The sequence below is a fragment of the Nocardia sp. NPDC051030 genome, assembly GCF_040683015.1.
GTDB lineage: Bacteria > Actinomycetota > Actinomycetes > Mycobacteriales > Mycobacteriaceae > Nocardia.
On sequence record NZ_JBFBCD010000006.1, the window covers coordinates 288358 to 346028 of the forward strand.

Annotated in this window: 46 protein-coding genes (2 of these 46 only partly in view); 22 read left to right on the plus strand and 24 right to left on the minus strand. The window is 66.9% G+C overall.

The window, feature by feature from the left end; all coding sequences use genetic code 11:
* A protein-coding gene (gene eccCa, locus AB0N05_RS22125; RefSeq protein ID WP_364697243.1) for a type VII secretion protein EccCa crosses the window boundary here: on the plus strand, positions 1-115 show its end. Its footprint begins 3911 nt before the window's first position; 115 of the gene's 4026 nt are visible here — the last part of the coding sequence; its start codon lies beyond the left edge, outside the window; it ends in the stop codon at positions 113-115.
* Between the two features lie 78 nt (positions 116-193).
* Here the strand turns inward: eccCa (AB0N05_RS22125) and AB0N05_RS22130 are convergent, their stop codons facing one another.
* On the minus strand, positions 194-760 hold the full coding sequence (locus AB0N05_RS22130; RefSeq protein ID WP_364697246.1) for a GNAT family N-acetyltransferase: 567 nt from the start codon (positions 758-760) through the stop codon (positions 194-196).
* On the minus strand, positions 757-1596 hold the full coding sequence (locus AB0N05_RS22135) for a GntR family transcriptional regulator (RefSeq protein ID WP_364697249.1): 840 nt from the start codon (positions 1594-1596) through the stop codon (positions 757-759). Before AB0N05_RS22135 ends, AB0N05_RS22130 begins: the two co-directional genes overlap by 4 nt.
* Before the next feature lie 307 nt (positions 1597-1903).
* Here AB0N05_RS22135 and AB0N05_RS22140 point away from each other — a divergent pair, with 307 nt between their 5' ends.
* The gene (locus tag AB0N05_RS22140) at positions 1904-2284 is read left to right on the plus strand and encodes a DUF4254 domain-containing protein (RefSeq protein WP_364697252.1); all 381 of its coding nucleotides are present in this window, start codon (positions 1904-1906) and stop codon (positions 2282-2284) included.
* A gap of 50 nt (positions 2285-2334) precedes the next feature.
* On the opposite strand, the gene AB0N05_RS22145 is transcribed toward AB0N05_RS22140, so the two are convergent.
* The 10 genes from AB0N05_RS22145 to AB0N05_RS22190 form a co-directional block, all read right to left on the minus strand.
* Positions 2335-4233: a serine/threonine-protein kinase gene (locus tag AB0N05_RS22145; RefSeq protein ID WP_364697255.1), complete on the minus strand. Its 1899-nt coding sequence runs from the start codon at positions 4231-4233 to the stop codon at positions 2335-2337.
* Positions 4230-6113, minus strand: a complete 1884-nt coding sequence (locus AB0N05_RS22150) for a protein kinase (protein WP_364697258.1) — start codon at positions 6111-6113, stop codon at positions 4230-4232. Before AB0N05_RS22150 ends, AB0N05_RS22145 begins: the two co-directional genes overlap by 4 nt.
* Complete coding sequence (locus AB0N05_RS22155; RefSeq protein WP_364697261.1) at positions 6113-7288, minus strand: hypothetical protein; 1176 nt, start codon at positions 7286-7288, stop codon at positions 6113-6115. The genes AB0N05_RS22150 and AB0N05_RS22155 overlap by 1 nt, the downstream gene beginning before the upstream one ends.
* 103 nt (positions 7289-7391) lie before the next feature.
* Positions 7392-8756 (minus strand): NAD(P)/FAD-dependent oxidoreductase, encoded by a 1365-nt coding sequence (locus tag AB0N05_RS22160; RefSeq protein WP_364697264.1) that lies wholly within the window; start codon positions 8754-8756, stop codon positions 7392-7394.
* A 147-nt stretch (positions 8757-8903) separates the two neighbouring features.
* Positions 8904-9929, minus strand: coding sequence for an agmatine deiminase family protein (locus AB0N05_RS22165; RefSeq protein ID WP_364697267.1), 1026 nt, complete (start codon positions 9927-9929; stop codon positions 8904-8906).
* The gene (locus AB0N05_RS22170; protein WP_364697270.1) at positions 9929-10894 is read right to left on the minus strand and encodes a nitrilase-related carbon-nitrogen hydrolase; all 966 of its coding nucleotides are present in this window, start codon (positions 10892-10894) and stop codon (positions 9929-9931) included. The genes AB0N05_RS22165 and AB0N05_RS22170 overlap by 1 nt, the downstream gene beginning before the upstream one ends.
* Positions 10895-10909: 15 nt before the next feature.
* A complete protein-coding gene (locus AB0N05_RS22175; protein ID WP_364697273.1) occupies positions 10910-12448 on the minus strand; it encodes an APC family permease in 1539 nt (512 codons plus the stop codon).
* Positions 12449-12588: 140 nt separating this feature from the next.
* The gene (locus tag AB0N05_RS22180) at positions 12589-14046 is read right to left on the minus strand and encodes an NAD-dependent succinate-semialdehyde dehydrogenase (protein ID WP_364697276.1); all 1458 of its coding nucleotides are present in this window, start codon (positions 14044-14046) and stop codon (positions 12589-12591) included.
* Positions 14047-14060: 14 nt separating this feature from the next.
* A complete protein-coding gene (gene gabT, locus AB0N05_RS22185; protein WP_364697279.1) occupies positions 14061-15401 on the minus strand; it encodes a 4-aminobutyrate--2-oxoglutarate transaminase in 1341 nt (446 codons plus the stop codon).
* A gap of 46 nt (positions 15402-15447) precedes the next feature.
* Positions 15448-16878 carry an aminobutyraldehyde dehydrogenase gene (locus AB0N05_RS22190; protein WP_364697282.1) on the minus strand — a complete coding sequence of 477 codons (1431 nt, stop codon included), beginning with the start codon at positions 16876-16878 and terminating at the stop codon, positions 15448-15450.
* 141 nt (positions 16879-17019) lie between these two features.
* On the opposite strand from AB0N05_RS22190, the gene AB0N05_RS22195 reads away from it, so the two are divergent.
* Positions 17020-18546 (plus strand): PucR family transcriptional regulator ligand-binding domain-containing protein, encoded by a 1527-nt coding sequence (locus AB0N05_RS22195; protein ID WP_364697285.1) that lies wholly within the window; start codon positions 17020-17022, stop codon positions 18544-18546.
* A gap of 181 nt (positions 18547-18727) precedes the next feature.
* Here AB0N05_RS22195 and AB0N05_RS22200 read toward each other — a convergent pair whose 3' ends face one another.
* Both AB0N05_RS22200 and AB0N05_RS22205 read right to left on the minus strand, forming a co-directional pair.
* Positions 18728-21850 carry an NAD-glutamate dehydrogenase domain-containing protein gene (locus AB0N05_RS22200; protein ID WP_364697287.1) on the minus strand — a complete coding sequence of 1041 codons (3123 nt, stop codon included), beginning with the start codon at positions 21848-21850 and terminating at the stop codon, positions 18728-18730.
* 214 nt (positions 21851-22064) lie between these two features.
* Positions 22065-26177: an AAA family ATPase gene (locus AB0N05_RS22205; protein ID WP_364697290.1), complete on the minus strand. Its 4113-nt coding sequence runs from the start codon at positions 26175-26177 to the stop codon at positions 22065-22067.
* Between the two features lie 361 nt (positions 26178-26538).
* On the opposite strand from AB0N05_RS22205, the gene infA reads away from it, so the two are divergent.
* The 13 genes from infA to AB0N05_RS22270 all read left to right on the plus strand — a co-directional run bounded on the left by infA (position 26539) and on the right by AB0N05_RS22270 (position 36992).
* Positions 26539-26760 (plus strand): translation initiation factor IF-1, encoded by a 222-nt coding sequence (infA, locus tag AB0N05_RS22210; protein WP_040804562.1) that lies wholly within the window; start codon positions 26539-26541, stop codon positions 26758-26760.
* A gap of 118 nt (positions 26761-26878) precedes the next feature.
* Positions 26879-26992, plus strand: coding sequence for a 50S ribosomal protein L36 (gene rpmJ / locus AB0N05_RS22215; RefSeq protein ID WP_033085975.1), 114 nt, complete (start codon positions 26879-26881; stop codon positions 26990-26992).
* Between the two features lie 232 nt (positions 26993-27224).
* Positions 27225-27596: a 30S ribosomal protein S13 gene (gene rpsM / locus AB0N05_RS22220; RefSeq protein ID WP_364697293.1), complete on the plus strand. Its 372-nt coding sequence runs from the start codon at positions 27225-27227 to the stop codon at positions 27594-27596.
* Positions 27597-27605: 9 nt separating this feature from the next.
* Entirely contained in the window at positions 27606-28019 is a 414-nt protein-coding gene (gene rpsK, locus AB0N05_RS22225; protein WP_364697296.1) for a 30S ribosomal protein S11, read from the plus strand.
* Positions 28020-28040: 21 nt separating this feature from the next.
* Positions 28041-28646, plus strand: coding sequence for a 30S ribosomal protein S4 (gene rpsD / locus AB0N05_RS22230; RefSeq protein WP_364697300.1), 606 nt, complete (start codon positions 28041-28043; stop codon positions 28644-28646).
* Between the two features lie 125 nt (positions 28647-28771).
* Entirely contained in the window at positions 28772-29830 is a 1059-nt protein-coding gene (locus tag AB0N05_RS22235) for a DNA-directed RNA polymerase subunit alpha (RefSeq protein ID WP_029923719.1), read from the plus strand.
* Between the two features lie 53 nt (positions 29831-29883).
* Positions 29884-30387, plus strand: a complete 504-nt coding sequence (gene rplQ, locus AB0N05_RS22240) for a 50S ribosomal protein L17 (protein WP_364697304.1) — start codon at positions 29884-29886, stop codon at positions 30385-30387.
* 81 nt (positions 30388-30468) lie between these two features.
* A complete protein-coding gene (gene truA / locus AB0N05_RS22245) occupies positions 30469-31320 on the plus strand; it encodes a tRNA pseudouridine(38-40) synthase TruA (RefSeq protein ID WP_364697307.1) in 852 nt (283 codons plus the stop codon).
* A gap of 123 nt (positions 31321-31443) precedes the next feature.
* The gene (locus tag AB0N05_RS22250; protein WP_364697310.1) at positions 31444-32409 is read left to right on the plus strand and encodes a helix-turn-helix domain-containing protein; all 966 of its coding nucleotides are present in this window, start codon (positions 31444-31446) and stop codon (positions 32407-32409) included.
* Positions 32410-32842: 433 nt separating this feature from the next.
* On the plus strand, positions 32843-33823 hold the full coding sequence (locus AB0N05_RS22255) for an AraC family transcriptional regulator (RefSeq protein ID WP_364697313.1): 981 nt from the start codon (positions 32843-32845) through the stop codon (positions 33821-33823).
* Between the two features lie 84 nt (positions 33824-33907).
* A complete protein-coding gene (locus tag AB0N05_RS22260) occupies positions 33908-34762 on the plus strand; it encodes a nitrilase-related carbon-nitrogen hydrolase (RefSeq protein ID WP_364697317.1) in 855 nt (284 codons plus the stop codon).
* Positions 34763-35020: 258 nt separating this feature from the next.
* Positions 35021-35893, plus strand: a complete 873-nt coding sequence (locus AB0N05_RS22265; protein ID WP_364697320.1) for an AraC family transcriptional regulator — start codon at positions 35021-35023, stop codon at positions 35891-35893.
* A 79-nt stretch (positions 35894-35972) separates the two neighbouring features.
* Positions 35973-36992: a nitrilase-related carbon-nitrogen hydrolase gene (locus AB0N05_RS22270; protein WP_364697323.1), complete on the plus strand. Its 1020-nt coding sequence runs from the start codon at positions 35973-35975 to the stop codon at positions 36990-36992.
* Positions 36993-37002: 10 nt separating this feature from the next.
* Here AB0N05_RS22270 and AB0N05_RS22275 read toward each other — a convergent pair whose 3' ends face one another.
* Entirely contained in the window at positions 37003-37335 is a 333-nt protein-coding gene (locus AB0N05_RS22275) for a metal-sensitive transcriptional regulator (RefSeq protein WP_364697326.1), read from the minus strand.
* A gap of 92 nt (positions 37336-37427) precedes the next feature.
* Here AB0N05_RS22275 and AB0N05_RS22280 point away from each other — a divergent pair, with 92 nt between their 5' ends.
* From AB0N05_RS22280 to AB0N05_RS22290, 3 genes are all read left to right on the plus strand, one after another.
* Positions 37428-38243, plus strand: a complete 816-nt coding sequence (locus AB0N05_RS22280) for an S-methyl-5'-thioadenosine phosphorylase (protein WP_364697329.1) — start codon at positions 37428-37430, stop codon at positions 38241-38243.
* A gap of 103 nt (positions 38244-38346) precedes the next feature.
* Positions 38347-39624 carry an NAD-dependent epimerase/dehydratase family protein gene (locus AB0N05_RS22285; RefSeq protein WP_364697332.1) on the plus strand — a complete coding sequence of 426 codons (1278 nt, stop codon included), beginning with the start codon at positions 38347-38349 and terminating at the stop codon, positions 39622-39624.
* Between the two features lie 94 nt (positions 39625-39718).
* A complete protein-coding gene (locus AB0N05_RS22290) occupies positions 39719-40279 on the plus strand; it encodes an NAD(P)H-dependent oxidoreductase (RefSeq protein WP_364697335.1) in 561 nt (186 codons plus the stop codon).
* Positions 40280-40415: 136 nt separating this feature from the next.
* Here the strand turns inward: AB0N05_RS22290 and eccE are convergent, their stop codons facing one another.
* A complete protein-coding gene (gene eccE, locus AB0N05_RS22295; RefSeq protein WP_364697338.1) occupies positions 40416-42083 on the minus strand; it encodes a type VII secretion protein EccE in 1668 nt (555 codons plus the stop codon).
* A 112-nt stretch (positions 42084-42195) separates the two neighbouring features.
* On the opposite strand from eccE, the gene eccB reads away from it, so the two are divergent.
* Positions 42196-43671 (plus strand): type VII secretion protein EccB, encoded by a 1476-nt coding sequence (eccB, locus tag AB0N05_RS22300; RefSeq protein WP_364697341.1) that lies wholly within the window; start codon positions 42196-42198, stop codon positions 43669-43671.
* On the opposite strand, the gene mycP is transcribed toward eccB, so the two are convergent.
* Together mycP and eccD are read right to left on the minus strand one after the other, a co-directional pair.
* On the minus strand, positions 43672-45042 hold the full coding sequence (mycP, locus tag AB0N05_RS22305) for a type VII secretion-associated serine protease mycosin (RefSeq protein ID WP_364697344.1): 1371 nt from the start codon (positions 45040-45042) through the stop codon (positions 43672-43674).
* 38 nt (positions 45043-45080) lie between these two features.
* Positions 45081-46544 (minus strand): type VII secretion integral membrane protein EccD, encoded by a 1464-nt coding sequence (gene eccD / locus AB0N05_RS22310; protein ID WP_364697347.1) that lies wholly within the window; start codon positions 46542-46544, stop codon positions 45081-45083.
* Between the two features lie 145 nt (positions 46545-46689).
* On the opposite strand from eccD, the gene eccCa (AB0N05_RS22315) reads away from it, so the two are divergent.
* Positions 46690-50718 carry a type VII secretion protein EccCa gene (gene eccCa / locus AB0N05_RS22315; RefSeq protein ID WP_364697350.1) on the plus strand — a complete coding sequence of 1343 codons (4029 nt, stop codon included), beginning with the start codon at positions 46690-46692 and terminating at the stop codon, positions 50716-50718.
* Between the two features lie 225 nt (positions 50719-50943).
* Here the strand turns inward: eccCa (AB0N05_RS22315) and AB0N05_RS22320 are convergent, their stop codons facing one another.
* The 6 genes from AB0N05_RS22320 to AB0N05_RS22345 form a co-directional block, all read right to left on the minus strand.
* Entirely contained in the window at positions 50944-51246 is a 303-nt protein-coding gene (locus AB0N05_RS22320) for a WXG100 family type VII secretion target (protein WP_364697353.1), read from the minus strand.
* A 42-nt stretch (positions 51247-51288) separates the two neighbouring features.
* A complete protein-coding gene (locus AB0N05_RS22325; RefSeq protein WP_364697356.1) occupies positions 51289-51618 on the minus strand; it encodes a WXG100 family type VII secretion target in 330 nt (109 codons plus the stop codon).
* Positions 51619-51801: 183 nt separating this feature from the next.
* A complete protein-coding gene (locus AB0N05_RS22330; RefSeq protein ID WP_364697358.1) occupies positions 51802-53055 on the minus strand; it encodes a hypothetical protein in 1254 nt (417 codons plus the stop codon).
* Between the two features lies 1 nt (position 53056).
* Positions 53057-54292: a hypothetical protein gene (locus AB0N05_RS22335; RefSeq protein ID WP_364697361.1), complete on the minus strand. Its 1236-nt coding sequence runs from the start codon at positions 54290-54292 to the stop codon at positions 53057-53059.
* Between the two features lie 18 nt (positions 54293-54310).
* Positions 54311-55891: a protein kinase gene (locus tag AB0N05_RS22340; RefSeq protein ID WP_364697364.1), complete on the minus strand. Its 1581-nt coding sequence runs from the start codon at positions 55889-55891 to the stop codon at positions 54311-54313.
* A 134-nt stretch (positions 55892-56025) separates the two neighbouring features.
* Entirely contained in the window at positions 56026-57234 is a 1209-nt protein-coding gene (locus AB0N05_RS22345; protein ID WP_364697367.1) for a hypothetical protein, read from the minus strand.
* 165 nt (positions 57235-57399) lie between these two features.
* On the opposite strand from AB0N05_RS22345, the gene AB0N05_RS22350 reads away from it, so the two are divergent.
* Positions 57400-57671 carry the start of an FHA domain-containing protein gene (locus AB0N05_RS22350; RefSeq protein WP_364697370.1) on the plus strand. Its footprint extends 1105 nt past the window's final position, so 272 of the gene's 1377 nt are visible here — the first part of the coding sequence; its start codon is at positions 57400-57402; the stop codon falls past the right edge of the window.

Here is a 57671-nt window from a genome sequence, read left to right on the forward strand (position 1 = left end):
GGGCAAGCTCATCGGCGATATCCGCCCGATGAAGCTGCCCCCGGGCCGAGGCATCCTCTGGTCCCGCAACAACGGCGAGGAAATGATCCAGATCGCCGACCTCCCGCCGCTGTAGCGAGAGAGCGAACCAAGATCAAGGAGCTCTGGTGGTGGGAATCGGGCCTGATTCCCACCACCAGAGCTCCCTCACTCTCTAAGGCTGTCGGGCTAGGGGGAGTTGGGTGGTTGTGGCGGGGAGCCAGCTGGCGGTGGGCCTTTCGAAGAGGGCTCGGGAGGGGCCGGTGGCTTCGGGGCCCGCTATTCGGGCCAGGCTGAAACCTGCTCGGCGGTAGTAATCGTGCAGGGCCAGGTTGGTGGTCCAGGCGTCGAGGCGGACCCAGGTGCGATGGCGTTCGAGGGCGAGTTCGGCGGCATGGGCGAGAAGGGCGCCGCCTATGCCGTGCCCGGCGAAGCGGAGGTCGACGATCATGAAGTGGATGATCACGGCGTCGGCCAGTTCGCCGGGGGACCAGAGGTTCTCGTCGGCGCGGTCATTGATGGTGATGGTGCCCGCGGGGTCGCCATTGAATTCGGCTATCCAGGTCTCATTGTCGCGGACCGAGCGGGACGCGGACCGGATGAAGGTCTCGATGGGGAGGCCTCTCCCGGCCCGGGTCCACTGGTCGCTGCCGCGGGCCGCCAGCCAGTGGGTGCGTTGGAGCCGGAGCCGGGAGACGGTTCCGAGATCGGCTAGGCGGGCCTGACGGATCAGCGTTGTCATGGCGAACTGGGTAGCAGGGAATTCTCGAAGGAATGGGAATTGGCCGGTGGCAGCGGCGTGCCCAGGTTTTTGCGGATGATGTCGGTGCCGAGGGCGTCGCCCAGCTCGTAGGCCAGGCGATTGCGGGCGGCAGTGGAACGGTGTCGAGTCACACGCGTGATGCGTTCATGGTTCGCGCCGATGCGGAGGTGGTCGAGCAGCAGGGTGCCTGGACCGACGCCCAGGACGGCCGCCTCCTCGCCGGTCGCCGGGCGCGCCACCACCGTGTCCCGGTGCGCCGTCTCGGCGAATCCGCGGTCGGCGAGGCGGCGCGTGGTGCCCTCCGGAATGTCATGCGGGCAATCGATTCCAGTGGCCTCGGCAAGATCCCGCGGATAAAAGCTGACCTCCCACGACCACGGCTCATTGTCCAGATATTGCATGACGGTGCGAGAAACGACCCATTCGTCCTTTCCCACGCCGAGCCAATGCGCAACCTCCGGACTGGCCGGTTCCATCCGTGCGACGAATTGTTTGGATGGCTCGCGGCCGGCGGCACGCGCGATCTCCACGAAGATATCGTGCGACGCCCGGGGTCGGTCCCGCCGAATATGGTTGGTGACAACCGATTCCAGCACTTCCTGACTGCGCACAATGGTGCCGCGGGAAGTTGCTGTGTAGACCAGGTTTTCGGCGACCAGCAGCTGAATTGCGTTGCGGGCAGTGGTGATCGAGACCTGCATCTGATCGGCCAGCTCATTGTGGCTGGGTAGTCGATCGCCCGGTTTCCATTTGCCGGCGCGGATCTCCTCGCGGAGGAGGTCTGCGATCCGTTGATATCTCGGACCGTCCGCCATCTCGCTCCTCGGTTGTTGCTTCAAGGCACCGAAGTCTACTCCGGCGCTCGAACCGCCGTGTAAGGCTTGACAAGCGGTTTCCGAGGTTTATTGTAATGAACGTCCTGAATGCGGTGTTGATGTTCGTCGATGAACGCGAGGCAACGTGGCAGGTTCGGAGACAGCCAATACGGTCGTCGTGGCATTGCCCGACGTGTCCCCTCAGTATGCGGACATGTTGGAGGCACAGCCTCTAGCAACCGGTCTATTACCCCCCTCCGACCTACTCTTGCGCGCCTGCCGCGGTCACCGCGTCATAGGCGGACCCTTGCTGTGGTTCGCCCATGACTTGGCGGTGCTGCACGAGCGGCGCCTGGTAGGGCGGGGTGGCGTGGGCCCGGAGACCGAGGCGACCTCGATCATCGAAAACAAGCGCCGCCGAATCGAATTGGTCATGGCCATCGATGACTGGATCGTGCGCTCCGTCCCCCAGCACCGCCTGGGCGCGACGCTACACACCGAAACGGTCGGATCGGTCATCGACCGACTGGCCGAAGCCTCGGTCCGAGCCCACCGCGCGTTGATGACCCTTGACGCGAATGACGAAATGCTCCACGGCGCTTGGCACCATTTAGCCGAATTGTCCGACGCCTACGATGATCTCGTGCGCGACGTCCTCGCCGGACGGCGTCGCCTCCCCGCCTGGTAGACCCGAGCGGCCGGTCCGGGCACGAGGGTGGCCCGGACCCGCCGTTCGCCTCAGCGCAGCTTGCGCAGCTCGGCGATCATGGCCTTGGCGATTGATTCAGCTGTGTCACAGCGATTTTCGGGTCGACCGGCAACCCCATCAATATCGATCCTGGCGATTTCGGTCTTATCCCCGACGGCGCGGTGCAGGTAGTTGACGCGGCAGTAGAATGATTGCCCACTGCGGAATACCTGTACGCCATCGCCCAGCTCCACGACGTCGCCGGATCTGTAGCTCCTGGGGTCGTCCAACGTCATCTGAAGCTTGACCGCCGCGGCCCCCTGCCACGTGCACAAGTGTGCGGAGACCTCGCTTGGTGTCTCAGCGATCGGTCCGACCAAGTTGTTCAACAGATCTCGGGATAGCAGACCGCATACGTCAACTCCGGCGAGCGATGCGGTGTCGGTGCGCTGCGGCGGTGTGCTGCGAGTGGCCACCACACGAGCCAGCACTCGATCGGCGAAATCGCAGGTCTGCGCCTTCTCCATCGAAAGCAAAATTCCCCATCCCTGTTCTCCGGACAAGGAGACAGCCCGAGCGCAGCTGGGAGTGGAGTTGTAGGTCAATACCGGTAGTCCTGCCACAGCGGTGCCGGTGGCATGCATCCACTTGACGCTCGTGCCGGGGGAGAGGCCCATGGTCTGATCCCCCGCCTTCACTTGGCACCCCCATTCCTCGCTGGTTGTCCACTTCCAGGACGAAATATCTTCCGGCCAGCCAGAATTCGGCGGGTCCGACTCCTGGACCGCCGTCCGCAACCACGCACAGGCATCCGAGTTCCGCAAGGTACTCAGTGTGGGTTCGGCCTCCGAGGGTGTATGCGACTCGGTCAGCCGCATCCAGACCGCCCCGCCCGCTCCCAGTAGCGTCATCGTCAGCAGAACGATGAGCAGCGGGCGCACGATATGTGCCCGCCTCGATCGGGGGTTTCCGCCTGTCGATCGGGCCGGGAAATCGGTCCTCGACGTCGCCCCGGCGGCAATGAAATCCTTCGATGAGCTCATGCGGGTGGTGTCCGCGCTGCCGTAGGAAGCGATGAGCGCTTGGGTATTTCGTCCGATATCTGCCCGCAGCTCGGCAGGCCATACCGAGGCTGCACTGGGTAACGGCCCGAGGTAGTGCAGCAGCTGGGCGGGCGTCGGTCGCTGCTCGGGGCTTTTGTGCAGGCAGGCTGCGATCAGCTCGCGAAGTTCCGCCGGGACCGGCGACAGGTCGGGTTCCGTATGCACGATGCTGAACAGCGTGTAGGCCGTCGAGGGTGCCGCGAACGGGCTCCGCCCGGTCGAGGCCATCGTCAGCACTGTTCCCAGTGCGAAAATGTCGCTCGCGGGCGAAACCGGTTCGGACGACGCCTGTTCCGGCGACATGTACGCCGGAGATCCGATGGTCGTACCGGTCTCCGTCAGCTGCCCTGAACCCTCTACGAGGCGCGCGATTCCGAAATCGATCACGCGCGGCCCGTCCTCGGTCAGCAGGACATTGCCGGGCTTCAGATCCCGGTGCACCAGCCCGGCTCGGTGAATATCGGCCAGCGCCGCAGCCAGCCCGCCCGCAAGGGTGCGAACCGCCGGGACCGGAAGCGGTCCGTGGTCGGCGACCGCCTGATTCAGAGGGATACCAGAGACGAATACGCTTGCCAGCCAAGGTGTTCGGCAATCCAGGTCGAAATCGATCACCGGTGCGGTGAAAGCTCCCGATACCCGCATCCCGGCCGTCACCTCCCGGCGGAACCGAAGCCGGTACTCATGCCTGTCCAGCAGATGTGCGTGCACCTGCTTGATGGCAACCAAACGGCCGTCCGGGCCGACGCCGAGCAGCACCCTGCCCATGCCGCCGGAACCGAGCAGCCCCAGCACCCGATAGCGGCCGATCGACTGCGGCGCATCGGCCCCCACTGGCTGGACGGTCACGGCTTCGGCAGCTGAGGGATCACGGTCGCGAGCATGCGTCCGGCCTTGTCACAGGCATTCGGATGCACCGTGGCGTCCCGTATGGATACCTCCAACACTTCGGCCTTATCTCCCGTGGTCGGCCGTATCAGATACTTCAGATCGCAGTAGATTTTCTCCGACGACGTCTCGAAATACGCTGTGTAGGAACCCACCTGCATCGTGTGGTTGGCGGTGGTGCTGAGATTGCCGTCCGGGCGAGTGCGCTCGACCAATTGGACTGTCACATAGCCGTCGACGCCATCCACGTAACAACCGTGAGGCGTGAAGGTGCGCTTGGCCGGATCGCCCGCAATGCCCGCCACAAGCTTCAGGTCGACTACTGAACAGGGATCGATTCGCAGCGCGGAGGTCTGTGGGAGTTTACGCAGCGGTGCGTAATGGGTGAGCTGTCCGATGATCGCAACCAATCCCTGCTCGGCGACGGCGCAGGCATCAGCACCGTCGGTACTGCTTGCGGTCAATGACAAGCCGGTGCGCAGGCCTTCCTTGGTGGTGGTGATCGCGCGCTGGCACATTGTGCTGTCGAACTCTGTACCGATGATCGATGCCCAGCCTGCCGTCCTGCCGATCGGCTTCGATGAGGACAACGCATCGAGGGCGTATTCGATCTTCAGCTCGAACCGCACGGACTTGTTCGCGGAATCGGACACTCTTACAACGCAATCCGAATCCGAATCCAGATTGACCTCGCCGTTCCGTGTACCGAACTTGCCGACCACTGCGAGATCGAGCACCTTGCACACATCCAAGATCCGCCATTCCGTTGTGGTGAGTTCGAACGACGGGTCGGTCACCGGCTGAGGGTGCCCGGCGGCCCGTGCCCAGCGGCTCACGCCGACGAGCCCGCCGCCGAACATCAGCACGGTCACGACCGCCACCGCCAGCCACCGCAGCCGAGTACGCCGCCGAACTTCGAGCCGGTCCAGCACCTCCCGATTGTGGGTGTCCCGCTCGGCGGTCCGCACCCACCAGCCTGACTCGGCGCGATGAACATCGATTCGCGCCCGCACCGGCTCCGGCCAGCTCGGTTCGGCGGGAATCCGGCCCGCCAGCTCCAGCAGTTCCGGCGCTGTCGGACGTTGCGCCGGATCCTTCGCCAGGCATCCGTCCACCAGACCACGCACCGACGCCGGCACGGCGCTGGTGTCCGGGTTCGAATACTTGATGCTGTAGAGGATCTGCGGCGTGGATTCACCCAGGAATGGGTTTGCGCCGGTGGCGGCCTGGGCCAGCATCACCCCGACCGAGAACACATCCGCCGCAGTCGTCGGAGCCCGCCCCTCGGCCTGCTCCGGAGCCATGTACGCGGGCGACCCGAGGGCCGCCCCGGTGGCTGTGACCTGGGTGGCGGGGTCCGGTGCGTGGGCGATCCCGAAATCGATGACGCGCGGACCCTCGGGAGTCAGCAGCACATTGCCCGGTTTGAGGTCTCGATGAATCAGTCCCGCCCGGTGAATTTCGATCAGCGCCGCCGCAAGCCCGGTGGCCAGCAAACGCAGTCCGCCGAGGTCCATTGGACCGGATTCCCGCACCGCGGTCCCGAGGTCGGGCCCGTCTATGTATTCGGTTGCGAGCCAGGGCCGCTCGGATTCGACGTCACTGTCCACGACAGCGGCGGTGTACGCGCCGGTGAGATCCCGCCCGGCCGCCACCTCGCGCCGGAACCGTGTCAAGAACTCCCGATCATCGGCCAGATGACGGTGAATCTGCTTGACCGCCACCAATCTTCCCGCCGACGTGCGCGCCAGAAATACCCGGCCCATGCTGCCGCGGCCGATCACCGCGACCATGTGATTGGACCCGAGCCATTCCGGATCGCTCGAGCTCAGTGCGCGCACTACGAATCCCCCATGACCAGGTACTGAGCCGCCGCCAAGCGCCGCACATCGATGTCCACATTGCTGAATACCTGTGCGACATAAGGGCCGTGCGTGACAATGCACCGATAACGATGGGCCTTGTCGGAATGAGGATCAGGACGTTTCGCTTGTGCACACGTGATGCCGGACTGGCCTGCGACCCCATTGATCGGTGCGTAGTCCGGGTTGTCGGTTTCCGCCAGATGTTTGGTGTACTCGATCGCTGCGGTGGGATCACGTAGTCGGAACAGATGCTTGTCATAGGCCACCGCGATGGCCGTGATTCCATACCGGGAGAACGTGTCGAAACTGGTTGCGGGACGGCCCAACAGCGCCGAATACGGATGCGGGCCGTACACGGCGAAATCCCAGGCGTCCGGCGTGGGATCTCCGGTCCGCACCACATGAGTCAACAGCTGATCCGAATCGAGCGTGAGCTTGGCCAACTCGGCAGCGGGGGTCGGGACGAAATCCGCCAGCAGAGCGACTTGCCGCTGAAAGGCCCGGGTCACCAGGTCCACCATTCGGCCCAGGTCCGGGTCGGGGCGTTGCGTGTACATGCGGATCACCAGGGTCCGCCACGGCATGACACTGCCCATGGTCGGTATGCCGGGTCGCCAATGACTCAGCGCGCCGGGAAGAGCGTCCAAGGCAACCGGAACATTGTCGGTGCTCTGCTCGAAATCGACTCGATCCATCTCGGCGGCCGCCGCCGTGGCCGTCTGCTCATCGGGGAACGAGACAATGGACGCCGCCAGCAGCGTCGCCCTCGAATCATCGCTCTGGACAGGCATGTTCGCGGCGATAGCACCGAACCCGGCCACCGCGTTGTAGCGATCCGCGGCGTCGGCGGTCACAGCGGACATCACGTTGTTTTTCAAGCCCCGGAACCCGGCACTGACGCCGCCGCCGCGACCGGTCGTCAGCTCCGAATCAACCTCGCTGGCATAGAGAATGTGCTCGCCCAGCCTGAGCGATTCCACCAGAATGCCGCGCGAACGACTCGGCTGCCCGTCATAGTCGGCGCTGCCGCGCGCGGTCGGGTAGGAGCCGTAATCCGGTGTACCAGAATCATTCCCGCCGCAGCCTGCGGTCACCATCAGCATCGCCGCCCCGAACAAGGCTACGAAGACGCCAGAAAACCTGGAACGCATCCGTCCCTCCCGGTCCCTCCCGAAGCGCTCCACGCGACAATACCGCCGGATCACCCATCAGGCGGGGTGATCCGGCGGAGATGCTCTGTGCGGAGGGGAGGGGCTAGACCAGGCTGCGCTCGGCCACGATGGCGGCGGCTGCGCGGCGGCCCATGCGGATCGCGCCGTCGACGTGCTGGAAGCCGTGTCCTGCCAGGTCGGAGCAGGAGAAGTGGATCGGGCCGACGGGGTCGCGGTGGTCATGGCCGTAGCGGGTCATGCCGCCCAGGTCGAAGCTGACGCCGTAGGCGCCGCGCGTCCATTCCTCTGCGCCCCAGTCGGATTCGTAGTAGACGACCGGGTTGGCGGCTTCGGGGCCCAGGTAGCGGACGAGGCAGTCGAGGACGGCCTTCTTGCGTTCGGCCGGGGCCATATCGAAGACGGCGTCGGCTTGTTCGTGGGCGATGAAGCCGACCATCGCGCCGTTGGGGGCGTCGTGGTTGGTGTTGTCGTAGACCTCGGAGACGAAGTCGGTGTCGCTGAAACCGGTGCCGGACAGGCCCTTCGCGCGCCAGAAGGGGGTTTCGTAGACGGCGTGGACCTTGACCACGAAGCCCATCGACATGTGCTGGTGCATCTGCTGGCGGCGGCGCGGGAGCGGGGGGTCGAAGCTGATGCAGGAGTACAGGTTCGGCGGGACGGCCAGGATTACTCGGGCGGCGTGGACCTCGAGGTCGCCGTCGGCGATGACGGTGACGCCGGTCTCCGACCAGATGACCTTGCGGACGGGCGAATTCAGGTGGACGTCGTCGCCGATGGCGGCGGCCATGCGCTGGGAGACCTGCTGCATGCCGCCGATGACTCGCTTGTCGAGCATGAAGGAGTCGGTGGCGAGTGCGGTGTAGGAACCTTGGGCGGCGGCCATGTGCAGCGCTTGCAGGGTGGAGAAGGTGTGGGCGGGCTTGGTCAGCATGGCTCCGGATACGAAGAACGCCACCGTTTCCCGCGCGTACTCGTTCTCGGACTGCCGCTCCAGCCAGATGCTGAACGGAACCGAATCCAGTTCGGCGGCAAGGGGATGCGCCCACGGCTGCTCGGCGCCGACCTCGGTGGCCAGGCCGTCGAGCAGCTGGATCAGGCGGTCGATCTCCGCGGCGGTCTCGGCGGGCGCGGGGAACACATCGCCGGTGAATTGCTGGCGGGTGCCGTCGGCGGCCAGGTATACCGACTCGCCCTCGCGGTAGCGGGAGAAGGTCTTCAGGCCGAGTTCCTCGACGAGTCCCAAGGCGGCGGTGTGGTGCGGGGACAGCCACTGGCCGCCGATCTCGATCAGCGCGCCCTCGATATCGCCGGTCCAGGTGCGTCCGCCGACTCGATCGCGAGCCTCCAGTACGGCCACGGTCAGGCCGGACTTGCGCAGTTCGGTGGCGGCGGTCAGGCCGGACGGCCCGGCGCCGACAATGACGACGTCGCGAGTGATGACAGGCACGAGAACTCCTTGCTGAGCATCGAGTCTTCTTGGGGATAACTCGAGGATTGCTGTTTCTAGTATGTGTGTGCGCCAGGGAACATGCCCGCGACAATCTGGCAAAGCGGTCGGCCCCTCATTCGCCACTCCGGCGTGCCGACCGATTCGTCAGAGCCGGGGCATCGGCTCGTTCTGGGTAATGCAGTGAATGCCCCCGCCACGGGCGAAGATCTCCCGGGCGTTGACCGTCACAACGGCCCGGCCGGGATACACCTCGGCCAGCACGGCAGCGGCCTCGGCGTCATTGCGGTCGTCGAAGCCACACAGGATCACCGCGTCATTGCACACGTAATGATTGATGTAGCTGTAATCGACGAAACCCTCCTCGTCCCGCAACGTGCGCGGGGCGGGTACCGGAACGACCTCGAAAGGCTTTCCGGCGGAGTCGGTTTCGTCGGCGAGCATGCGCATGAGCTCTCGGCTCAACGCATGATCGGGATGCTCAGGATCACGCTGATCGTGCACCAGGACCACGCCCGGCGCGGGCAGCGCCGCGACGATATCGGAGTGACCGCGCGTGCCGAACCGCTGCGAATCCCGCCACAGCCCGCGCGGCAGCCAGATCACCGTGTCGACGCCGATCGTGCGCCGCAGCTCGGCTTCCACATCAGCCCTGGTCAGACCGGGATTACGGTAGGGGTCCAACTGCACGGTCTCGGTGACGATGACCGTCCCGGCCCCGTCCACCTGAATTCCGCCGCCCTCATTGATCAGCGGCGAATCCACGACCGGTACCGCGGCCGCCGTGGCGACGGCCTTCGCGATCAGCTGATCGTTGTCCCAACGGGCCCAATCCTGTTGGCCCCAGCCATTGAACACCCAGTCAACCGCAGCGACCGCACCGTCCTCGCCATGCACGAACGTCGGACCGATATCGCGCATCCAGGCATCATCCAGTGGTGCTTCGACAATCTCGACCGCACTCGACAAGCAACTACGGGCAGCGGCCACATCGGCCGGATCGACAATCATGCTGACCGGCTCGAACTCGGCGACGGCATGAGCGACCGCCGTCCACGCCGCCCGCGCCTCGGTCACGGCCTCCGGAGTCGCGGTGATCTCCGACCCGGCGGGCGGGAACGCCATCCAAGTCCGTCGATGCGGCTCGCGCTCAGCGGGCATGCGCCACGTCATCACGGCCGCCCGAACGGGTGCTCGTGATCCACCGGCGCGGTCAGCCGGGCATACGTATCGGGACGGCGAGTGTCCAGGAACGGGAACAGTTCCAGCCAATCGCGGCGCTGATCCAGATCCAGATCGGCCACCAGCACGGCGAATTCGTCGCGCGGGGCCTGCACCAGGATTCGGCCGTACGGGTCGGAAATGAATGACGAGCCGTAGAAGTTGATCTCGCCCTCATCGCCGAAACGGTTGGGCACCACCATGAATGTGCCGCTGGTAATGCCATTGCCGACGATCACGTGCTGCCACAGCGGCTGGGTGTCGAAGGCCGGGAAGGACGGTTCGGAGCCGATGGCGGTCGGGTAGACGATCAGGTCCGCCCCGGCCAGCGAGTACAGCCGGGCCACCTCCGGAAACCATTCGTCCCAGCAGGTCGGCATGCCGATGCGGACATCACCGAGGTCCGGGTGCGCGTGCGGCCGGTAGGACTCCTCGTTCGCCGGGCCCGCGCGGAAGTAGGTGTCCTCGTAGTATCCGGCGCTGATCGGAATGTGCAGCTTGCGGGTGCGACCGACCAGTTCTCCGGTGGGGGACACCAGGATCGCGGTATTGAAGCCCAGCCCATCGCCTTGATCGGCGCCCTCGTACAGCGAGGCGTGCACGAACACGCCATGCTCGATGGCCGCCTTCGCCGCGAACGTGAAGGTGGGTCCGGTCGCCAGGTCTTCGGCATCGGCGCACGGGTTCTCCCCGCCGCGCACGAACGCCGGGTACTGACTCAGGGTGATCTCCGGCAGGAACACGGCCTTGGCCCCGAGTTCGGCCGCCTTGGCGATGCCCGCGCTCAACTCGGCGCGCAGGGCGTCGCCATCGGCCTGCCACCGATGCTGGACCAGGGCCACACGCAGCGGCGGGCGGACTCGATCGGCGACTCGGGCGTGCGAGACGGGCGGTTCGAAACAAGTGACGACATGCATGATTACTCCTGACCTTCAGATGAGAGTGGGCATCGGATCACCCGACACCGCGCGCGGCAGCGTCCGGCCGCGGAAGTACTCGGGATCCCGCCAGCGCTGCACCAGCATGAGCAGCGCACCCAGCACCAGAATCCCGAAGCCCAGATAGAACACCAGCCCGATGCCGAAAATCTCTGCGCCACTACCGGTTGCGGGATCCAGGCTCTCGCGCACCGAGATGACGAAGATGATCAGCAGCATGGAACCGCCGAGCAGCGGGAACAGCAGCTTGAACGCGAAGTCGCGGGCCGAGGCGAACCACCGCTTGCGGAAGTACCAGACACAGGCGAACGCGGTCAGCCCGTAATACCAGCAGATCATGATGCCCAGCGCGGCAATGGTGTCCTGCAGAACGTGCTCGGACAGCAGTGCGGTCAAGGTGTAGAAACCACCCGCGACCACGGCGGCAACGGCAGTGGCGAACCGTGGCACCTGATACCCCGGATGCACCGAGGCGTACCGGCTCGGCAGCGCCTTGTAGGTGCCCATGGCGAGCATGGCGCGCGCCGCCGGGAGGAAGGTGGCTTGCAGACTGGCGATCGTGGAGACCAGCACCGCGAGATACAGCAGCAGCTCCCCGCCGCCACCCATCACCGGCTTGGCGAGCGCACCGAACACATTGTCCGAAGTCTCCGGATTGCCCAGTCCGATACCGGAATCGCCGACCCCGGCGTACCACATGAGCGAAACCGCCAGCAGCAGATACGTACCCAGCACGGTGAGAATGGACAGCACTCCGGCCCGGCCCGGCGTGCGCTGCGGATCCTTGCATTCCTCGCCGAGGGTGAGCGCGGTATCCCAGCCCCAGTACAGGAACACCGACCCGATCAGACCCATGGCGAACGCGCCCAAGGTGAGTCCGGTGAGCGGATTGAACCAGTCGATATCGAAGCTCAGCCCGGACGGCGAGTCTCCGGACATGGCCTTCACCAGCGCCATACCGGCGAACACCAGCAGCACCGTCATCTGAAATCCGACCAGCACGTACTGCACGCGTTCACTCGAAGTAATGCCGCGACTGGCCGCCCACCCGGCCGCCGCCAGGAATGCCAGCGTCGTCGCGATATTGATCAGCTTGTTGTCGCCGAGCGTCGCGAGGTGCTCGGACCCCACCAGCTTCCCCACGAACATGTACAGAAAGTTCGCGCCGACCGCCGCGATATTCGCGAGCACGATCACCACCGCGATCACCGAACCCCACCCGGCCATCCACCCCACATACGGACCCAGCGCCCGCGCCGACCAGGTGAATGATGCTCCGCAATCCGGCGTCTCGGAATTGAACTCGCGATAGGCGTAGGCCGCCAGGAACATCGGAATGAATCCGGCGATCAGCAGCGCGGGCATTTTCAATCCGACCGCGGCGACGATCAGACCCAGGCTGGCGGTCGTCGTATAGGCCGGGGCGATGGACGCGATGCTGAGCACCGCACCGGCCAGCACGCCGACCTTATTGGTCGCCAAGCCTTTTCCGCCCGGGGCGGAATCCGTCCCCGGAGAATTCTGGATGAGCATCGATGCTCCTCTTGCGAGGGTCTGGCGGGGGCGGGAGCGATCTGTGCGCTCCCGCCCTGGCCGCGCCACGGTGGAGATACCGACCCGGAACGGTCGGGTGGGCACGAGATCCGGCGCAGGGGCCGGGGTGCCGGATGACGTCAGCGAGTGAGTGCGACGTATTTGGTGTCGAGGTACTCGTGGATCCCCTCGGACCCACCCTCGCTGCCGAGACCGGACTGCTTGACTCCACCGAAGGGAGCGGCCGGATCGGAGATGACGCCGCGATTGATGCCGACCATGCCGGATTCGAGGGCGTCGCTCACGCGCAGAGCGCGATCGAGATCTTTCGTGAACAGGTAAGCGGCCAAACCGAATTCGGTGTCATTGGCGGCTGCTACTACATCGGCTTCGGTATCGAAACCGTAGATCGCGGCGACCGGGCCGAAGATCTCTTCCCGGTGCATGCGGGCCGTACGCGGCACATTGTCGAGCACTGTGGGCTGGAAGAAGTAGCCCGGGCCTTCGATCGGTTTACCGCCGGTGCGGACCACGGCTCCGGCCGCGACGGCATCGTCCACCAGCTCGGTGACGGTCGTGCGCTGCCGCTCATTGATCAGCGGACCGAGATCCACGTTCGGCCGGTAACCGGGACCGACGCGCAGCGCGGCCAGCCGCTCGGCGAAGCGGGAAGCGAACTCCTCGCGGACCGAATTGTGCACGTAGAGACGGTTTGCCGACGTACACGCCTCACCGCCATTGCGCATCTTCGCCGCCATCGCGCCCTCGAGAGCCTGGTCCAGGTCGGCGTCCTCGAACACGATGAACGGGGCATTGCCGCCCAGCTCCATCGACGTGCGCAGCACATTGTCGGCGGCCTGCCGCAGCAGCAGCTTGCCGACGCGGGTGGAACCGGTGAAGGTCACCTTCCGCAGGCGCGGATCAGCCAGCAGCGGCGCGGTGATGGCGGCGGCATCGCTGCCCGGCAGCACCGACAGCACACCCTCCGGCAGTCCGGCCTCGGCGAAGATCGCGGCCAGGGCCAGCATGGTGAGCGGGGTGTCCTCGGCGGGCTTCACGATCACCGTGCACCCGGCGGCCAGCGCCGGGCCGATCTTGCGAGTTCCCATGGCCAGCGGGAAGTTCCACGGCGTGATGGCCAGCACCGGGCCGACCGGGTGCTGGGTGACCAGAATGCGGCCGGTGCCCGCGGGCGCGGTGGTGTAGCGCCCGCCGATCCGGACGGCCTCCTCGCTGAACCAGCGCAGGAACTCGCCGCCGTAGGCGACCTCGCCGCGACTCTCGGCGATGGTCTTGCCCATCTCGAGAGTCATGAGCAGCGCAATCTCCTCGGTGCGATCCAGCAGGATCTCCCAGGCCCGCCGCAGGATCGCCGCACGTTCCCGGGGAGCCGTTGCGGCCCAGTCGGATTGAACCCGGCAGGCCGAATCCAGTGCGCGCAGGGCGTCTTCGCGACCCGCGTCGGCCACCTCGGTGAGCACGTCACCGGTGGCCGGATCGGACACCGTGAAGGTGCCGCCGCTCTGCGCGGCGACCGCGGCTCCATCGATCCACACACCGGTGGGAACGAGAGCGCGAATGAAGTCGAACTCGGACAATAGATTTCCTTCGATTACGCGGCGAGATCGCCGATGGCGGTACACAACACGTCCAGGGCCTCGTTCAAGAGGTCGTCGCCGATCACCAGCGGCGGCAGCAGCCGGATCACATTGCCGAAGGTGCCGCAGGTCAGGGTGAGAACACCCTGCTCCAGGCAGCGGGCGGCGATGGCGGCGGTCACTGCGGCATCGGGTTCGGTGGTGCCGGGCTTGACGAACTCGAGCGCGAGCATCGCGCCACGGCCACGCACGTCGCCGATGGCCGAAACCTGTTGCGCGAGTGCATCGAAACGCTTCAGTGCGATCTCGCCGATCTGGCGGGCGCGGCCATTCAGGTCATGCTCGCGAATGGCATCGATGGCGGCCAGCGCCGCGGCACAGGCGACCGGGTTACCGCCATACGTGCCGCCCAGGCCGCCCGGATGCACCGCATCCATGAGCTCGGCGCGGCCGGTGATCGCCGACAGCGGCATGCCGCCCGCAATGCCCTTGGCCATCGTGATGATGTCCGGGACAACGCCTTCGTGATCGCAGGCGAACCAGTCGCCGGTGCGGGCGAAACCGGTCTGCACCTCATCGGCGATGAACACCACGCCATTGGCGCGCGCCCAGTCGGCCAGCGCGGGCAGGAATCCCGGTGCGGGAACGATGAATCCGCCCTCGCCCTGAATCGGCTCGATAATGATGGCCGCCACCGAGGTAGCGCCGATCTGCTTCTCGATCCGCGTGATCGCCTCCCGTGCCGCGGCCGCACCGTCCTGGCCGCCATCGCGGAACGGGTACGACATCGGCATGCGGTAGACCTCGGGCGCGAACGGACCGAAATTCTGCTTGTACGGCATGGATTTCGCGGTCAGCGCCATGGTCAGGTTTGTGCGGCCGTGATAGGCGTGATCGAAGGCGACCACCGCGGGTCGGCCGGTGGCCAGGCGCGCCACTTTGATGGCGTTCTCCACCGCTTCCGCGCCGGAATTGAAGAGCACGCTGCGCTTCTCGTGATCACCGGGGGTCAGCGCGGCCAGCTGCTCGGCGACCTCGATATAGCCCTCATAGGGGGCCACCATGAAGCAGGTGTGGGTGAACCGCTCGGCCTGATCCTTGATCGCCGCAATGACTTTCGGATGCGAGGCGCCGACACTGGTGACCGCGATACCGGCGGCGAGATCGATGAGCGCATTGCCGTCCACATCGACAATGACGCCGCCATCGGCATCGGCCGTGTACACCGGGGCGGTCGAGCCGACGCCCGCGGCGACGGCGGCCTTGCGGCGCAGGGCCAACTCCTGCGAACGCGGTCCGGGCAGGGCGGTCCGGAGCACCCGCCGCTGCGGAATCCGGTAGCTGATCTCGGTCATGAAAGTCTCTCTGCGGAAGTAGGTTTCGGGGCCGTGGTGGCCGGAATCAGTCGTGTGCACTCATGACGTGCTTGATGCGCGTGTAGTCCTCGACGCCATACGCGGACAGGTCCTTGCCGTAGCCGGAGCGCTTGAACCCGCCGTGCGGCATCTCCGCCACCAGCGGAATGTGGCAGTTCACCCAGACCGCGCCGAAGTCCAGCGCCGCCGAAACCCGCTGCACCACACCGTGATCACGGCTCCACACGCTGGAGGCCAAGCCGTACTCCACGTCATTGGCCAGACGGACCGCCTCGGCCTCATCGGAGAAGGACTGCACGGTAATGACCGGTCCGAACATCTCCTCCTGCACGATCGGATCATCCTGTCGCACACCGGTTACCACGGTCGGCGCGAAGTAGAAGCCGCGCTCACCGACCCGGACACCGCCGGTGGCGATGGTGGAATGCGCGGGCAGGGCGGCGATCTTGCCGGTGACCGACTCGAAGTGGCGGATATTATTGAGCGGGCCGTAGGCGGCCTCCGGATTGTCGGGCAGGCCCGGCTGCACCGTCTGCGCCTTCTTCACCAGGGCCTCCACGAAGGCGTCGTGCACCGACTCGTGCACCAGCACGCGGGTGGCGGCCGTGCAATCCTGACCGGCGTTGAAGTAGGCGGCATCACCGATGCGGTCGGCGGCGGTCGCGAGATCCGCGTCGCCGAACACGAGAACCGGTGCATTGCCGCCGAGTTCGAGGTGCGCGCGCTTGACCTGGTGCGCGGCCGCGGTGGCGACCTCGATGCCCGCGCGCACCGAACCGGTGATGGCCACCATGTCCAGGCGCGGATGCGAGACCAGCGTGGCCCCGGAGCTCGCGGTGCCGAGCACCACGTTCAGCACGCCGTCCGGCAGGATGCCCTGCGTCAGCTCGGCCAGCACCAAGGTGCTGCGCGGGGTGGTGTCACTGGGCTTGAGGACGACGGTATTGCCGGTCGCCAAGGCCGGGCCGATCTTCCAGATCGCCATCATCAGCGGGTAGTTCCACGGCGTCACCTGACCGATGACGCCGACCGGCTCGCGGCGCACATAGGAGGTGAAGCCCTCCATGTACTCACCGGCCGACTTGCCCTCCAACAGGCGGGCCGCACCGGCGAAGAAGCGCAGGTGATCCGCGCCCGTGGAGACCTCCTCGGAGGCGACCAGGTGCTTGGGCTGGCCGGTATCGCGGCACTGGGCCTCGACCAAGGCATCGGAATTGGCCTCGAGGGCATCGGCCAGTTTGAGCAGGGCGGCCTGGCGGCGGCCGGGGGTGGCGGCCTTCCATGCCGGGAAGGCGGCGGACGCGGCGGCCACGGCGGCATCGATATCGGCGGGGCCCGAGATCGGGCTGCGGCCGGTCACGGTCTCGTCCACCGGGCTGATCAGCTCGAACGACTCCGCGGCGGTGGCGGCTACGAATTGGCCGTCAATGTAATTGCGAAGCATTTCCGTCGTCATGTCTGCCCGTTCTCGTGCGATGTGGCGGTTGTGCGTGATTGCCACCGAGTGTGCTGCGCGACACACCCCTGCGTCACCTGCCGAATCGGCGTGCCGCCACAATGAGGTTTCACCTTTTTGTCCAGTTGCTGCGGGAGAGCTATGAGCACGGGTATTCCGGTCCGGTGGGTCCTGACCCAGCCCGAGCTCGGATTGGTGCTGAAAGGCGGCGGTTCCGGACTGGGCAGGGAGATCACCCTCGCCCTCACCTCGGAGCTCACCGAACCGCAGCAATGGCTCTCCGGCGGGGAACTCGTCCTGACCACCGGGATGGGGTTGCCGCTCAGTCGCCCCGATCGGCTGCGCTACCTCGAGGATTTGGACTCGGTGGGGGTGGCCGGGGTCGGCTTCGGCGTGGGGCTTTCGCACGATCATGTGCCCGACGACCTCGTCGAGGCCGCCGATCGGCTCGGGCTGCCACTGTTCGAAGTGCCGCTGCCGACGCCGTTCGGGGCCATTGCCAAGAAGGTCATGCAGAGGCTGGGGGAGCAGGAATACGAGAAGGTGATGCGGGCCTCGCGCGCGCAGCCGCGCATGACCCGCGCGGCGATCGCGGGCGTACCGGCTGTCATCAAGGAATTGTCGGCGGCGCTCTCGGCCACCGTGATCGTGGTCGGGGTCGACGGGGTGGTGGCCGAAGCCCATCCCGGACGGGTGCCCGCCGATATCACCGAGAAGATCGCCGAGTTCATCGGCACCCGCGGGGAAGGGACGACCAGCGGCGTAATCCACACGGCCCCCGGTACTTTCATCGCCGTACAGGCCATTGCCGCCGGACCGGCCGCGCACGGGCACCTCGCCGTCGTGACCGCGTCACCGCTCAGCCCGGTCGACCAGGTGCTGCTCGGGCATGCCAGCTCACTGCTCGCCCTGGATTTCGAGAAGCCCGCGCGCTTGCGAATCGCGCAGAACCGCTTGAACACTCAGGCCATCGGCATGCTGCTGGAGGAGGCGACCGCGCTCGACACCGTATGGCAGCATCTGGCCCCGGCCGCCGACCGGTCCGGGCGGGTGCGGGCGCTGGTATTGCGTTGCGATTCTACGGAAACGGCCGCACAGGTCGTGGAGGCCGTCGACGAGCAGCTGCGCAACCTGAGCAGGCAACTGTTTGCGCACCTCGCCGGTGAGCGGGTCGCCGTGCTGCTGTCCGGAGCCGATACCGAAGAATCCGCCGAGTTGCTGCTGCGCAGCTTGCCCGCGAGTGTGCGTGCCGGTGTACGGGCCGGGTTCAGCGCCCCACATCCCTTGCGGCGCTTCGCCTCCGCCATCGAACACGCCGAACTCGCCGCCTCCGCGGCACTGCCCGGCGCGAGCCCGCTGGAGCTCTCCGCACTCGCCGGGCATTCCCTGCTGTCGTTCCCGGAGGCCCAGCGGATACTCAGCGCGGTCTCCGACGCCATGCTCGCACCGCTCGTCGACTACGACGAACGGCACGGCACCAACCTGGTGGACTCGCTGCGCGCCTACCTCGAGGCGCACGGGCAGTGGGAGGCGGCAGCCAATGCGCTCGGCGTGCACCGGCATACGCTGCGCAGCCGAATCGTGAAAATCGAATCCGTGCTCGGCTGTCAGCTGGACACGGCCCGTGTGCGCGCCGAGCTGCTACTCGCAATCATCGCCCGGCGCTGACCCCCGACCCCTCGGCCATTGTCGCTACGGTCACGATTCCGGCCGCCTCGTCCGCTTCCGCACCGATGACGGTCCCGGCGGCTTCGGCTGTTTGTCCGGTGGTGACGGTTCAGGTGGCTTCGGCTGTTTGTGCGGCGGTGACGGTTCAGGTGGCTTCGGCTGTTTGTGCGGCGGTGACGGTTCAGGTGGCTTCGGCCGTTTGTGTGCCGATGACGGTCCCGGCTGCTTCGGCCAATCGCGCATTGACCACGCACAATCGGGCGATATCGACAACGTTGGAGCGGCGCAGGTGGTTGACGAGCTCCAGTAGCCTTGCGGCGGAGTCGGTTTCGCTCCATCTCGTCACCAGGTCGCGGGCCGAGGAGGCGGGGTGCGCGTCGGCGAGTACCGTCGCCGTCAGGGCGTGCCAGCGGGACTGTAATTCGTCGGCCAGCACCGCTGCCGCGAGGGTCTCCCAGTGGTCGGATGCGGGCTTGGCGTCGAAAGCTGATGCCAGCCAGTCCAATCCGATGAGTTCGCCGAGCACCCTATAGGTCTGTGCCACCAATGGCACCGGTAGTTGTGAGCGGCGGGCGGTATCGCTCAGGGGCAGTGCCTGCGACAACAGGCGCAGGTTCGCCAGGTCGCGTTCGGTATGCCCGCCGGGTCGCGGCAGGACGGCGATCAATTCCGCGACAAGCGGGGCGTGGCGGTCGATCTCGCCGGACCACGATCCGCCGCCATGGTGGGTGAGCAGCCAGGCGGTGGCCTGCTCCACGGCGGCCTGAATGCCATTCAGCGCACTCATCCGCACCCGGGGCGAGACGCCGGGCAGGGTCAGGGCATCGCGCCACCAGCGGTCGATATCGAGCACGGTGTGAACGACGGTGCAGGCCAGCACGATCTGCGCGGTGCCCGCGCCGAGCCGCTCCTCGAGCCGGTGGATCATGCCGGGGCCGACCCGATTGATCACCTGATTGGCGGCCGCCACCGCCACTATCTCGCGGGCCACCGGGTGCTCGCGCAGCACCTCCTCACCCAGGCGGACGCGCACCGATTCGGGGAAGTAGCCGAACAGGGTTCCGGCCACCACCGGATCGTCGATGACACCGGCCGCGAGGAGTTCATCGCGGACCAGGTTCTTGGCCATGGCCAGCAGCACCGCGATCTCCGGGCGCACCAGGCCGGTTCCCGCTCGGCGGCGAGCGGTGAGTTCCGCAGGGGTGGGCAGGAATTCGGCGCTGCGGTCCAGGCCGGTGGCCTGCTCCAGGTTCTCGATCAAACGGCCGTGCCGATCGATCAGGAAGGGGGCGTGCGCCTCGGCCAGGCTGATGGCCAGGGCCTGGCGATCGCAGTCGGCGAGCACCGCCGCGACGACCGCCTCGGCATTACTGGCCAGCAGCCGATCTCGCTCGTCCGGGGACAGGGAACCCGCGGTCACGGCGGTGGCCAGCGCGATCTTGAGGTTGACCTCGCGGTCCGAAATCGCCACGCCCGCAGCATTATCTATGAAATCGGCATTCACCCGGCCGCCCGCCACCGCGAACTCGATGCGCGCCCGCTGAGTGAGTCCCAGATTGCCGCCCTCGCCGACCACCCGGCAGCGCAACCGGGACGCCGGGATTCGCACCTCGTCATTGACCGGATCGGCGACCTCGGTGTCCGGCTCGTCGCCGCCCCGCACATAGGTTCCGATGCCGCCATTGAACAGCAGGTCCACCTCGGTGCTCAGAATCGCTCGAATGACTTCCGGCGCAGGCAGTTCCGTGGCCGTGACACCCAGCCGCTCACGCACCTGCGGGGATAGCGGGACCGACTTGGCGGTGCGCGGCCAGACGCCACCGCCCTCGGAAATGAGGGCGCGGTCGTAATCCGCCCAGCTGCTGCGTTCCAGACCCGCCAGGCGGCGGCGCTCCTTGTGCGAGAGCACCGGATCCGGATTCGGGTCGAGGAAGATATGCCGGTGATCGAAGGCCGCCACCAGCAGGATTCGATCCGTCTCCAGCATGCCGTTGCCGAAGACATCGCCCGACATATCGCCGATGCCCGCCACCGTGAACGGCTGGGCATCCGCGTCGATACCCAGCTCGGCCAGATGCTGGCGGATCGAGCACCACGCGCCGCGCGCGGTAATGCCCAGCGCCTTGTGGTCGTAGCCGCTGGAACCGCCCGAGGCGAACGCGTCGCCGAGCCAGAAACCGCGAGACACGGCAATGCCATTGGCCAGATCGGAGAAACGGGCGGTGCCCTTATCGGCCGCGACCACCAGATACGGATCGTGATCGTCATAGACCACGCAGTGCGCGGGCGAGGTGATCGCGCCGTCGGTCATAGTGTCGGTGACATCGAGCAGGCCGCCGATGAACGCCGCGTACGCCAACTCGACTGCGGCGGGATCGGTCCCGCGTCGCGCCACGAACGCACCCTTCGCGCCCGTCGGCACGATCACCGCGTTCTTGACCGTCTGGGTCTTCATCAACCCGAGTACCTCGGTGCGGAAGTCATCCGCGCGATCCGACCATCTCAGGCCGCCGCGGGCGATCGCGCCGCCGCGCACATGACTGCCCTCGACATGCGCCGCGTGCACGAAGATCTCGCGATACGGCGTGACCGGAGCCGAGATCGACAGCCGGGACGGGTCCACCTTGAACGCGGCCACCTCACGGCCCGGCTGATACCAGTTGGTGCGCAGCACCGCCGTGCAGAAGGTGTGCAGCCCGCGCAGCAGCTGATCCTCCGGCAGCGTCGCCGCCTCCTCCAACCGACCCAGCACGACCGCATCCGCGGCGGCCGCGAGCTCGGTGCGTCCCGCACTGCGTGCCGGATCGAACCGGGCGTGGAACAACTCCACGAACGCGCGCACGAATTCGGGATGGGCGGAAAGGATTTCGGTGACCGTGGCCTCGCCCAGGCGCAGGCCCACCTGACGTAGATAACGGCAGGCGGCGCGCACCAGGACCACGTCGTGCCAGTCGAGCTCGGCCGTGCCGATCAGCCCGATGAACCCGTCGACCTCGACGGTCCCGTCCACGGCCGCCAAGAATGCGGCGGCAATCAGCTCGCCGGTCTCCTCGCTCAGCGCAAAAGCTGTGGGCCGGAACGTGAACCGATGCACGACAGCATCACCGTCGGCACTCACCTCATGGGTATCGACCCGCAAGCCCAGCGCTGAGAAAGCCTCGATCAACTCGGTCAGCTGCGGGGGTGCCCCATGCCAGACCAATCGCGCCGCGGGCGGCTCTCCCGCAATCCGCTCGAATTCCAGCCTGGGGACAGCATCGATCCGCTGCTCGTCCAGCGTGCCGGTGCCTGCTCCGCGGTGCATCCGTTCAACTCCCTGTGGTGATCGGTCCGTCCGCAGCAAATCTGCCGCATTGAGACTCACAACACAGTGGACGAACCGGCGTGCGCACCCCCGCCCAACCCGCCGCCCTGTCCATTGCCGCCGAGAAAGACCCACGCGCGAGCTGCATGCCTTCTCAACAGATGCAGGCGTTGTAAGGGCCTGCAACTGTCGAGAAGGCATGCAACTGGGTCGTTCAGCGGTGGCGGCGGTGGTCGGTGGCGAAGTCGTCGGCCACGGTTGCGGCCAGTTCCACGTAGGAGCGCTTGGTTGCCTTGCTCAGGCGGTGTAGGTCGATCTCCGCGCCCTCACCCAGGTGCTGGTCGTACGGAATGATGTGGACCGCCCGGCAGCGCGACAAGAAGTAGTCCCGCAGCTGGTTGATCCCCACATTCGGCGCGCCCGGCCGCGGCAGATTGATCACCACCACCGCATTGCGCACCAAATGGTCGTGCCCATGCAGTGACAACCAATCCAGAGTCGCAGCCGCACTACGCGCACCATCGATGGCAGAAGACGAAATCAACACCAGCGAATGCGCCAAATCCAGCACACCCGCCATGGCCGAATGCATAAGTCCCGTACCGCAATCGGTCAAAATAATGTTGTAGAACCGCTGCAAAATCCGGGCGACGGCCCGATACTCTTCCTCGCTGAACGCCTCCGACATGGCCGGATCCCGCTCACTCGCAAGTACTTCCAACCGGCTGGTCCCCTGGGACGTGTGCCGCCGCACATCCGAATACCGCTGAATATCCGGATCCAGCAACAAATCCCGCACCGTAGACCGAGTCTGCAACGAAACCCGCTGCGACAAGGTCCCAAAGTCCGGATTCGCATCCACCGCAACCACGCGATCCCCGCGAATGGACGCAAAAGTCGACCCCAACCCCATGGTCGTAGTCGTCTTCCCTACCCCGCCCTTCAACGACAGCACCGCAATCCGATAATCCCCCCGAACGGGCTGCCGAATCCGAGCCACCAACTCCTGCAACCGCCGCTCCTCCGGCGACATCCCAGGATTGATCTGCCCCCCGGAGATATGGTGCACAGCCTTCCGCCACCCCGACCCAGGAGCCTTGGTGGCTCGCCGCAAAGGCACATCATCCAACGAAGGCGCAGGCTGCCCCGGCATCCCAGGCCCACCCGGATACCCACCCGGCTGCCCCTGACCACCCCAATTAGCCTGACCACCTTGCGCCCCCGGGTAACCACCCGGCTGACCCATCCCCGGCCCACCCCAACCCGGCTGCCCTTGCTGGTGCGCGCCCGGCTGTCCCTGCGGACCCCAGTTCGGCTGCGCAGGCGCGCCGCCACCCGGGTACCCACCCTGCGGCTGCCCGCCTTGTCCACCCGGCTGCCCCGGCGCTTGCTGCCACGGGTTCTGCTGCGGCGCATGCGGTCCCGACGCCTCGCCCATCGGCGGCGCAAACGGCTCCGCCGCCGGGCTCTGCTGCTCGAATGGTCCCATCGCAGGGTCCGCCGACGTGGCAGGCCCCATCGCGGAGTCCGGCTGCTGCGGATTCGGCTGCACCCCGGGCGCATCGGCTACATCGAACGTCGATGTCGGCGCAGCCGCATCGTCAGAGCCGGTCGGTCCCGCCTGCCCCACACCGGCATCCGTGCGCGGCCCGATCGGCGCCCCGCCGGTAGGCGCGAACTGCCCGTGCGGCGGCGGCCCCTGCCCCGGCGCTTGCTGCCACGGGTTCTGCTGCGGCGCAAATGGTGCTGCGGCATCCGATTGCGGTGCGAACGGCCCTGAAGCCGAATTCTGCTGTGCCGAAAACGGCCCGGAAGCCGAATTGTGCTGCGGTGCGGTCAATCCCGTCGTGGCATTCGGGTGTGGCACATCCGGGCCGGGAACAGGGTTCTGCTGCTGTGGCGCAAACGGTCCCGATGCGGGGTCTTGCTGTGAGGCAAATTGTTCCGACGTAGGGGGCTGTTGCGGCGCGGCCGGTCCCGAGGCGGGATTCTGCTGGGGTGCAGATGGTCCTGTCGCAGCGTTTGGGTGCGGCGCATTCGGGCCGGGGGCAGGGTTCTGCTGTTGCGGCGCGAATGGCCCGGACGCCGGATTCTGTTGCGCTGAAAATGGCCTGGAATTCGGATTGTGCTGCGGTGCAAATGATCCCGTCGCAGCCGTCGGGTGCGGCGCATTCGGGCCGGGTGCGGGGTTCTGCTGCTGTGGCGCGAACGGTCCCGATGTCGGGTGCTGCGGGGTGAACGGGCCGGACGCCGGGTTCTGCTGCGGCGCGGGAGGCTGCTGGGGCGCGAAGGGGCCCGAGGTGGGATGCGGCGCGGGGACCTGCGGCTGGGGGCCGGATTGGAAGCCATTGCCCGATGTGGAGGGTTGGGCGGGGGCGTTCGGGGCCGGGGGGATTGGGGGGTGCGGTGCCGTGTGCTGGGCGGGCGGGGACATCCAGCGGCGGTCTTCGCCCGGGGCTGGGGGAATGGGGCCCGGAGCTTGGGGGTGTGTGCCGCGGGGGCCGTATGGGCCCGCTGAGGGGTTCGGCTGCGGGGGGAGGGATTCCGGGGCCGGGTAACGGGGGAGCGCGTGCGAGGGGAGGGGTGCGTCGAGGGCACGGTGGCGGCCGGTGTCGGTCGTGGGGCCGGAACTCTGGGCTTTGTCCTCGGCCGACGGGCCACCGTTGGTTGCTGGCGCGGCCTCGGTCGACGGGCCACCGTTGGTCGCTGGCGCGGCCTCGGTCGCTGGGGCGGTGTCGATCGCATCAGTGGTTGACGGCGACGAATCCGGTTGGGCAGGTTCGTGGTTCGTGACGGACGCAGTGTCCGCAGCGGCCGGGGAAATGGTCTCCGCGTCGCGAGCTGACTCGTCGGCCACGTCGGCCGGAGTGCTGTCGTCCGCTGCCACGGGTGGTTCGGTGGCAGCGGAATCAGGCGCGGCGGGGGCCGGGTTCGGTGCGGCCGGAACCGGATTCGGGGGTGTGTCGCCGGACATGCCCAGCACTGCGCCCAGTGGGTCGCCTGCGGCGGTGCCCAGGAGGGGGTCGACCGGAGTCGGTGCGGGGGCGAGGGGAGGGATCGGGCCGGAGGCTCCGATCGGTTCCGGTAGCGGCATGCGGCGCGTTACCGCCTCGGGGAAGGTGTCCGAGGTGGGGGTCGATTCCGGTGTGGGGGAATCGGTTTCGGGAGTCGCGGCGGCGTTGGGGGACGGCGGCAGCGGGGGCAGCGACGGGCGTGCCGTCGGCTCGGATGCCGGGGACGTCGGGGGCTGGACCTCCGAGGCGGGGGACGGTGCGGAGGCACCGTGCCGGGGCTCGGGGGAGGGCGGCAGCGGCGGGAGGCCGGGGGCCGCGAAGCCGGACTTGCTGTGCTGGGGGCGAGAGTTGTTGGGGCGCTCCGCGTCCGGGGTCGGCGGCTTCGGGGACTCCGGTGAGGGAGGCAGCGGCGGGCGCACGAACTGGGAGTTGCCGTTGGTGGACGGCGGGGTCGGCTGGTGCTCGGGAGCCGAGGGCGGGCCGGGGACCGGGGCGCCCGGTGACGGCGGCAGCGGGGGGCGCTGGTCGGCGAGGGGTGCGGGCGGGGCCGGCTGCGACTGATTCGGTGCGGGCTGGACCGGCGGGGCGCTGGGAGCCGGGGGCGCGTTGAACTGCGGGCCCGAGGTCGGGGGGAGGTCGAAGCGCTGGCCGTTGGCGGGCGGGGTGGGGGAACCTTGCGAAGACTGGCCGGAATTGGACGGCTCGCCCGACTGCGCGGGATTGGACGGCCGGGCCGGCACCGGCGGCTGTCCCGGGTGGGACGGCTGGCCGGGGGACGGGTGCTGGGCATCCGGTCGCTGCGCGTCGGGGCGCGGGTTGGGCTGGGAGCCGGGGAGATTGAAATGGGTGCCCGGGTTGCGGTGCGGGAAAGGGGGAGTCGGCGGCTGCGGCGCGCGCTGCTCGGACTCGGGGGTGCTCGGCAGGGGTGGGCGCTGGCCGGATTCGCGGGTGTCCGGCAGGGGCGCGCGCTGCCCGGATTCGCGGGTGTCCGGCTGGGGTGGGCGCTGCCCGGATTCGCCGGTGTTCGGGTGGGGGCGGTGGCCGGAGTCGGGGGTGAGCGGCTGCTGCGGAGCGGGCGGGCGCGGGGTGTCGATGCCTCGGGGTGCGGGGGCGGGGGGCTGGGGGGCCGGGTCCGGGGTGGCGTCCTTGCGGGGTTTGCGGCGGCCGAAGAGGCGGCGGCCGGAGGACTTCTCCTCGGGGATCAGCTCGTCCTGGGGGAGGTTCTCCACGGGGGCTTCGTAACCGGATTCGGTGACTTCGCTCTCCGACAGCCAGGGTGGAAGCATGGGCAGGCCGTCGTTGTTGCGGCTCACTCTGTACCCCCGGGTGCGCTTGACCGATCTTGCAGGACAGGCCGTAGTTTAGCGATTCCCCACAAGTGCTCGCCGGACAAGTCGGACCCGAACTCCGGTCCGAGGCAAGTTGGCCGTCGGAGCGGGCCGGGGGAAGGGGCGTGTTTCAGCGCACGTCATAGCGCCCGTATTTGGCCGCATCTGGGGATACGGGTAAGCTAGGTCGCTGGTGCATCTACATAGTGGTTGTGGCATGTCTTCATGCCGCCTCGCTGAGTATGGCACCGGGTCGACTGGAGTGCACGATACGAATGCTCGAGGCGACCTAGCCGTCAATGAGCATGAGCCAACCAGGTTCAGCCTAATCGGGATCGCGGAGGATATGGCGAAGAAGGAAGGGGCCATCGAGGTTGAGGGCCGGGTTATCGAGCCGTTGCCCAATGCGATGTTCCGGATCGAGCTGGAGAACGGTCACAAGGTTCTCGCGCACATCAGCGGCAAGATGCGGCAGCACTACATCCGCATCCTGCCCGAAGACCGCGTCGTCGTGGAGCTTTCGCCCTACGACCTGACCCGTGGTCGCATCGTCTACCGCTACAAGTAACCGATCACTGGTTACAAGAGACTTCCGGGGCCGCTGAGCCCCGGGCTTCCCCGGCCAATTCGGCCGGGGAAAAACTGTGTTCACGGCCAGTGAACACCGAAACCAGATTGGATCTGACGTGAAGGTTCAGCCGTCCGTCAAGCCGATCTGCGAGAAGTGCAAGGTGATCCGCCGTCACGGTCGGGTCATGGTGATCTGCGAGAACCTGCGCCACAAGCAGCGTCAGGGCTGATTCCGGCCTCGGCCGGGTCACCGGAACATCTGGAAACAGGTGGCTCGGTCGCTCACCAGCCAAGCACCGAAAGCAGTTTCGGATTGGCAATAAAGAAGCACTCCCAGCACCAGTCGCCGTTGTCGAGCCCCACCCGGGGCGGATGGCGGCCCACCCCCGGCACGGAGGCCGGGGCCCCATTCGAGGGGAACGGACTGGGAGCAGACCTCCGCAAAATTAAGGAACCTGCCATATGGCACGTCTGATGGGCGTTGACCTCCCGCGCGAAAAGCGCATGGAGATCGCGCTGACCTACATCTTCGGCATCGGCCGGACCCGCTCCAAGGAAATCCTGGCCGGCACGGGCGTCAGCCCGGACCTGCGCTCGAAGGACCTGACCGACGAGCAGCTGACCCAGCTCCGCGACTTCATCGAGAGCTCTGCTCTCAAGGTCGAGGGTGACCTGCGCCGCGAGGTGCAGGCCGACATCCGTCGCAAGATCGAGATCGGCTGCTACCAGGGTATTCGCCACCGTCGTGGCCTGCCTGTGCGCGGCCAGCGGACGAAGACCAACGCCCGCACGCGCAAGGGTCCGAAGAAGACCGTCGCCGGCAAGAAGAAGTAGGGATAGCGCATGCCTCCGAAGAGCCGGGCCGCTGGCCCGAAGAAGTCTCAGAAAGCGCGTCGCCGGGATAAGAAGAACATCCCGCACGGCCACGCTCACATCAAGAGCACGTTCAACAACACGATCGTGTCCATCACCGACCCGGAAGGCAACGTCATCTCCTGGGCGTCCTCGGGTCACGTCGGTTTCAAGGGTTCGCGTAAGTCGACCCCGTTCGCCGCGCAGCTCGCTGCCGAGAACGCTGCCCGCAAGGCGCAGGAGAACGGCGTCAAGAAGGTCGACGTTTTCGTCAAGGGCCCGGGTTCGGGTCGTGAGACCGCGATTCGCTCGCTTCAGGCCGCCGGCCTCGAGGTTGGCTCGATCTCCGACGTCACCCCGCAGCCGCACAACGGCTGCCGTCCGCCCAAGCGCCGTCGCGTCTAGCGGGAAAGGATTTAGATAAAAATGGCTCGTTATACAGGCCCCATCACCCGCAAGTCGCGTCGTCTGCGCGTCGACCTCGTCGGAGGCGACCAGGCGTTCGAGCGTCGTCCTTACCCGCCCGGCCAGCACGGCCGCGCGCGGATCAAGGAATCCGAGTACCTCATGCAGCTGCAGGAGAAGCAGAAGGCTCGCTTCTCTTACGGCGTCATGGAGCGTCAGTTCCGCAAGTACTACGAAGAGGCGAACCGCCAGAAGGGCAAGACCGGCGATAACCTGCTGCGTCTGCTCGAGACCCGTCTGGACAACGTCGTGTACCGCGCCGGTCTGGCCCGTACCCGTCGTGCGGCTCGTCAGCTGGTCTCGCACGGCCACTTCATCGTCAATGGCGTGAAGGTGAACGTGCCCAGCTTCCAGGTCTCGCAGTACGACATCATCGATGTCCGGGACAAGTCGCTGACCACGCTGCCTTTCCAGGTTGCGCGTGAGACCGTCGGCGATCGCCCGGTTCCGGGTTGGCTGCAGGTTGTGCCGGGCCGTCTGCGGATCCTGGTTCACCAGGTCCCCGAGCGTGCGCAGATCGATGTTCCGCTCCAGGAACAGCTGATCGTCGAGTTCTACTCGAAGTAATGAGGTGCGCGTAAGCGCGCCGCTGGTGGGAGACCACCTTCGGGATTCGATTCCGAGAAGTGGTCTCCCGCAATCCATGTCGTGGACGTCAAATAGTGGGCGTCTCTGAAGGAGGAAACACAGCCATGCTGATTTCACAGCGACCGACATTGACCGAAGAGGTCGTCTCCGAAAACCGTTCCCGGTTCACCATCGAACCGCTGGAGCCGGGCTTCGGTTACACCCTCGGCAACTCGCTGCGCCGCACGCTGCTGTCCTCGATCCCGGGTGCTGCTGTCACGAGCATCCGCATCGACGGCGTGCTGCACGAGTTCACCACGGTTCCGGGCGTGAAGGAAGATGTCACCGACATCATCCTGAACCTCAAGGGCCTCGTGGTGTCGTCCGAAGAGGACGAGCCGGTCACCATGTACGTGCGCAAGCAGGGTCCGGGCACCGTCACCGCGGGTGACATCGTTCCCCCGGCCGGCGTGACCGTGCACAACCCGGATATGCACATCGCCACCCTGAACGACAAGGGCAAGCTGGAGATCGAGCTCGTTGTCGAGCGCGGTCGCGGCTACGTCCCGGCCGTGCAGAACAAGGCGTCGGGTGCGGAAATCGGCCGGATCCCGGTGGATTCGATCTACTCGCCGGTTCTGAAGGTGACCTACAAGGTCGAGGCGACTCGTGTCGAGCAGCGCACCGACTTCGACCGGCTCATCCTGGATGTCGAGACCAAGAACTCGATCTCCGCGCGGGATGCGCTGGCGTCGGCGGGCAAGACTCTGGTCGAACTGTTCGGTCTCGCTCGCGAGCTGAACGTCGAGGCCGAGGGCATCGAGATCGGCCCGAGCCCGGCCGAGGCGGACCACATCGCCTCGTTCGGTCTGCCGATCGAGGACCTGGACCTCACCGTGCGGTCCTACAACTGCCTCAAGCGCGAGGGTGTTCACACCGTCGGCGAGCTGGTTGCCCGCACCGAGTCGGATCTGCTGGATATCCGTAACTTCGGCCAGAAGTCCATCGACGAGGTCAAGGTCAAGCTGCACTCGCTTGGTCTGTCCCTCAAGGACTCCCCGGCTTCCTTCGATCCGTCCTCCGTCGTCGGTTACGACGCGGCGAGCGGTACCTGGAGCGACAGCGGCTCGTTCAGCGACACCGACAGCGGCGAGCAGGACTACGCCGAGACCGAACAGCTTTAGGCCATCCGGGGTGTAGCGCCCCGAATCGGCCTTCAACACAGGAGATTCCAACAATGCCCAAGCCCAAGAAGGGTGCCCGCTTCGGCGGGTCGGCGTCGCACCAGAAGGCGATCTTCGCCAACCTGGCGACGGCGCTCTTCGAGCACGGTCGTATTACGACCACCGAGGCCAAGGCCAAGGCGCTGCGCCCCTACGCCGAGAAGCTCGTCACCAAGGCGAAGGCCGGCTCGCTTGCCGACCGTCGTGAGGTCATGAAGGTGATCCGCAGCAAGGACGTCGTGCACGCCCTGTTCGCGGAGATCGGTCCCTCGTTCGAGGGCCGTGAGGGTGGCTACACCCGCATCATCAAGACCATCCCGCGCAAGGGTGACAACGCGCCGATGGCGATCATCGAGCTGGTTCGCGAGAAGACCGTGACCAACGAGGCTGATCGTGCCCGTCGCGTTGCCGCTTCGCAGAAGACCGAGGCTGTCGCCGAGGCTCCTGCCGAAGAGGCCGCCGAGGTTGTCGCCGAGGCTCCGGCCGAGGCCGCTGCCGAGGAGAAGAAGGAAGACTAAGTCTTCCCATTCGGACTCATGAGTGAGCCCGCCGTCCCCTCCGGGTCGGCGGGCTTCATTCATGTTAACCAGGAGATCGCTGTGACCGTGGAGAATCTGGAGCCGGAACCGGTTGCGGTTCGGGTACGGCTCGATATCAGCTATGACGGCACCGATTTCACCGGCTGGGCGCGCCAGCCCGGCCTGCGCACCGTGCAGGGCGTGCTGGAGGAGTCGCTGAGCAAGGTGCGGCGCGAGCCGATCCAGTTGACCGTGGCCGGGCGCACCGACGCGGGCGTACACGCCGAGGGCCAGGTCGCCCACTTCGATACGCACGGCGAGGTGGATGGGCCGCGGCTGGTGCATCGCATGGCGCGCTTCCTGCCGAAAGACGTGCGTATCAAGGATGTTCGCCTTGTCCCGGCGGAATTCGACGCGCGCTTCTCCGCCATCCGCCGCCACTACGTCTACCGACTGACTACCGCCCCCTACGGCGCGGACCCTTTGCAGGCACGGCATGTCGTCCCCTGCCGGTCCGATGTGGATCTGGAGGCCATGCGCGAGGGGTCTCGAAAGCTGTTGGGGCTGCACGACTTCGCCGCCTTCTGCCGTCGTCGCGAGGGCGCGACCACCATTCGCGAATTGCAGCGCTTCGACTGGGAGCGGGAGGGCGATCTGCTCACCGCCTATGTCAGCGCGGACGCCTTCTGCTGGTCCATGGTGCGCAGTCTGGTCGGCGGTGTGCTCGCCGTCGGTGAGGGACGTCGTACCCCGGAGTGGATCGCGAGTCTGCTCGACGAGCGTCAGCGTTCCAGTGCCGTGACGGTTGCTCCGGCGCACGGTTTGAGTCTCATCGCGGTCGATTATCCCGACGATGCCGATCTCGCCGAACGCAACTTGCAGACCCGCGAAGTGCGAACGGTTCCCGATTCCCAAGATTGTTGCGGCAGCTGATTTTCCGTGAAGATTCATGCCGCAAGTTGCGGGCAAAGGCGTATATCGGACAGATTCACGAAAGTGTGAACCTGTGAAGGGATTTCGACTTTTCTCGGCCACCGGTGGTGCGACAATCTGGCCATGAGCGGCGGCTCCGAGCCCGCAGTGGTGGAGGTTCGATCCACGCCGGAAGTCACCGAACAGGAGACATTCGAGCAGTGGGAGGCCGCGATTGCGCGGGCCTATGTGCCCCTGGTGGTGACACCGGTGCGGTCGGGGGAGTTCCGGGCCAGGATCGTGCAGTCGCGGTTCGAGGACATCGACGTCTCCACCGTGTCCGCGTCGGGGCAGCACATCATTCGCACGCCACGCATGATCACCGAACCCGGCGAACCGATTCTGTTCGCCTCGGTGACCACCCACGGCCGCGGCTGGCTGTCCCAGGACGGCCGGGTGGGCGAGATGGCCGATGGCGGCCTCATGCTCTACGTGAGCTCCCGCCCGTTCACCGCGCACTTCGAGCAGAGCTGGGGCGTGGTCGCGGTGCAGGTGCCGTTATCGCGGGTGGTGGGCGCGTCCGGGGTGTCGTCGGAGCGGCTGCCCACGGCCGTGCGCTTTCCGCCGGACGGCGCGGCGGGCATTGTCGGCCGATTCTTCTGCGGGCTGGCGCAATTGCAGCACAGCGATCCCGGGCAGGCGGCGGCGCTGGCCCGGCACGGCACCGGGTTGCTGGCCTCGGTGGTGCAGCTGGCGGCCGGGGATCTACCGCACGACGAGCCGGGGCAGGCGCTGGCCAAGCAGCGGGCGCTGGCGTTCATCCAGCGCCATTACGCCGATCCCGAACTCACCGTGGACCAGGTGGCGCATGCCTGTTCGGTCTCGCGGCGCACGCTGTATCGAATGTTCGAGAACGGTGACGACGGGGTGGCGGCCATGCTGCGCCGCATGCGGATCGAACGCGCGCTGGCCTTGATCCGGACGGATCCCACCCGGCCCCTCTTGTCCATAGCGCGCGCCGCGGGATTCGTCTCCGAGCGGCAGTTCTATCGCGCGTTCAAACGCGAAATGGGTATGACGCCAGGCGAATTCCGCATCGGCCAGGCCTGATCCGCGTGCCGTGCTCGGCGTGTCATTTCTGTCAAACCCGCACGACGTGAATGGTCAGTGATCTGGCACGGGTGGCCAGTCACATCGAGTGGGCGGCTGTGAATACTTGGGATGCATCGCGGTTGGCGACGGTCCTGGTGTTCAGGAGCCGGAGCGCCGACCCCCATGAGCCGAGTCGTTGGCCCGTGCACCGGCGGTTTCCTCGTTTTCGATTGTGCCCCGAGGTGTCGCCTGCACTTCCGGTGTAGTCGTCGATGCTGCCGACGGGCACGGGGTGAACGACGCGGAGGCGCCGCCCGGTCGATCGTCGAGCCGCCGACGACCGGGCAGGCGAGCTGTGTGTTGCCTTACTATCAGCGAACTGGTCCGTTTCGCCCGGTTAGAACAGATGCAATCGCAGATTGCCGGGGGCTGGGGATGGGATGATGCAGGAGTGGGTAACGCGGCAAGTGCCAGCGCCGAGGTCTGTTCGAGCTCGGGCACATCCGCGCGGCAGGCCTTCGAGCAGTGGGAGGCGATCGTCGCCGATGCCGTCGTGCCCACGACCATCGAGCCTCTCGCCAAGGGGCATTGGCACGGGCGGGTCAGTTCCACCCAATTCGATCGCTCCAGTCTCACCCTCATGTCGGCCAGTGCGCAGCGGGTGATTCGGACAAAGCGTCAGGTGGAGCAGGCCAGCGCCGAATTCCTGCTGGTGAATATTGTTGTCGAGGGCTCGAATTGGACCGAGCAGAATGGGCGGCTCGCCGACAGTCCGGCCGGGTCGATCGTCTTCTTCGACAGCGCCCGTCCCATCGAGAGCCGGACCACCGAGAATTCGGTGTCCACCATCGTGCGCGCGCCCATGCGCCTGGTGCTCGAACATGCCGGGCTGATTCGTGAAGAGATCCCGATTGCCACGCCTATGCCCGCGACCGGTGCGCTCGGTGTGGTGGCGGGCTTCTTCCGCGGGCTGGCGGAATTGCCCGCGAATGAAACCGACCGGGCGGCAAACATTCTCGAATCGGAAATAGCGGGCATGCTCTCCACCGCGGTACTCCTGGCCACCGGGCAGAGTTCGCCCGCGCCCTCGGATTCGCTGTACACCCGGCAACAGGTGATGGCGGTGCTGCGCAAGCGGTACACCGATCCCGAACTCACCGTGGACGAGGTGGCGCACGCCTGCCTGGTCTCGCGGCGCACCCTGTACCGGGTGTGCGAGGACATCGGCGGTCCCGCCGCGCTGGTGCGGCGCATGCGCGTCGAACATGCCCGACGGTTGTTGCGCGCGGATCCCTCCCGGCCGCTGTCGGCCATTGCCGCCGCCTCCGGATTTGCTTCCGACCGGCACTTCTATCGGGCATTCCGGGAGGAAACGGGCCTGACGCCCGGGCAATTCCGCACTCAGCTGGACCCAGGCACGGGGCGTCCGTAGCTCGGCACGGGATGTCGCTGCCCCCGGCACACCTTCGGCGAAGGGTGATGGCACGGATCACCAGATCGTGTCGAAGGAGCCGAGGTGCCGACGAAGGTGCGAGTAGCGGCTGTCCAGGCCGAACCACGGTGGCTGGACCTGCGCGCGGGCGTCCAGCAGGCCATCGAGCTCATCGAGACGGCCGCCGCCGGTGGTGCGCAACTCGTCGCCTTTCCGGAGACCTTTCTGCCCGGCTATCCGTGGTGGCTGTGGCTCGACGCGGTGAGCTGGGGTGAGGGCTTCTTCGCTCGCTACCGGACCAACTCGATGACCGTGGGGCGCACCGAATTTCGCCGCATCGCCGATGCCGCCCGCCGTCATCGCATTCATGTGCTGCTGGGCTTCAGCGAGCGGTGCGCGAGTGCGCTGTATATGTCGCAGTGCCTGATCGATGATCGAGGGGTGCTGCTCGGAGTGCGCCGCAAGCCCGAGCTGACGTCGTTGGAACACAAGATCTTCCAGTGTGGTGAGATCTCCGAACCCTCCGTGTTCCGTACCGGCATCGGCAGAATCGGCGTGCAGGGCGGCTCCGAGCAGCTTCACTTGCCCGCGCGCCGGGAATTGGAGCGCACGGGCGCGCAGGTGCACATCGTGTCCTGGCCCGGCTTCATCGTGGCCCGCGACGTGGAATGGGGTGTGCGCGTGAACAATGCGGCCACGCTCTGGTACGCGGTAGTGGGGCAGTTGAACGTGGTCGCGGCGTGCGCGGTGATGGATGTGGCCGGCAGCGAGGTTCGCCGCGGGTCGGAGCCGGTGAAGGAGTTGGTGCGCGGGCCGGGCGGGCATGCGCGCATCTTCGCCCCCGGCGGACAGGAGCTGGCGCCACCGTTGCACGGGCACGAGGAGGGTCTGCTGTACGCGGATCTGGAATTGGACCTGAGCTACGTGTCGGCTGCCTAGGGGCCGCTCGGGCCGCGCAGGGGGCGGCTCGAGCCCATACCCCGTGTAATGGACGTCGCTTTTCGGAGGGCACCGTCATACGGCCGTATTGGTTGTGCGCGTTCGTATCTGACACACTGCCCGGTATTCGGCCGGATATTGGCCGTCGATGGTCATCGAGGATGCGGAGTGAAACGGGCAGAGGCGGTCAGTCGGGTCGAGGTGCGATCCGGACCGGAAACATCGTCGACAGAGGCATTCGAGCGTTGGGAAGCGCTCGTGAGCGAAGCGTATGTGCCGCTGGCGATCTCGCCGAAAAATACCGACCGTTTTGTCGGATATGTCGAACATGCCCGATATGACGATCTCGATGTGACCAGTGTCGGCGCCTCCTCCCAGCTGATTCGGCGAACCAGCGGATTGATCGCCCGCACCGGCGATGAGTTTCTGCTCGCCAGCATTCCGATTTCCGGCCGGGCGCGACTACACCAGGATGGCCGGGCGGCCGATGTCGAGCCCGGTTCGATCGTGTTCTACGACACCAGTCGTCCGTACCACTGGGATATCGAGCAGGAGTGGGAGCAAGTCGTCGTGCAGGTTCCGCTCAGTCGGCTGCGCGAACGATACGGCGTGATCAGCACCGAAATACCCACCGCCACCGTATTTTCCGGTGATAGCGCGCCCGGAATCGCGGCGCAATTGTTCCGCGGTGTGGCGAGTTTGCAGCGCACCGATGCCGAGGCGGCCGCGCTGCTCGCCGAACCCGGTCGCGACCTGCTGGCCGCGGCCGTCGTCGCGGCCTCCGGCGGCATCCCGCGCGATCAATCCGCCGATGTCCTGAATCGGCAACGGGTACTGGCATTCATGCGCTCGCACTGCGCCGATCCGGGACTGGACGTGGATCGAATCGCGGCCGGATGCCGAATGTCGCGGCGTACGTTGTATCGGGTATTCGGCGAGTTCGAAGGCGGGCCCGGAACTGTGTTGCGGCGCATGCGCATCGAACGCGCTTGCGATCTCTTGCGCAATGCGCCACAGTTGCCGCTGTCGGCGGTTGCCAAGGCGGCCGGATTCCTGACCGAGCGGAGTTTCTACCGATCCTTCCGGCTCGAAATGGGGACAACGCCGGGCGCATTCCGGGCACTGGCATGAACAGTCCGTAATTGGGCACTTCTCGGCATTGTTTCCACGTAAAACGTTGGCGACCATCACGTTCCATGAGGGAAACGCGATGACCGATACGGTGCGAGTGGCCGCCGTGCAGGCCGAGCCGAAATGGCTGCGGCTGTCCGAGGGAGTCGAGCAGGTAGTCGGCCTGATCGGCGCCGCCGCCGCAGCGGGATCCCGCCTGATCGCATTCCCGGAGACGTTTCTCCCTGGATTCCCTTGGTGGCGCTGGGTGGAATCGAATCAGTGGAATGTCGAGTATTCGACCCGATGCCGCGAAAATTCGATGACGCGAGACGGTTTCGAAATGAAGGTCATCGCCGAGGCCGCCCGGATGCACGGCATCGGGGTGGTGCTCGGATTCGGGGAACGGCAGGATCGCCGAATCTATATGGCGCAGGCGGTAATCGACGATTCTGGGCAGGTCTTGTCGGTGCGCCGCAAGGCCGGACTCAACAGTGTCGAACGCAAGGTGTTCGCCTCCGGAACGCCGAATTTGCCCGCGGTGCACCACGGCTCGATCGGCAAGCTCGGCGCGCTGTCCGGGCAGGAGAATCAGCGGCCGCTGCTCACCCGGGCGCTGCGCGCGGACGAGGAACAGATTCATATCGCCGCCTGGCCGGGCAGTCCGGACGGCGATGTGGCCGGGCCGGAATCCAGTGCCACGGTGAGCCGTATGTACGCGCTGGAGGTCGGGGCCTATGTGATCGCGCCGTGCGCCATCGTGAGCGACGCCGGGTGGCGGGGGAGTGGGCTCTGGGGCGGCGGTGCGCGGCGGACCATTTCGAGCGACCTGCAAGCAGTCGCTACGTCCGGCAGTACCGGCCAGGCACGGATCTACGGGGCGGACGGCAGCGAGTTGCTGACGCCGCTAGCCGAGGGCGTGCCGGGCATTCTGTACGCCGATCTGGATTTACGCGCCTCGGGTGGGAGCAGCCGGGACGCGGAGCCGAGTCTGCGGACCCGCCGGGGTCCGGCCGCCCGCCGTGCCGCCCGCGGCAATACGGGCTGGCAGGCGGGCGCGGATCGCTGGGCGCTGCCGCTCTCGCTGGGGAATCAGCCCTGGGGCATGGCCGCGGGGTGAGTGGGCCGCGTCAGGAGCGGACCAGCCGGGCGATGGCGTCGGTGGCTTCCTTGATCTTGGCCTCGGCCTCGGGGCCGCCGGCGATGGCGGCGTCCACCACGCAGTGACTGATGTGATCCTCGAGCAGGCCCATGGCGACCGCCTGCAGGGCCTTGGTCATGGCCGAGACCTGGGTGAGGATGTCGATGCAGTACTTTTCCTCTTCCACCATGCGTTGCAGGCCGCGGGCCTGGCCCTCGATGCGGCGCAGTCGCTTGAGGTAGTCGTCCTTGGCGGTGATGTAGCCGTGCGTGGTGTGGTCATGGCAGGGCTGTTCGGCGGTGGTGGCGTGCTCGTCCGTCACGACTGTTCCTCACTTCCGGCGGAAATACCCCCCTAGGGTACATGGCTCGCCCTGGTACCACCACTCATGCTCGAATGCGCAAGAATCGACGGATGAGTTCGGATCCTCGGGCCACTCTGGCCATCATCGGCGGCAGTGGTTTCTACGATTTCTTCGGCGACGACGCGACCACCGTCGAAATTGAGACCCCCTTCGGTGCGCCGAGTGCACCCATCACCATCGGTCAGGTCGAGGGACGCTCGGTGGCGTTCCTGCCCCGGCACGGCCGCAAGCACGAGTTCTCGCCGCACACCGTGCCGTACCGCGCCAATATGTGGGCGCTGCGGTCGCTGGGCGTGCGCCGCATCTTCGGACCCTGTGCCGTGGGCAGCCTGCGCGCCGAGTGGGGGCCGGGCACCGTGGCCGTGCCGGATCAGCTGGTGGACCGCACCTCCGGGCGCGATCAGACCTTCTTCGACGCCGGCGGCGTGCATGTCTCCTTCGCCGACCCGTACTGCGAGGAACTGCGCACCGCCGCGATCGCCTCGGCCGGAACCGAATTGACCTTGAAGGACCACGGCACCATGGTCGTGGTGCAGGGGCCGCGCTTCTCCACCCGCGCGGAGAGCCGCTGGTTCGCCGGACAGGGCTGGGAGCTGGTCAATATGACCGGGCATCCCGAGGCCGTGCTCGCCCGCGAACTCGAAATGTGCTACTCCGCAATCGCTCTGGTTACCGACCTGGACGCGGGTGTGGAGTCCGGTGAGGGCGTCAGCGCTGTCAACGTATTCGCCGAATTCGAGCGAAACCTGGTGCCGTTCAAGGCGCTCGTGCGCCGCGCGGTCGCCGCCGTCGAGGGCGACGAGACCTGCGACAAGTGCGCGGTGCACTCCGGCACCGGTGTGCAGTTGCCGTTCGAACTGCCGTAATCCGGCGTCATCGACACCGTGGGCCCGGTCCGGCCCTGGGGGCGGGGCCGGGTCCACAGCTTCTCCCAACAGGGCGTTCATCCGCGTCGCCTACCCTGAACTGATGAGCCCAGCCGGACCCGAGGCCGACAGATCGCGAGTGCTGCTCACCGGCGCCGCGGGGTATATCGGCTCCCACGTCCATCGCGCCCTGCGCGCGGCCGGGCACGAAGTGATCGCCATCGACGCCATGCTGGACACCGTGCACGGGCCGAACGCCGAGCCGCCGCAGGATGTTTCCCGCATCGACATCCGCGACCCCGACGCCCTCGAACCCCTGCTGCGCGGCATCGACGTGGTCTGCCACCTCGCCGCCGCCGTACCCCTGCCCGACCCGCCCGCACCGGCGGCCCCGGCCGACGACCCGGATCGACTCGTCACGGGCGAGAGTAAGCGGGTGGCCGATCGGCCGGATGGGGCCGCCGCCGGGCGCAGCGACGATATCGGCCACGGCGCGGGTCCGTGTGTGCGTGCCCCGATGGGTGATTCGAGCCGCAGCACGCCGACGCCGCGACCGGCGACCACGGGGATGCAGCGGGCAGCCGTCTACGCGACGCACAACGACGCCGGGACCGCGGTGCTGCTGGCCGCCATGGAACGCACCGGGGTCCGGCGACTGGTCCTGGCATCCTCGGTGGCCGTCTACGGCGAGGGCCGCTATCGCGGCGTGCGCAGCGGCCCCTTCTATCCGGGCCTGCGGCGGCGCGGAGACCTCGATCGCGGCCTGTTCGATCACCGCGCACCGCGCACCGGCGAGGTACTGACCTGGGAGCCCATCCTCGAGGACGCGCTACTGCGCCCCCGGAGCGCCTATGCGGCAAGCAAAGTCGCGCAGGAGCACTACGCCCTGGCCTGGGTCGCCAATACCGGCGCGACGGCCACGGTCCTGCGCTACGCCCACGTCTACGGCCACCCCGTCGCCTCCGACCGCCCCCTCCGCTCGGCCGAATCCGGTGTGGCCGCCCGCTTCCGGGCAGAGCTCACGGCCGGACGCGCACCCCAGGTCTTCGAAGACGGCGGCCAGGTCCGAGATTTCGTCCACGTCCGCGACATAGCCGCCGCCACGGTCGCGGCCGTCGCCCACCCGGTAGCTGGCTTCGTCCCCATCCACATAGCCTCCGGCCGCCCCCTGACCCTCTGGGAAGTCGCCTCCATCATGGCCAAAGCCGTAGGCGGCCCCGACCCCATAGTCACCGGCCACTACCGCCCTACCGACATCCGCCACCTGGTAGCCCAACCCGAACGGGCCCGCCACGCACTGGACTTCACCGCCCGCATACCCCCCGCAAAAGGCCTCTCAGACTACGCCGCCCACCCCATCCCCCGCCCCGACCACACCTGATCTCCCCTAGCCTGTCCGACACCCGGCCGGGCTTCCAGCGGGCTTCGGACCGCACGCTCGCTGTGAACAGTCCGGGCACGATTAGGCTCGGCCCATGGAGAACCCGCTTCGGCTAGAGGTGATCGTGGCCAGCGTGCGCCCGCAGCGATTCGCGCCGGTGGTCGCGGACTGGTTCCTCCGCGCGGCCCGCGCGGACGAGCGATTCGAGGTCGGGGTCATCGACCTGATCGACATACCGTTGCCCACGGATCTGACCGAGACGCCCGAAGTGCGCGCCTTCCAGGAAAGGATCGCCGCCGCAGACGCTTTCGTGGCGGTCACCTCCGAGTACAACCACGGGTACCCGGCGTCCCTGAAGACCGCTCTCGACAGCGTCAAGCGGGAATGGCGGGCCAAGCCCATCGGATTCGTCAGCTACGGAGGCCTTTCCGGCGGACTCCGCGCCGTCGAGCAACTCCGCCAGGTGGTCGCCGAAATCCATATGGTCTCGATCCGCGAAACCGTCAGCTTCCACGAAGCCAAACGCAAATTCGATGCCGACGGCGAAACCCGGGACGGCGCGGCCATCGACGCCGCGGACCGCCTGCTGCGTCAACTTGCCTGGTGGGGAACGGCTTTGCGCGCGGCCCGTACCTCGGACCCCTATCCCGGCTGAGTAATCTCACCGCCCGGCTGGCAGCAACCGCGCGCAGCCAGCGACCGCCCGCTGGCTGACTGCCGCCGCCCGGCTGGCGGCCTGACTCGCTCTGGGCCGTACCGCCGGGCTGGAGACTGTAGGTCTGACGATCGGCTCAGTTGGTGAGGCCGAGGGCGGCTCGGGGGTGGCCTATGTAGGTGGCCTCGCGGGGGATGGAGACGAGGGTCAGGGGGACCTGGGTGGTGCCGGTGCGCAAAGTGATTCGGTTGCCTTGGGCGGCGGGCTGGTGGATGGAGAGGTCGGGGCGGGTGGGGGGCCAGCCGAGGGGGTCGCCTGCGAGGTAGATGGTGGTCAGGCCTGCGTGGGGGGCGGGGGCTAGGACGCCGTCTACTACCGAGGCGGTGAAATCTGTGTCGGATTGGTGGGATTCGGCGGCGATGGTGAGGCGGTCGGGGTTGCCGATTGTGGTGATGAGGGTTTGCCAGGATTGGGGGCGGTCGGTGCGGATGAGGATTCGTTCGCCTACTGCGAGGGCTCGGAAGATGAGTTGTTGGGCGAGGTAGAGCTCGCCTGCCACGTAGACGCTGGAAATGCCCTGGCCGACAAGGCGGATGGCTACGCCTCGGCCTTCCTCGTCGGAGCCGAGGAGTTGGCCGCAGCCTGCGGAGGGGAGGTGCAGGGCTTCGATGTCGGCTATGGCGTGTTCTGCCGTGGGGACGGTGTCTTCCAGGCCGGGGACTGCGAAGGGGAGGTGGGCGAGCAGGCCCTCTCGGTGGCGGCCGTTCATGGAGATCATGTGCTTTTGGACTGGCTCTTCGGGGAGTTCGCGGGCGGTGAGTCGCCAGGCCGCGCCGATGCGGACGGTGTCGGCGGAGTGGCCGGGGCGCAGGCGGACCGCCACGGTGGTGCCTCGGGAGGCGGGGACCCAGAGTTGGGACAGGAGGTCCGAGCCGAGCTGGCCGGGGTCCACGGCCGCACCGATATTCACGCTGTTTCCGAGTTCGGTGTAGCGCCAATGCTGGGTCAGCTCACCGGGATCCACGCCCGCGGTGACCTGTAGAGCGGCCTGCCTGATCTCGGGGGCGGTCAGGATGCGGGCGGGGCAGTCGTGGTCTTCCAGGGTGCGCACAATGCGCTGGGTGGCGATGGTGACCGCGCGGCAGGAGCCGTCCGCGCCGCCGCCGCGCCGGTCCGCGGCATCGGGGCACAGCAGCGGGTCGAAGGCGATGGCCAGCCACACCGTGCGATGGGCGGTGGCGGGGAGGGGGCCGAGCAGGGAGTCGTAGATGGCTCCGGCGGGCGTGCCGGAGCGGCTGCGATAGCCGTGCGAGACGATATCGATTCCGGCCAGCAGAATATCGCGCTGGCTCAAGGCTTTCGCGAGTTCCGGCAGGGGCAGTAGGTGTGAGGAAACCACGGTGGGGCGGCGGTCGCCGTCGGCGTCGGTGGTGGCATTGAGGCGGGTGAGCCCGCCCCGCGGCGGCAGCACCTCGACCACGGCGACCACCCGGCTGCCGTCGCGATACAGCCCGAGGGAGCGGCCGTCCCCGGCCTGGAAATCGACAATGTCGGCGGCGAGATGCTCGCGGCGACCGCGAAAGCGTCGGCGAGTCGCGATCCAATCGGCAACTGTACGTTTGCCCAGTTCCAATAGGAGCAGTGCGCCGAACACCACCCCGATCCCCAGCGCCCACCAGAACGGCACCCCGCACAGCCGTGCGCCCGCCAGCACCACAATCCCGGTGACCTGCGCGACCAGCACATTTCCGAGCGACACCCGCCAGAGCAGCGGCCCCGGATCTGCCTGCCCAGGATCGGTCATCCTCGTCCCCCAACTACCCGTGTCGGCCCGCGGAAAGCGGCCGAATGCGAATGAAGGTCCTGCGGAACTGTACTGTGTTCGACAAACATGATGCCTGGTCGGGGGAGTTTTCATGCCTTCAAAACCCACCACGCGATGGCAGGTCAGTGGCTATCGCTTTTTGGTCCGTCGCATGGAGCACGCCCTGGTCCGACGGGACGTGCGAATGCTGCACGACCCCATGCGGTCCCAATCGCGCGCTTTCACGGCCGGACTGATCCTCGCGTGCGTCGCGCTGGCAGGTTGCGGAGTGCTTGCTCTGCTCCGCCCGCAGGGCAATCTCGGCACCAATAAGATCCTCATCGGCAAGGACACCGGCGCGGTCTACGTGGTCATCGACAATGTCGTGCACCCGGCGCTGAACCTGGCCTCGGCGCGGCTGGCGGCGGGGGAGGCCGCCAAGCCCGCGACCGTCAAGGAATCGGAGCTGGCGAAGAAGCCGCGCGGGCAGCTCATCGGGATTCCGGGCGCGCCCGCCTCGCTGAACTTCGATTCCTCGGGGGTGGGCCGCACCTGGACGGTGTGCGATGTGATGGCCAATGACGGCTCCCGCAGCATCAGCACCTCGGTGATCGCGGGAGATCCGGTGAGCGGCAAGGTATCTCCACTCAAGTCCGATCAGGCACTGCTCGTGCAGGGCCGTGACCACACCTACCTGATCTACGACAACCACCGCGCCCAGCTGGATATGAATGATCGCGCAGTCGTGGACGCCCTCGATATTCGCGGCCGCACCCCGCGCCCGATCAGCGAGGGAATGCTCAACGCCATCCCCGAAGTCCTGCCGATCATCCCGCCGCAGATCGTGGATGCCGGTGCGCCGCCGAGCTATTCGATCGGCGACCACCGCATCGGTGATGTGGTGCAGGTCCGCACCGACAGCAAGTACTACGTGATCCTGGCCGATGGTTTGCAATCCGTGTCACCGCTGACCGCCGACATCATTCGCAACGCCTACCGATCACCGGCCGCCGACAACTACATCGCCCAGGCCGATCGCACCGGCGCACCCGTGTCGTCGGCACTGCGCGTGTCCGAATACCCCTCCGCCGCCCCCACTCTCGTGGACGGCAAGGACGAACCGGTCGACTGCCTGTCCTGGAATCCCGTCGATTCCGCCGACAAAGCGGACGGCAGCAAGCACGCCGACCTGACCGTGCTCACCGGCCACGCCGTCCCGATCCCGGACCGCGCCAAACTGGTTCCCCTGGCCCAATCCGACGGCAATGGCCCGAATGTGGACTCGTTCTACTCCAAGCCCGGCGCGGGCGCGTACGTGCAGGCCACCGGCATCGAACCCGACAGCCAGCGCCACGACAGCCTGTTCTTCATCTCCGATTACGGAGTCCGCTACGGCATCAAGGATCTGGAGGCCGCCAAGGCCCTCGGCATGGACCCGGAGAGCGTGCGCCCCGAACCCGCGCCGTGGCCGATCATCGGATTGCTCGCGCCCGGACCGACGCTCAGCCGCCAGGCCGCCATGGTCGCCCACGACGGCGTCGCCCCCGACCCGGATCCGGCGAAACAGCCCGTGAAAGCCCCGAACTGATCAGAGATCGTCTTCGTGCAGCCCGAACTTGCGGCGCAGCGGGAAGGACGCGAGAAAGCCCAGCACCAAGAGCAATCCGATAATGCCGGTGCCGATCAGCGCCACATTGCGGGCGGTGTGATCCGGTGCGGGCGCGGGAGTCGGAACGGGGAGGGCCTTGTCCACGGCCGCATTGGGGCGCTTGGGAGGCAAGTCGTTTCGGATCTCGGCGGTCAGTGCCGCGACGGGATCCACTGCGCCATAACCTATATACGGATTCCAGCCTTCACCCGGCGCGTGCGCGGTCGCCTCGATTCGTTTGATCACCTCGGCGGCCCGCAGATCCGGGAAATGGGAACGCACCAGCGCGGCAACCCCCGACACGTAGGGCGCGGCGAAACTTGTTCCGCTGTAAGCCACCGCCTGGCCCTGATTGGTGAATTTGGCTGTGGTCAGGCCGGTATTGCGGGGATCGAGGGAGATGATGTTCTCGCCGGGTGCGGCCACGCCGACCCACGGGCCGGGGACGGTGAATTTGGAGGGCTGGCCGAAGGCGTCGACCGAGCCGACCGACAACACATACTCGTCCCACCAGGCCGGGGCCACATATGAGTTGATGTGATTCCACAGATCGGCATCCGGATGCAATGGATCGATGCCCGGGTTGCTGGCCTTGCAGGTGTCGGTATTGCCCGCGGAGGTGACGATGACAACGTCCTTCTCGACCGCCGCGTACTGCACCGCCGCGCCGAGCGCACCCATCTCGGGGCCATCGGGTTTGGTTGTGGGACAGGCGACCAGGGAGATATTGATGACGCGCGCCCCGGCATCGGCGGCGCGCCGCACGGCCGAGGCCAGGGCGGAGATCTTGCCGTAGCCGTCGGGCATATCGTCGGGGCCCTTGTCCCGGCCCGCGCCCTCGGCCTGGTACAGGGCGCTGGTCTGGCGGATGGTCAGCACACGTGCCTCCGGGGCGACACCGGCGAAGCCTTGCCCCTCCACTTCGGTGGCGGCGATGAGCCCGGCGACCAAGGTGCCATGTGCATCGCAATCCTCGGTGCCGTCACCGGAATTGGCGACGTAGTCACCGTCCGGAATGAGGCCGGGCAGGCGCGGATGGGGCTCGACGCCGGTATCGATCACTGCCACCAATTGTCCTGCGCCACGGGAGAACTTCCACGCCTGGTCCAGATCCAGGGTGCGTTGCGTCGGTGGAATGGTCGGGCCGCCGCCACCGGCCTGAGTGCTGATGCAGGGGGAATTCGCGGGATGCTCGGTCTTGCCGGGCGGCGCGGCGGGACTGCCCGACGGCAGCAGGCCCGGATCGATCGGCGGTGGCCGGTCGGCGAAAGCCACGCCTTGGCCGGTGGTCATGCCGAACGAAATACTCACCGCCAGTACCGATGCGGCAGCGGCTGCCCGGAGCGTGCTCACAATCCGCGCACGAGCGAGTAGAGGTCGCTCACCCAGAAGACCAGCGGCACAACGGCGGCCACGAACGCGTACTCCAGGAGTTCGGCCGCGCGCCGCATGGGCGGGGTGGCCTGACGGCCGGGGACGACTATGCCGAGCACCAGCGCGGCGAGCAGCAGGATCAGCGCCGAGCCGAAGATGACCAGCGGCTGATCGAGCAGGAAGGACGCACCGCCCAGCAGAATCAGCAGGATCGCCGCACCGCCCGCGATGAGGACGATGGCCTGCTCCGCGCCCGCGTAGGTGCGGCTGCGGAACATGAGCACGACCGCGCACACCAGCGCCAGCGCGAGGCCCGGCCAGTATGGGTCATCGGATCCGGCGTCGACGGCGGCAATGGCACCGGCCACGATCACCACCGTGGTGGCGGCCACCAGTCCGGCCAGGTACATGCGGGCGTGCTCGGATTTGGTGCGCAGCGCGGCCAGGCTCGGCAGGGCGCGGTGGTCGTCCGGATCGTCCTCGGTCGGGTCGATCGGCGTGCCGGGTGCGGGGACCGGCGGCAGCGGCAGTTTTGCCAGCAGCATGGAAAGCCGTGGGGCGAGGGACAATCCGGCCAGTCCGAAGGCCACCGCGCCCGCGCCGATCGCCTTCGAGGGCAGACCGGTGAGCAGGCCGACCAGTGCCGCCGGGACCGCGTACACGGCGAGGGTGGTCACGCCGATGAACAGTCCGAGCCCGACGCCGCTCACCCGCCACGCCAGGATGGCGGTCGCGCCGAGCAGCACCGCGCCGAGCAGCACATTCGCCCAGCCGTAATGGTCTGGCACGAAGAGCATGCCCGCGGTGAATGCCGCCGGGAGTGCGCAGCCGCCCAGCACGAGTGCGCTGGCAGCGTCGCCGTACATGCGGCTGAGCACCATGCTCGCCATCACCAGCAGCACGGCAACGAACAGTGCGATCGCCCCGGTCACCCAGCCGGACACGGCATCCGGGGAGGCCAGCAGCCCGACGCAGCCGACCAGCATGGTCAGCACCGCCAGAATCGATCCGGTCAGCCGGGCCGAGGCGGGCGTCCAGCCGCGGAAATGGTCGGCGTCGGCAATGGCGACGTTGTACATGATGTCGTCGAACAGCGGTGTGGGCGCGGTGTGTTCGGCGCTCTCCAGCATGAGCAGTTCGCCGTCGCGCACGTCCTGTTCGGCCAGGCTCAGCGAATTGGAGAACGGCGGGCGGCCGATGCGGGCCAGGACCCATTCGTGCGGCTCGAATTGCTCACCGTCATGGTCGAAGTCATTGGTGCGGCTGTGCTGGGCGACCATATCGACCACGCTGGGGATGACGAGCGCGACCGGCACGTCCACCGGGATGGCCATATCCACCTGGGTGTGCTTGGCCAGAATGGTGACCCGCGCCAGATCGGGTGCGCGGACCAGCCCGCGCGCGTCATCGATCTGGTGGTCCGATCGCGTCTGCGTCACACGTCCCCCAAGTTCGTTGTCGCCTCGGATTCGTAGCCGCGCCGCTCTGATGTGCGGAAATGCTGAACGCACTGTAATCGATGAAGGATGCTGTCAGTACACTGAGGCCGCAGATCACGCATCCGATGGGGGATTCGTCCTGTCTATGAGCACTGTCCGGTTCCAGCGCCGCCCTCGCCGGGAGACACCTCGCTCACCCGGCGGCGAGGTGACGCTGCAGCCGCCTCCGGAGATCCCTCGATCCATCCCCGCGAACCTCTTCAGCAAGCTCATGCCGCTCGTGATGGTGGTCGGCATGCTGGGCATGGTCGTGCTCATGTTCACCGCGGGAACCGGCGTCGCCACCAACCCGATGAGCCTCATGTTCCCGATGATGATGGTCTTCTCCATGGTCGGTATGTACGCAGGTCAGGGTGGAAAAGGGCAGAAGGCCTCGGAGGCCGACGAGGACCGCAAGGACTATCTGCGCTACCTCGATCAGGTGCGCGGGGACGTCGAGGAGACCGCCACCCAGCAGCGCGCCGCGGTCGAATGGAGTCACCCCGAACCCGGCCTGATCTGGATGCTCGCGGGCACCTCCCGCATGTGGGAGCGACGGCCCGGGGACAAGGACTTCTGCCATGCCCGGATCGGCCTCGGCAGCCAGCGTTTGGCGACCCGGCTGGTCGCTCCGGAGACCGGTCCCGTGGAGGAGCTGGAACCGATAGCTGCGGTGTCGCTGAGGCGCTTCGTGCGGACCCACGCCACCGTCCCGGATCTGCCGACCGCCATTGCCGTGAAGGGCTTCGCGAGCGTTCAGCTCTCCGGCGATCGGGCGCAGGCCCGCGACCTCACCCGCGCCATGCTGCTGCAACTGGCCATGTTCCAGGGGCCCGATCAGGTCCTCGTCGCGGTGGTCTGCGGACCCGATACCGCCCGCGAATGGGAGTGGGCCAAGTGGCTGCCGCACACCCAGCATCCGGAATCGCAGGACGGCGTCGGCAGCGAGCGCATGGTGTACGGCTCCATCCGGCAGGCGCACGCGGGCCTCGCACCGCTGCTCTACAACCGGGTCCGGTACTCGCGCAATCAACCGCCCAATCCGAACCTGGTGCAGATCGTGATCGTGGTGGATGGCGGTCTGCTGGAAGCCGAGGAAGATCCCTTGCGGGAGAGCGGATTCGAGGGCGTCACCGTTCTCGACCTGTGCGGGTACGCGCCGAATCTGGCCGCCTCACGCGGAATTCAGATGCTCGTGGAGGACGGCGAATGCTCCGGGCGCGGTGCGGCCGGAACCATGGAGCGCTTCGCCACCATCGACCGCATCGGGGCGAAGGAGGCCGAACAGGCGGCGCGGCGGCTGGCCCCGTACCGGGCACCCATGCAGCGCACCGTGGACGGCGGCAATGTCGAAGAGGGCGAGGTGATTTCGAGCTGGTCGCAGCTGCTCGGCCTCGGCGATATCGGCATCTTCAATCCGGAGAGCGCCTGGCAGCCGCGCTACGGCCGGGAACGGCTGCGAGTGCCGTTCGGTGTCGGCGCGGACGGGCTGCCGGTGATCCTCGATATCAAGGAGGCCGCTGAGGGCGGTATGGGCCCGCACGGCCTGTGTATCGGCGCGACCGGTTCCGGCAAGTCGGAATTCCTTCGCACCCTGGTGCTTTCGCTCATTGCCACGCACTCGCCGGATCAGTTGAACTTCGTGCTCGTCGACTTCAAGGGCGGCGCGACCTTCCTCGGTCTGGAGGGCGTAGCGCATATCGCGGCCATCATCACCAACCTGGAGGAAGAGGCCGACCTCGTCGACCGCATGCGCGATGCCCTGGCCGGTGAAATGAACCGGCGTCAGGAATTACTCCGCGCGGCAGGCAATTTCGCCAATGTCTCCGACTATGAGAAGGCGCGTGCGGCGGGCGCGGACCTCGATCCCATGCCCGCGCTGTTCGTGGTGCTCGACGAATTCTCGGAATTGCTGTCGCAGCACCCGGATTTCGCCGAACTGTTCACCATGATCGGACGGCTCGGCCGCTCCCTGCACGTGCATCTGCTGCTCGCCTCGCAGCGCTTGGAGGAGGGGCGGCTGAAGGGGTTGGAGAGTCATCTCTCCTATCGGATCGGTTTGAAGACGTTCTCCGCCAATGAATCCCGTCAGGTGCTGGGCGTTCCGGATGCCTACAATCTGCCCGGCAATCCGGGCGGCGGTTACCTGAAATCCGATTCCGGCGAAATCGTCCGCTTCCAATCCGCCTATGTGTCCGGGCCGTACGTGGGTGTCGGCACCCAGCGCGAGGCCGCCGTGGGCACCGAACCCGGTGAAGTCGACGTGACCGCACGCCCGTTCACCGCAACCCATGTGGATTACCGTGCCGCCGACCGCATTCCGCTGCCCGCCCAGCCGGAACCGGAAGCGCCGCGCCCGGACGCCGAGGAGATCTCCAACCTGCAGATGTTGGTCTCGCGAGTGCGGGGTCACGGCCGGGACGCGCACGAGATCTGGCTCCCGCCACTGGACGAGGCACCTACCCTGGATCAGCTCATTCCGCGTTCGGTGCTGACCGGCGACTGGAATCCGGTCGCCACCCTGCGCGCCCCCGTCGGCATTGTGGACCGGCCCTACGATCAGCGGCGCGATCCCATGGTGGTGGACCTGTCCGGTTCGCGCGGCAATGTGGCGGTGGTCGGCGGTCCGCAGTCCGGCAAGTCCACCGCGCTGCGCTCGCTGGTCATGGCAATGTCGTTGACGCACACTGCCGAACAGGTGCAGTTCTACTGTCTCGACTTCGGTGGCGGCACCATGGTCGGCCTGGAGGGCCTGCCGCATGTCGGCGCGGTCGCGAGCCGACTGGAGGGTGACAAGGTCCGGCGCACGGTCGCCGAGATGGTCACGATCGTGCGCCGGCGCGAGGCGCGGTTCCGGCAACTCGGCATCGAATCCATGGCCGATCTGCGGCGCTTGCGGGCCATGGACCCGGCCTCGAGCACGAATGCCGCGGCCGCGCACGAGGATCCGTTCGGCGATGCCTTCCTGGTGATCGACGGCTTCGGCACCTTCCGCCAGGAATTCGAGGCTCTCGAGCAGACCGTCATGAACCTTGCCGTACAAGGCCTTTCGTACGGCGTGCACGTGGTGGTGTCGCTGGCCCGGTGGCCGGAGGCGCGCCCCGCGCTCAAGGATCAGCTCGGCACCCGCATCGAACTGCGCCTCGGCGATCCCATGGACTCCGATCTGGGCCGCAAGTTCGCGGCCCTGGTGCCGATGGGCCGTCCCGGCCGCGGTATGACCCCGGACCTGCTGCATATGCTCACCGCGCTGCCGCGCATCGACGGCAACTCCGATCCCTCGACCCTGGGTCCGGCTGTGGCACAGGCGGTTTCGGTGATCGCCGAGCGGACTCCGGGCCGTCCCGCACCGCGCGTGCGCATGTTGCCGGAGCGGCTGCCCCGAGAAGAACTACTGCACCTGGCAGGGGACTGGCCCGCGCAGGTGGATCGGTCGCAGCCGGTGCTGCGCTTCCCGATCGGCATCAATGAGTCGGAGCTGGTCCCGGTGCAGCTGGACTTCACGACCAGCCCGCACTTCGTGGTCATCGGCGATTCGGAGAGCGGTAAGACCACGCTGCTGCGCTCCATCGTGCAGTCCATCTGCGCCGCCAATACCCCCGACCAGGCGCGCATCATCATGGGCGACTACCGCCGCACCATGCTCGGCACCGTCCCGGCCGGATACCTGGCCGGGTACGGCTCGACCGCCCCGCAATTCACCCAGCAGATGACCGATCTGGCCGCCTACGTCACCCAGCGCATGCCCGGCCCCGATGTGACGCCGCAGCAGCTCAAGGACCGCTCCTGGTGGCGCGGCCCCGAGCTGTACGTGATCGTCGACGACTACGACCTGATCGCCACCGCCAGCGGCAACCCGCTGCACGCCCTCGTGGACCATCTGGCCCACGCCCGGGACCTCGGCTTCCACCTGATCCTGGCGCGGCGCTCCGGCGGTGCGGGCCGAGCCCTCTACGAGGCCACCCTCAACCGCCTGAAGGAACTCAACTCGGCCGCCCTGATCATGAGTTGCAGCCGCGACGAGGGTGTCCTGTTCGGCACCACCCGCCCCTCCCTCATGCCGCCGGGCCGCGGCACCTACGTGACCCGCGCGGGCGAGGACCTCATCCAAACCGGGTGGACGCCCCCGGCCTGAGAAACCCCGGCAGAGATGCCAGCGGGCCCTGGCATTCAGCCAGGGCCCGCCGATCATGAGGTTCTACCCAGCCAGATTCTCTCGAATCCCAAAGCGACCACTGATCTGGTGCCGACCGGGGTAACTCACCGGGTACGTCCAAAATAGTTTCGGCACTCAACCGGCGGCACGGATGCACGACTGCTCACGGCACCCGGCCGCCCGCTGAAGTCTCGGGGAGGCGGGTCAGAACAGGCCCGCGAGGGCGGTGTCCTTGGCCTGGAGTTCGGCATTGCCGGTGTGCACCAGCTTGGCCGCGCCGCCGAGGGTGGTGTTGAGCTGGCCGACGTGGGTGTTCCACATGCGCTGGAGGTCGGCGAACGCCTCGTTGGCGTCACCCTTCCAGTTGTTGGCGACGAATTCCTCCACCTTGCGGTGGAAGGCCTCGAGCTCGTCGCGAATGCCTTCCGCCCGCTGGATGATGGCGACGGCATTGCTGGCGACGCCGTCGAAGTGCGCGGAAATGATCTGACCGTTGGCTGCTGCCATTGTTTTTCCTTTGCCGAGGAGTCGAAAGAAGAAGGGAACCGCTTAGACCGGGGGCAGATCGAGGCTGGAGATCTGCGCCTTGACCTGGGAGGCGTAGTCCTGGTCGTGGTCTTCGTAGTTCGAACCGACCTTGATGAGTTTCTCGGCGGTATCCATCAGTTTGTCGTTGAGCTTGTCCGCCTGGAAGTAGTAGCGCTCCATGAACGCATTGAAGGCGTCGGCCGCACCGCCTTTCCAGTTCGAGCCGGTGGTGATGTTGTCCTCATCGGATTTCAGCTGGGCGATCTTGCCCATCAGCATCTCGTGAGTGGTTTTGAACTCCTGGGCCTTGGCCTGGATGAGTTCATTACTGGCTTCGAATGCACCGGCCACGGTGCTCTCCTTTCGATTCGCGGGCGGTCGAACCCCGTCATGAGATTGGACGGGGGTCGCAGCCCTGCGGTTCCACCCCTGTTACAGCAATTCGCCAGCACACTATCGAAGGATGGGTGCCTCTGACCAGTGCTAACAGCGAACGGGTGAGAACCTGCACTCGAGAGGATGGTCACATGCGCGTCACCACGTGCTGTTTGCCAGCAGCGCGTACTGGGCGGATGCCCGCTGCTGAGCATCGGCCAGTTGATCACCTTCCACAGTGGCAACATATTGGCGATAGGTGACCGCGCAGCGGAATCGTTTGGTCGAATAATCATTCTTGATCAGGCTCTCGCCGCACTTGGCGTCGGGAATGCCGGGCGGCGCGTCGGCCACGCCCGGATACTGCTTATCCAGAACCACCGAAGCCAGTTTCAGTGCGGACGGAGTGTCGCGGGTGCGGAACAACATTGCGGCCGAGGACATGGCCGAGCTGAACGAAAAACGGTCCACGCCGGTCTCATTCGTGAGCCGAGTCCAGTACTCCTGATCCTTCGTCTGATGCAGGAACCCGCGCAACTCGAATACCGCCTGGGTCGAATTGTCCGGCATGCCGAATCCGTCCGGATTGAGCGTGCGGCGCATCATGCCGTCCGGATCGTAAGGCAGGCGCAGCATATCCTCGGGACTCAAGGGTTTCAGTGAATCCAGTAGTGGCACTTGCGCTTTGTAAACCTTTTCGACCAGACCGGTCAGTTGATCGAGGTCCGGATCCTTGACCCCCGCGAAGACCTGGATCACGTAGCTGCCATGGGCCATCGTCGAACCGATGGTGGGCACCGTGGGTCGCCAATGCGAATGCGCATCCGCGTAATTCGGCAGCGTGACATGCTGATTCGCGTCGGCGGCCACCGAGAAGTCGGTGTCGTCGATCTCCGCGGCCGCCTGCTTCGCGGCCGCCTCATCGGGGAACTGCATGACGAACACCTTGGTCAAGGCGCTGCTCGCCGGGGGCTTTCCCGATTTCTCCACCGCCGCCTCGCTGTGGCCGACGATGTAGCCGAACTGCATCTTGTTGCGCTCCAACACCGGTGCGTTGACATCAGCCAGGATCTTCGTCGCATCGTCGGCATCGAGGACGGCCCGCACGCCATTGCCGTACTTGAAGCGGGGGTCGATCTCCGGGCCCGTCACCACATGGCCCGCCAGGCGCATGGCCGCCAGCTGCCGCCCATAACTCAGCGAGTTGAAGTAGGTGTAGCGCATATCGAGTGGATCGGTGGGGTACTTGCCCACGTCCAGCTTGCGCACATCGGTTTCCCCGGCCTTGGCCGTACCGCTCACGGTCGACCCGTTCGCGGCCACCACCGCGCCCGTCACCACCAGTGCGGCGACCGCCGCGGCGGCCGCGATACCCAACCCTCGTGACAGCATCTTCTTCCTCGGCTCGGTCATCTCAGCCCGCATTCACGAGTAGGGCGTACTGCGCCGAAATACGTTGCTGCGCATCGAGTAACTGATTCGCGGCCACTTCGGCGGCATAGCGGCCGTGCGATACGTAGCAGTAGTAGGCGATATCGTATTTGGACGCGGAGGCGTACTTGCGGCACTGGGCGTTCGGCAGATTCTTGGGCGAATCGACCCGGACGAACTTCCGGGTGGTCTCCCCGCGCGAGGCGACGATCTTCGCCGCGCCCGCCGCGTCCTGGGCGCGGTACACGAAGTCGCCCCGCCAGGCCACGCGGTCCACGCCTGCCTCCTCGAACAGCTTCGCGTCGATCTCCGGTGCCCCGGAGATCTGTAGTCCGCCATGGCGGTCGTAGACGCCGGGGATGCCGCGCTTGGACTGATCGGTGACGACCGTCGACAACGAGCGGGCCAGCATTCCGTCCTGATCGGCCATCAGGTCCAGCAGCTTGTCCTGCGGCGTGGGCTGGAAGGCCGCGACGCGCGGCTTGATGGCATCGATGCTGCGCTCGGCACGGTCGATCAGCTTCGGCACGTCCGCCGTCTTCAGCTCGGACATGACGCTGTCGTAGACATAGCTGAGGATCACGTATCTGCCTGTGGCATACCAGGAGTGCAGCTGGCCGGGGCCGGAGATATTGTCCGTGGTGTAGGCAATGGCATTGGGGTACTTGGGAATCTGCACCTCCCGATTGCCGGCGTCTCCCGCGAGGTCCAAGCGGCCCATGGCGGTCGCCGCATCCGTGGCGGACTGCTCATCGGAGAAGAGCAGCACCACATTGTCGAGCTCGTAGGACAGGCTCCCGACCAGACTATCGCGGCCGGTGGTCACGAAGCCGGAGACGAATCCCTTGGCCGCCTCGTTCAGCGCGGCCGAATCGGCGGACGTCCGCATCCCCATGGCGGCCGAGGACATATCCATGAAGGTGCGGATCGCGCCACCCTGCGCCGACGGCGCGTACTTGGCCTCGGGGATGATCTCCGAGGGCAGCGGCAGCGCGTTCCCCAACCGCCAGGCCTCGACGATCTTGGCCATCTCGAGGCCGGTGACCTTGTCGAATGCCTTGGGCTGCGTGGGCAGATTGCCGACATCCAGGGCGGCCAGATCGATCGTGGGTTCGGTCGGAGTGGCCGCCGACGAGGAGTCGGAGCCACAGGCCGCGGTACACACGATGGCCACCGCCGTCCCCACGGCGAACACGGTTCGGCCGAACTTTCGCATCATTCCCCTCCCATATGCTTTCTACTTGATGCGGTTCTTCAATACCGGAACCAGCTTGCTGATCAGTGTCTGTTCGGAGTCGGGCGTCCAATTGCGCAGGGCGGCAACGGCACCCGGATCATCGAGCGGAATCACCACCGCGCGCGAACCGGTGATCTGATACGGCAGGCCGAGCAGCCCTCCGCCACCGGCCTTCTCATCACTGCGGACGGCGATGATGTACGAGTTGTCCGGCGCGTTCAGCGATTCGTAATCCCCCGGTGCGCGCGGCGACGGCTCATCGCCATTGCGGGTGTAGCTCAGGTTGTAGACGAAGCCCAGATCGGTGAGGAACTTGGTCTGCGCGGTCTCGTTCAGATAGATCGTGTACTTCCGCGACTCGGTGACATCGACCATGGTGATGGTCTTGCCCGCGAAGGCCGGATTGTCCTGGCGCGCCTTCTCTCGCGGCGACACGGCGCCCGAGGTGGGGGCGGCCGTCGAGGTGCCGGTGACGACCGCCTGGTTCTTGTCGTCGCCACCGGACAGCGCGAAGATGCCGATACCCGCGGCGAGCGCCACCGCGATCACGCCTGCACCCACACCCAGGTACAGCCCCTTGCGGCTCTTGGGTGGCGGCGTGAGATCGAAGGACCGGCTCGGCGCGGAAGGCGATGTGTGCGTCTGGGTGTGGGCCGACGGCCCACCCTGCGCGAAGAAGCCCGGCGCCGCGACCTGAATCGGATAGGTGGGAGAAGTGCTGGTGGACACCGGATTCCAGCCCGGAACCAGCGCATTGGCCGCGGCATCGGTGAAATCGCGGCAGGAATTGAAGCGCTCGGCCGGATTCTTGGCCAGCGCGCAGGCGAAGACGTGGTCGATGGCCTCGGGCAGATGCGGGTTCACGGCCGTGGCGCGCGGCGGCGGCTCGTGCAGATGCCCCATCATGACCAGCGCGGGTTGCGTTCCCGGATAAGGGTTCTGACCGGTCAGCAGCTTGTAGAAGGAGCACGCCAGGCTGTAGATATCGGCGCGGTGATCCAGGGGCTCACCGGCCAGCTGCTCCGGCGGGGCATAGGCGATGGTGGCGACGAAGCTGCCGGTCTGGGTGAGTTCGGTGGTGTCCTCGGCGGACTTGGCCACCCCGAAGTCGGCCAGCAGCGCGCGCTCCTCCTCACCATCGGAGGCGGAGAGCAGGAAGTTGGCGGGTTTGACGTCGCGGTGCAGCAGGCCCTTGCGGTGCGCGTAGTCCAAGCCGCGCCCCACCTGCGTGATGATGGACAGCGCGCGCAGCGGATTCATCGAGGTGGGGTCGCGCTTGAGTTCGGCGGAGGCGTCGGTGCCCTCCACGTACTGCATGGCGATCCAGAGCCGGTCGTTCTCCTCGCCGCGATTGTGCACCGCGACGATATTCGGATGATCCAGCCCGGCAACCACATTGGCTTCGCGCTCGAAGCGGCCACGGAATTCACGGTCGCGGGTGAGGTCGGCGGAGAGCACCTTGAGCGCGTCCATACGCGGCAGGCTGGGATGCTTCGCCAGGTAGACGGTGCCCATACCGCCGGCGCCGAGCACGCGGACGATGCGGTAGCCGCCCACGACGGTACCGGGACTCATCGCCATGGTTCGTGCTCCTGGATCAATCGGTGGGCTGGGCAGCTTTCCGCCGGAGCTTACTGGAGGTGCCCGGCGACTGTCGTGGCCGAATACCGACCCGGGTGACCCTGCCCAGGGACGGTGTCTCGACATTCGCACGATTACATGCTGTTGGCCAGCAGCGCGTACTGCGCGGCCACATGCTGGCGCGCATCCGCCTCATCGTCGCCGTTCACCACGCCGATGAAGCGTTTATAGGCCACGTAGCAGCGGTTCTTGTATTCGGACTCGGTGTCGCCCTTGCTGTTCAGCTTCACGCATTTCGCGCCGGGGACGTCCTTGGGGGCGTCGATGCTGTCGTAGTGGCTGTTCTCATCGGCGACCAGGGCGGCCAGCAGGACCTGTGCGCCCGCGTCGTCGCGGGTGCGGATCACCGTGGCGGTGTCGGCGGTGGCGAAGGCGTCCGCGCCGCTGTCGGTCACGGCCTGCTGGAGCTTGCCCTCGTCATTGGCATTGTCGACGATCTTGGTGGGGCCGTAGACGGCGAACTTGCGCGGATCCGGGGTATTGGCGCTGCGATCCTTGACCACCACCCGGGCCAGCAGATTATCCGGATCCACCTTCAGGCTGGACAGATTGTTCTGCGGTGTGGGAGTGAACTTTTCGAGCACGGCCACCTGGGCGTCGAGGGTCTTGCGCACCCAGGTGAGCAGATCCTGCTGATCGGCCTTCGGGCGTTCCACGAACAGCGAGATGACGAATTCCTTGTACGGCAGGAACGCGCCGACGGTCGCCACGCCGGGCCGCCAATGGATCAGGGCGTTCGGGTACTGGCTCAACGTGAGCTTCTTATTGATATCGGGCGCGACATTGAAGTCGGCGTCCTCGAGTTCCTGCGCGGCGGTCTTGGCGGTGCCCGCATCGGCGAAGCGCAGCACCATATCGGTGATGGTGGTGGCGTCGGTCGCGGTCGTGGTGCCGGGCAGGTCGGGGCGGTCGGAGCCGCTGGCCGCGAAGGCCGTGATCAGGTTATTGCGTTCCAGGACAGCCCGGGACGGGCCCGCGAGGGCGGTCTTGGTGGCGTCCTCGGCGTCGACGGTGGCGCGACCGCCGCGGCCGTAGACGAGGGAGGAGTCGACGCGGACGGCCGGTACCACGGCCTCCGACATGCGGAAGCCCTCCAGGAGTGCGCCCTTGCCCTTGGCGTCCTGGGGGTAGCTGTACTTGTCGACGGAGTAGGAACCGACTTCCAGTTTCCGGACGTCCATCTCACCGGCGAGGGGAGTGCCGCTCACACTACAGGCGGCCAGTAGCAGGGTGGTGATCGAAAGGCATGCGGCGAAGAGCGGTTTGCGTATTTTGCGAACCATGAGGTCCTCGTTCCTCCCGTACGGTGCATCCAAGGTAGCGGACCAGCGGCTCCGCCATCGGGTCATCGTGCGATGGCACCCCGACCGCAACATCGCTCCGCCACGTAACCTGGTGCATGTGCTGAACATCCCGTGCCGTGCTGACCTCGGGGGCCGGTTCCGTTGATGGATCGGCAGGTCGAGGTCGTCGCGGGCAACCACGTCGTCATGAGGGTCGCGGGGGCAGTGATCTTGGTGGCGCACCGCGAGCGCGGCAAACCGGCGCACGATTCGCGCGCCCTGGTGGCGGCGCGGGCCCTGGCGGACGTGGTCACCGAGGCGACCGAGCAGGCCCCGCAGGGCCCCGGCCGCTGGGTGGCCCGGCAGGCCACCCGCTGGCTCATGAAGGACGCCGAACGCATTTCCCCCGGTGAACCCGTCGAATTCGGGATCCTCTC

Coding starts and splice junctions, on each gene's coding strand:
- AB0N05_RS22130 (WP_364697246.1), bottom strand. CDS start 760: ATGACAACGCTGATCCGTCAGGCCCGCCTAGCCGATCTCGGAACCGTC.
- AB0N05_RS22135 (WP_364697249.1), bottom strand. CDS start 1,596: ATGGCGGACGGTCCGAGATATCAACGGATCGCAGACCTCCTCCGCGAG.
- AB0N05_RS22155 (WP_364697261.1), bottom strand. CDS start 7,288: ATGCGTTCCAGGTTTTCTGGCGTCTTCGTAGCCTTGTTCGGGGCGGCG.
- AB0N05_RS22165 (WP_364697267.1), bottom strand. CDS start 9,929: ATGACGTGGCGCATGCCCGCTGAGCGCGAGCCGCATCGACGGACTTGG.
- AB0N05_RS22170 (WP_364697270.1), bottom strand. CDS start 10,894: ATGCATGTCGTCACTTGTTTCGAACCGCCCGTCTCGCACGCCCGAGTC.
- AB0N05_RS22175 (WP_364697273.1), bottom strand. CDS start 12,448: ATGCTCATCCAGAATTCTCCGGGGACGGATTCCGCCCCGGGCGGAAAA.
- gabT (WP_364697279.1), bottom strand. CDS start 15,401: ATGACCGAGATCAGCTACCGGATTCCGCAGCGGCGGGTGCTCCGGACC.
- AB0N05_RS22190 (WP_364697282.1), bottom strand. CDS start 16,878: ATGACGACGGAAATGCTTCGCAATTACATTGACGGCCAATTCGTAGCC.
- AB0N05_RS22195 (WP_364697285.1), top strand. CDS start 17,020: ATGAGCACGGGTATTCCGGTCCGGTGGGTCCTGACCCAGCCCGAGCTC.
- AB0N05_RS22200 (WP_364697287.1), bottom strand. CDS start 21,850: ATGCACCGCGGAGCAGGCACCGGCACGCTGGACGAGCAGCGGATCGAT.
- infA (WP_040804562.1), top strand. CDS start 26,539: ATGGCGAAGAAGGAAGGGGCCATCGAGGTTGAGGGCCGGGTTATCGAG.
- rpsM (WP_364697293.1), top strand. CDS start 27,225: ATGGCACGTCTGATGGGCGTTGACCTCCCGCGCGAAAAGCGCATGGAG.
- rpsK (WP_364697296.1), top strand. CDS start 27,606: ATGCCTCCGAAGAGCCGGGCCGCTGGCCCGAAGAAGTCTCAGAAAGCG.
- rpsD (WP_364697300.1), top strand. CDS start 28,041: ATGGCTCGTTATACAGGCCCCATCACCCGCAAGTCGCGTCGTCTGCGC.
- AB0N05_RS22235 (WP_029923719.1), top strand. CDS start 28,772: ATGCTGATTTCACAGCGACCGACATTGACCGAAGAGGTCGTCTCCGAA.
- rplQ (WP_364697304.1), top strand. CDS start 29,884: ATGCCCAAGCCCAAGAAGGGTGCCCGCTTCGGCGGGTCGGCGTCGCAC.
- AB0N05_RS22250 (WP_364697310.1), top strand. CDS start 31,444: ATGAGCGGCGGCTCCGAGCCCGCAGTGGTGGAGGTTCGATCCACGCCG.
- AB0N05_RS22270 (WP_364697323.1), top strand. CDS start 35,973: ATGACCGATACGGTGCGAGTGGCCGCCGTGCAGGCCGAGCCGAAATGG.
- AB0N05_RS22280 (WP_364697329.1), top strand. CDS start 37,428: ATGAGTTCGGATCCTCGGGCCACTCTGGCCATCATCGGCGGCAGTGGT.
- AB0N05_RS22285 (WP_364697332.1), top strand. CDS start 38,347: ATGAGCCCAGCCGGACCCGAGGCCGACAGATCGCGAGTGCTGCTCACC.
- AB0N05_RS22290 (WP_364697335.1), top strand. CDS start 39,719: ATGGAGAACCCGCTTCGGCTAGAGGTGATCGTGGCCAGCGTGCGCCCG.
- eccE (WP_364697338.1), bottom strand. CDS start 42,083: ATGACCGATCCTGGGCAGGCAGATCCGGGGCCGCTGCTCTGGCGGGTG.
- eccB (WP_364697341.1), top strand. CDS start 42,196: ATGCCTTCAAAACCCACCACGCGATGGCAGGTCAGTGGCTATCGCTTT.
- eccCa (WP_364697350.1), top strand. CDS start 46,690: ATGAGCACTGTCCGGTTCCAGCGCCGCCCTCGCCGGGAGACACCTCGC.
- AB0N05_RS22320 (WP_364697353.1), bottom strand. CDS start 51,246: ATGGCAGCAGCCAACGGTCAGATCATTTCCGCGCACTTCGACGGCGTC.
- AB0N05_RS22330 (WP_364697358.1), bottom strand. CDS start 53,055: ATGACCGAGCCGAGGAAGAAGATGCTGTCACGAGGGTTGGGTATCGCG.
- AB0N05_RS22335 (WP_364697361.1), bottom strand. CDS start 54,292: ATGATGCGAAAGTTCGGCCGAACCGTGTTCGCCGTGGGGACGGCGGTG.
- AB0N05_RS22340 (WP_364697364.1), bottom strand. CDS start 55,891: ATGGCGATGAGTCCCGGTACCGTCGTGGGCGGCTACCGCATCGTCCGC.
- AB0N05_RS22345 (WP_364697367.1), bottom strand. CDS start 57,234: ATGGTTCGCAAAATACGCAAACCGCTCTTCGCCGCATGCCTTTCGATC.